Below are 57,671 nucleotides of genomic sequence, written 5' to 3'. Positions count from 1 at the left end.
GTCCGTTGACCAAATTGATCATTTTCGTCATCGTGACGTTGTTCGCCACACTGATCCTCGGCCTCTCCATCGCCAACTACACCGGCGGCGGCACCGAGTTCAAGGCCAGGTTCACCGACGTCACCTCGCTCAACAAGGGCGACGAGGTGCGTATCGCCGGTGTGCGGGTCGGCAAGGTGACCGAGGTGAAGATCGTCGACCGGCGACAGGCCGAGGTCGTGTTCGAGGTGCAGGACCGCAGTTGGCTGCCCGCGTCGACGACGGCGACCATCCGCTACCGGAACCTGGTCGGCCAGCGGTATATCGCTCTCGAACAGGGGGTGGGCGAACAGGGCAGGAAGCTGAACAAGGGCGCGACCATCGGCCTGGACAAGACGCGCCCCGCGCTCAACCTGACCACGCTGTTCAACGGTTTCCGCCCGTTGTTCCGCACGCTCACGGCCGACGATGTGAACAAGCTGTCCTTCGAGATCATCCAGGTGTTCCAGGGTGAGCAGGGCACCATTCACGATCTGGTCGCCTCGACCGCGGATCTGACCAACAAGATCGCCGACAAGGACGCGGTGATCGGTGAGCTGGTCAAGAACCTGACACAGATACTGGAAACGGTCAATCAGCGCACAGACCAGTTCGACCAGCTCATCGTGAATACCGAGGCGCTGGTCAGCGGCTTGTCCGCCGAGCGTGACGTGATCGGGCGTTCGGTGTCTTCGCTGGGAAATCTGGCCTCGGCCACCTCCGACCTGCTCGTTCCGGTGCGGCCGACCCTGCAGGGTTCGATCGCGGGCCTCAGCCAGCTGACCGGAACGCTCGACGAGCGTTCCGACGAGGTGAACCAGGCGCTGACGACCCTGCCGATCAAGATGGAAAAGCTCGGCCGTGTCGGTAGTTACGGCTCCTGGTTCCAGTTCTATCTGTGCGGTATCGACGTCGTGGTCGGGCCGGGCGCGGTCGACGCGCCGCAGCTCAACCTGCCCGCCGGGATGCCGACGATCAACCAGCCGCTGTACACGAATGCCGCGCCGCGCTGCTCGGGGAAGGCCCGCTGATGGACGACCGCATTCTGCTCGGTAAACGCAGCCCGGCATTTCTCGGCGCGCTCGGACTGTCGATGGTGCTGCTGGTGACGGTGTCGGCGTTCTTCCTCGACCGGCTGCCGATCATCGGCGCCGGGATCACCTACACCGCCGAATTCTCCGAGGCGGCGGGTCTGAAGAAGGGCAACGAGGTTCGCATCGCCGGTGTGAAGGTCGGCCAGGTCGCGGGCGTGAGCCTCGACGGTGACCGGGTCCTGGTCGAATTCCGGACCAAGGACGCCTGGATCGGCGACGAGACCACCGCTTCCATCCAGATCAAGACGGTGCTGGGCCAGAAGTACCTGGCACTGGATCCGCGCGGGACCGATCCGGCCGATCCGAGCAAGCCGATTCCGTTGTCGCGCACCGTCGCACCGTACGACGTCATCGATGCGTTCACCGACGCGGCGAACAGCCTGGAGAACATCGACACCGGCCAGCTGGCGACGAGTATGCAGGTGCTCGCGGACGCCTTCGAGACCACACCGCCGCAGATCAGGGGTTCCATCGACGGTATCGCCCGGCTCTCGGAAACGCTGGCAAAACGCGACGAGGAATTGAAGCGCCTGTTCCGCGCGACGAATCGGACCACGCGGGTGCTGGCCGATCGCAATGCCGAATTCGAGCGTCTGCTCGCCTCGGGCGGACAGCTGCTCGCGGAGTTGAATATCCGCCAGCAGGCCATTCACCAGCTGCTCACCGGCGCGAAGACGGTGTCGGCCGAACTGAGCGCGCTGGTGCACGACAACGAGGAACAGATCGGTCCCGCGTTGACGAATCTGCGCGCGTCGATCGAATTGCTGAACGACAACCAGCAGAACATCTCCAAGACCTTGGAACTCGCGGCGCCGTTCTACGGCCTGTACGCGAATGTGCTCGGCTCGGGTCGTTGGTTCGACGCGGTGATCACCAATGTGATCCCGCCCGCCCTGCCCGAGATTCCGGGCGACCGCGCACCGGTGCGCACCCTGGGAGGTAACTGACGTGGCCGCGAGTAACGAGCCACTGACCGCGCTACGCGGGATGAGCCGCGGCGCCAAGGTGACGATGGTGATCGGACTCGTCGTGATCGTGGTGGCCGCCGGATTCCTGTGGCGGTTCTTCGATCGGATGAACACCACCAGGATCACCGCGTATTTCGATCGCTCGGTCGGTATCTACGAGGGTTCGGATGTGCGAATCCTCGGTGTGGCGGTCGGATCGGTCGATTCGGTGGAACCGATGGGTGACCAGGTGAAAGTCGTGATGAGCGTCGACCGGGAATACGATATTCCGGCCGAGGCGCAGGCGGCGCAGATCACCCCGTCGGTGGTCTCCGATCGGTTCATCCAGCTCACCCCGGTCTATCGGGGCGGCCCGAAAATGGAACGCGACGCGACCATTCCGCGCGACCGTACCGTGACGCCGGTCGAGGTCGATCAGCTGTACAAGAGCATCGCGGAACTCTCCGAGGCACTCGGCCCGAACGGCGCCAACAAAGAGGGCGCGGTCAACGAACTGGTGCGCAGTTCCTCGGCGAATCTGGCGGGTAACGGCGAAGCGCTGGCCAACAGCATTTCCCAGCTCAGCAAGGCGGCGCGCTATCTGTCCGACGCGCGCGGCGATATCTTCGAGACGGTAAAGAACCTCCAGAGTTTCGTCAGCATGCTGGCCGTCAACGACGCGCAGGTGCGCGAATTCAACACCCAGCTGGCCGATCTGGCGGGTTTCCTCGCCGGTGAACGCCAGAATCTGGGCGAGGCGTTGGAATTGCTCTCGGTCGCGCTCGGTGATGTCGCGCGGTTCATCGACGACAACCGGGAACTGGTCGCCGACAATGCCGCCGCGTTGACCACGTTGACGAGAACTCTGGCCGACCAGCGCGACGATCTGGCCGCGGTGCTTCCGGTCCTGCCGGTGGCGTTGAGCAATCTGATCAATATCCACAACGGCGAATCCGGCACCCTCGACATGCGGGCGAACTTCCCGGAATTGCAGGATCCGTTCGGCGTGGTGTGCAAGATGCTCGATCTGTCCAAGCTGATGCCGGGTGATCCGCAATTCGAGGCGTTGGGCAGGCAGTTGCGCCCGATCATCGAACACTGCAAGGAGATCACCGACCAGATCACCGCCGGCGTGCAGACCCCGACGCTGATCCTGCCTTTCGGCATTCTCAGCGGCGAGAACCAGCAGCGCGATCCGGTGCCGGGCACCGTGCCCGGCACTCCGTCCAACCGGTTGCCGCCGTCCGAAGAAGGTGGACGATGAACAAGATCCGTAGTGCCGCACGCGGTTTCGGGGGTGCGGTGGCGCTCGCGGTCACCGCGGCGCTGGTCACGTCCTGCTCCTCCGACGGTATCTACAGCATTCCGCTGCCCGGTGGCGCCGATGTCGGCGACCATCCGATGACCATCGAGATCCAGTTCGACGATGTCCTCGATCTGGTGCCGCAGTCCTCGGTGAAGGTCGAAGGCGTGCCGGTGGGGCGCGTCGAGGAGATCAGCATCGGCAAGGACAAGTGGACGGCCAGCGTGCGCACCCTGGTCAATTCGTCGGTCGATCTGCCCGCCAACGCGCGGGCCGAGGTGCGGCAGTCGAATCTGCTCGGTGAGAAGTTCATCGAATTGTCCGAGCCCGCGGCCGATCCCGATCCGAACCGGTTGACGAACGGTTCGGTCATCCCGGTCGATCACACCAGGCACGCCACCGAGATCGAACAGGTGCTCGGCGCGCTGTCGCTGCTGCTCAACGGCGGCGGTGTCGCGCAGTTGCAGCCGATCGTCACCGAATTGAACAAGGCGCTCGGCGGCCGTGAGGGCCGGGTGCGTTCCCTGCTCGAGCAGACCGAGACGTTGATCACCGGGCTGGATCAGCAGGTGGACGACATCACCCGCGCCATCGACGGACTCGGCACGCTCAGTGCCAGGGTGAGTACCCAGACCTTCCAGATCGGCAAGATTCTCGATGAGCTGCCCGCCGGTATCAAGATTCTCAATGAGCAACGGCCGCAATTGATCTCGTTGCTGACCCAGTTGGATCGGGTGGGCGAGGCCGGTTTCGACGTCCTGAACGCGTCGAAGGACGATCTCATCGCCGACCTGATCTCGTTGCGTCCCACCCTGCAGGAACTCGGCCGTGCCGCACCGGATCTGGTGACCGCGCTGCCGCTGATCCCGACCTATCCGTTCCCGGATTCGACGCTGGAGGGCACCTTCGGCGGTTCGGTCAACACCTGGCTCTCGGTGGACGCGCAGATCGGCGTCGCCCTGAGCAATCTCGGTGTGGGCAAGGGCGATCCGGTCTACATCCCGCCGGTGGGCCGCCCGGTTCCGGTGAATCCGAGCAATCCGTACTACAACGGCAACGGTCCGAGCCCCGGCTGGCCGACCGTCTCGCTGGTGCCGCTGCCGCAGAGCCTTGCCCAGGTTCCCGGGATTCCCGGGGCGCCGAATCCGCTGGGTCCGTTGCTCGAACAGTTCGGCGTCGATCAGCAGGAGGCTCCGCGATGACACGCCTGGTGCGTTATCAGCTGATCGCGTTCGCGCTGATCGCCGTGCTCGGCGTCGTCTACGTCGGCGCCCGCTACGTCCGGCTGGACGAGATGTTCGGCTTCGGCCTCTACCGGGTGAAGGTGGAGGCGACCCAGACCGGCGGCATCTACAAGGGCGCCGAGGTCACCTACCGGGGCGTGCCGGTGGGGCGCGTCGGCGACCTGCAACTCAGCTCCGACGGTGTGGTGCTCACCCTCGATCTGGAGACGAGCGGGCCGAGGATTCCGGCGTCGGCGAAGGCCGTGGTGGCGAACAGGTCCGCGATCGGCGAGCAGTACGTGGATCTCCAGCCCGACAGCGACAGCGGCCCGTACCTGGAGAACGATTCGGTGATCGTCGGGGCGAGCACGCCCATCTCGGTCGAGGAACTGATCGGGAGCGTGGACCATTTCACCAGCTCGGTCGATCTCGCCGCGTTGCACACGACCGTCACCGAACTCGGGAAGGCGCTCAACGGCAAGGGCGACGATCTCAAGGTCCTGCTCGAATCGCTGAACACCTTCACCGAGACATTCGACGAGGCGCTGCCGCAGACCATCCAATTGATCCGTGACGGCAAGATCGCGCTCGGCACCCAGGCCGAGCAGTCGGCGGCCATCCGGCAGTTCAGCGACGGCCTCGACCAGGTTACAGCCCAATTGCGCTCCAGCGATCCGGCCGTGCGTCGATTGATCGGCACCGGTACCGACGCGGGCCGCCAGATCGGCGCGCTGCTGCGCGAGAGCGGTGCGGCGCTCACCGAGGATCTGACCAATCTGCGGGTGCTTCTGCAGGCCATCTCGCCGAAGTTCTACGCGCTGCAACCGCTGCTGATCATGCTGCCCGGACTCTCGGTCGGCGCGTCGGCCACCGCGCCCGGTGACGGCACCAGCCATTTCGGTTTGGTGCTGGAGGTGAACAATCCGCCCGCGTGTACGGTCGGCTACGAGGGGACGTACCAGATTCTCGAGCAGATGAAGGCGCAGAACCCCGACTTCGACGACTCCCGTGACGAGTTCCCGTTCAACACGAACGCGAAGTGCACCGTGCCGCAGGGTAATCCGACCGCGGTACGCGGCGGAGCGCGGGCCGACACGGCCGATCCGGCCGTCGCGCAGCCGTGGGACGACGTTCCCAAGACCGATCCGGACAAGCTGAATCTGAACCCGATCGCCGTACAGATGGCCACCCTGCTCGGGGTCACGCCGAAGCGGTGACCAGGACCGACAACGTTAGGGTGCCTGTCGTGAACATCGACATCTCCAAGGAAATGCCGGGGGCGAGCGAACCGGGGACCGAGGAATCCGATGCCACGGCGGTCGAGTCGTCGGCGTCGGTCGCGGCCCCCGAACCGTCGTCGGACACCGCCGAGGCGGGCAGGGTGGCCGCGGTCGTGGAGAGCGGCTCCGCGGTGTCCCCCGACGCGAACCGCGCGGCCGGGACCGCGCGCCGCGCGCCGGTCGCGCTGACGACCGTCGCGGTCGGCGCGTTGGTCGTCGCCCTGCTCGCCGCGGCGTGGTTCGGGGCGGGCTGGGCCAGGTCCGCCTGGTTCACCGACGGCCCGCGTGCCGCCGCCCGCGACAGCGCCCTCGATTCGGCGCGTCAGGCCGCCATCAACATGACCTCGATGGAGCTCGACGACGTCCCGGGTTCGCTCGCGATGGCCCGTTCGTCGATGACCGGCGCGATCCTGGAATCGGCCCAGAAGAATCAGCAGCAGTCCGAGCAGCTCGCCGCGCAGGCGGGTGTGGAGATGACATCGAAGGTGCTCGGCGCCTCGCTGACCGCGCTCAACAGCGAGCGGGACAAGGCCACCGCGCTGGTCGTACTCCAGGTGACCGAGTCCAAGCCGGACAAGTCCGTCTCGGACTACCGCTACACCTGGAGCCTGGAGATGGCCAGGAACGGCGATGTCTGGAAGGCCGAGCAGGTCGCGTCGCTGGCCCAGCCGGTGCTGCTCGACGGCCCGGGACCGAGCGGAATGGGACAGCCCGCTCAGCAGCCCGCCGCCGACGGGGCCCAGGCGCCCGCTGACGCGCCTACCGCGCCCAAGCCCGGATCGTAGGAGGACACCCGATGAATTCTCGTAAACCGGTCAACCGGGTCACCTCCAAGCGGCGTCCGGCCACCGGGTCCGCCGCCCGTCCGAGCGCGCGCGCCGTCGCGGGGACCCGTTCGGCGCGCGCGGCGGCACCGCAGCAGGCGCGGTCCGGCGACCCGAGCGCCTCGCGCGCGGGCCGGAAGTGGGCGCGCGGTGGCACCGAACCGCGGTCGCGTCGTTTCGCGGTCCGGGGATCGTCCTGGACGGTCGTCGTCGGGTCCGCGGTCGCGGCGGTCGCGCTCGCCGGATTCGCGGTCACCGCCGCGCTGCGGCCGGGCGTGAACGATTCGAATCTGGCCTTCGTCGACAGCGCGGGAACCGAGGAGGTGCGCGCGGCCGCCGACCACGCGCTGCGCACCATCTACGGCTACGACATCCAACACATCGACGGCTACGAGGCTGCGGTGCGCTCGGTGGTCACCGGCGCGATGCTGGCCGATCTCGACAAATTCTCCTCGACCACGATCGACGCGATCAAACAGGCGCAGACCAGCGCCGATGCCAAGGCCGACCCCGTCGGGGTGACCCTGCTCACCGATGATCGGGCGGAGTTGCTGGTGAATCTGGTGGTGAGCGCGACCAAGGGGGGCGTGGCCCAGCAGAGCGTCGCGGGACCGGTCGTGTTGCGCATGCAGAAGGTGGACGGTCACTGGCTGGCCAGCGAGATCGTCGATCAGTGACTCGGCGGGTGATCTTGAACGTGGTGGCCGATCGCATCGACATCCAGGTCGGGCCGCCACTTGACGAGCTTCGCCCGAGCCGTCACGCTATTCACAACAGCGGCAGCTGTCACAGTGGCTTCACCCGCCCCGCCGCCCTCGACGCAGCCAGCGTTTCGGGCCGGGGCACCGCTCCGGGACGGGGCGGTGCCTACCCCGTCCGGGGCTCGGCGCGGCAGCCACGTGAACGTTCGCACGGGTGGTACTTTGACACCTCCGTGCCGATAGGTGTAGGTTTGGACGTTGCGCTGGCTGCCTCCTGTCCATTCCTCGATCCGCACTCCTAAGTGTCACCCTTCCGGTGTTGCTTTCGTTGTTGCCTGTTCGGGTTCGTTCGGGTCGTGACCAGCGAGAATCTCAACGTAGCAGGCAAGCGACGGTCGCGGACCACCACGCGACGCGCGTGAGGTGCTGGAAGGACGCATCTTGGCAGTCTCCACCCAGACCAAGGCAGTTGCCGGAATCCCCGGAGCCCCATTGCGGGTGTCTTTCGCGAAGATCCGTGAACCCTTGGAGGTGCCCGGACTTCTCGATCTACAAACGGACTCTTTTGCATGGTTGATCGGCTCGCCGTCATGGCGAGAAAAGGCCGCCGCGCGCGGCGACGTCGGGCTCTCGGGCGGACTCGAGGAGGTGCTCGAGGAGCTCTCGCCGATCGAAGACTTCTCCGGCTCCATGTCCCTGTCTTTCTCCGACCCTCGTTTCGAAGAGGTCAAGGCCTCGATCGACGAGTGCAAAGACAAGGACATGACGTACGCGGCGCCACTATTCGTGACGGCCGAGTTCATCAACAACAACACCGGTGAGATCAAGAGCCAGACGGTCTTCATGGGTGATTTCCCGATGATGACCGACAAGGGCACGTTCATCATCAACGGCACCGAGCGCGTCGTCGTCTCGCAGTTGGTGCGTTCTCCCGGCGTCTACTTCGACTCCAGCGTCGACAAGGCCACGGAGAAGGACCTGCACAGCGTGCGCGTCATCCCGTCGCGCGGCGCGTGGCTGGAATTCGACATCGACAAGCGCGACACCGTCGGTGTCCGTATCGACCGCAAGCGTCGTCAGCCGGTCACCGTGCTGCTGAAGGCGCTGGGTTGGACGAACGAGGAGATCGTCGAGCGTTTCGGCTTCTCCGAGATCATGATGTCCACCCTGGAGAAGGACAACACGGCGGGCCAGGACGAGGCGCTGCTCGATATCTACCGCAAGCTGCGTCCGGGCGAACCGCCGACCAAGGAGTCGGCGCAGACCCTGCTGGAGAACCTGTTCTTCAAGGAGAAGCGCTACGACCTGGCGCGCGTCGGTCGCTACAAGATCAACAAGAAGCTGGGCATCCACCTGGGTGAGCAGATCACCGCGTCGGTGCTGACGAAGGAAGACATCGTCACCACCATCGAGTACCTGGTGCGTCTGCACGCCGGTGACCGGAACATGACCGCCCCCGGCGGCGAAGAGGTTCCCGTCGAGGTCGACGACATCGACCACTTCGGCAACCGTCGCCTGCGCACCGTCGGCGAGCTGATCCAGAACCAGATCCGGGTCGGCCTGTCCCGTATGGAGCGTGTGGTCCGCGAGCGGATGACCACCCAGGACGTCGAGGCGATCACGCCGCAGACCCTGATCAACATCCGCCCGGTCGTCGCCGCGATCAAGGAGTTCTTCGGAACCTCCCAGCTGTCGCAGTTCATGGACCAGAACAACCCGCTGTCGGGTCTGACCCACAAGCGCCGCCTGTCGGCGCTGGGCCCGGGTGGTCTGTCCCGTGAGCGCGCCGGCCTGGAAGTCCGTGACGTCCACCCGTCGCACTACGGCCGCATGTGCCCGATCGAGACCCCGGAAGGCCCGAACATCGGCCTGATCGGTTCGCTGTCGGTGTACGCGCGGGTCAACCCGTTCGGCTTCATCGAGACGCCCTACCGCAAGGTCGTCGACGGCAAGGTCACCGACGAGGTCAAGTACCTCACCGCCGACGAGGAGGACCGCCACGTTCGTGCGCAGGCCAACTCGCCGGTGGACGCCGAGGGCAACTTCCTCGAGGAGCGTGTGCTCTGCCGTCGTGGCAACGAGGAGAACGAACTCGTCGCCGCGGCCCTGGTCGACTACATGGACGTCTCGCCGCGCCAGATGGTGTCGGTCGCGACCGCGATGATCCCGTTCCTCGAGCACGACGACGCCAACCGCGCCCTGATGGGTGCGAACATGCAGCGTCAGGCGGTTCCGCTGATCCGTTCCGAGGCCCCCATCGTGGGCACCGGCATGGAACTGCGCGCCGCTGTCGACGCGGGCGATGTCGTGGTGAACGAGAAGTCCGGTGTGGTCGAGGAGGTCTCCGCCGACTACGTCACCGTGATGGCCGACGACGGCAGCCGCAAGTCCTACCGGATGCGCAAGTTCAACCGCTCGAACCAGGGCACCTGCTCCAACCAGCGTCCGATCGTGGACGAGGGTCAGCGGGTGGAGACCGGCCAGGTGCTGGCCGACGGTCCGTGCACCGAGAACGGTGAGATGGCCCTCGGCAAGAACCTGCTCGTGGCGATCATGCCGTGGGAAGGCCACAACTACGAGGACGCGATCATCCTGTCGCAGCGCCTCGTGGAAGAGGACGTCCTGACCTCGATCCACATCGAGGAGCACGAGATCGACGCCCGCGACACCAAGCTGGGCGCCGAGGAGATCACCCGGGACATCCCGAACGTCTCCGACGAGGTGCTGGCCGATCTCGACGAGCGCGGCATCGTGCGCATCGGCGCCGAGGTCCGTGACGGCGACATCCTGGTCGGCAAGGTCACCCCCAAGGGCGAGACCGAGCTGACCCCGGAAGAGCGGCTGCTGCGCGCGATCTTCGGTGAGAAGGCGCGCGAAGTGCGCGACACCTCGCTGAAGGTGCCGCACGGCGAGTCCGGCAAGGTCATCGGCATCCGCGTGTTCTCGCGCGAGGACGACGACGACCTGCCTCCCGGTGTCAATGAGCTGGTGCGCGTGTACGTGGCGCAGAAGCGCAAGATCCAGGACGGCGACAAGCTCGCCGGTCGGCACGGCAACAAGGGCGTCATCGGCAAGATCCTCGCCACCGAGGACATGCCGTTCCTGCCCGACGGCACCCCGGTCGACATCATCCTGAACACCCACGGCGTGCCGCGTCGTATGAATATCGGCCAGATCCTGGAGACCCACCTCGGGTGGATCGGCAAGACAGGCTGGCAGGTCGACGTCGCCACCGACGGCACCAGGCCCGATTGGGCCGCGGCGCTGCCGGAGGAGATGATCGGCGCACCGGCCGACTCCAATATCGCGACCCCCGTCTTCGACGGTGCCCGCGAGGAGGAGCTCACCGGTCTGCTCGCTTCGACCCTGCCGAACCGCGACGGTGAGCGCATGGTCGACGACGACGGCAAGGCGACCCTGTTCGACGGCCGCTCCGGCGAACCGTTCCCGTACCCGGTCGCGGTCGGTTACATGTACATCCTGAAACTGCACCACCTGGTCGACGACAAGATCCACGCTCGTTCGACCGGTCCGTACTCGATGATCACCCAGCAGCCGCTCGGCGGTAAGGCCCAGTTCGGTGGCCAGCGCTTCGGTGAGATGGAGTGCTGGGCCATGCAGGCCTACGGCGCGGCGTACACGCTGCAGGAACTGCTGACGATCAAATCCGACGACGTCGTCGGCCGCGTGAAGGTTTACGAGGCCATCGTCAAGGGCGAGAACATTCCGGAGCCGGGCATTCCGGAGTCGTTCAAGGTGTTGTTGAAAGAGCTCCAGTCGCTGTGCCTCAACGTCGAGGTGCTGTCTTCGGACGGCGCGGCGATCGAGATGCGCGACGGTGACGACGAGGATCTGGAGCGCGCCGCGGCCAACCTGGGCATCAATCTGTCCAGGAACGAAGCGGCGACCGTCGACGATCTGGCGAACTAGGCGGCCGGGCCGGATGTCGTCGGTTCGACGACATCCGGCCACCGCGCAGCACCGACTAGTGAACTTTTTGCACGAATTCGACCCGAATAGGGGAAAGGAAGTTACGTGCTAGACGTCAACTTCTTCGATGAACTCCGGATCGGTCTGGCCAGCGCCGAGGACATCCGCCAGTGGTCCTTCGGCGAAGTCAAGAAGCCGGAGACCATCAACTACCGCACGCTCAAGCCGGAGAAGGATGGCTTGTTCTGCGAGAAGATCTTCGGTCCCACCCGGGACTGGGAGTGCTACTGCGGCAAGTACAAGCGCGTTCGCTTCAAGGGCATCATCTGTGAGCGCTGCGGCGTCGAGGTGACCCGCGCCAAGGTGCGCCGTGAGCGGATGGGCCATATCGAACTGGCCGCGCCCGTCACTCACATCTGGTACTTCAAGGGCGTGCCCTCGCGCCTCGGGTACCTGCTCGACCTGGCCCCGAAGGATCTGGAAAAGATCATCTACTTCGCGGCCTACGTCATCGTCGGCGTCGACGAGGAACTGCGTCACAGCGAGCTCTCCACGCTCGAAGCCGAGATGGAGGTCGAGAAGAAGGCCGTCGCCGATCAGCGTGACGCAGACCTGGAGGCCCGCGCCCAGAAGCTCGAGGCGGATATCGCCGAGCTCGAGGCCGAGGGCGCCAAGTCCGACGTGCGCCGCAAGGTCAAGGACGGCGGCGAGCGCGAGATGCGCCAGCTCCGCGATCGGGCCCAGCGTGAGCTGGACCGGCTCGACGAGATCTGGAGCACCTTCACCAAGCTCTCGGTCAAGCAGCTCATCGTGGACGAGGTCCTCTACCGCGAGCTGGTCGACCGCTACGGCGAGTACTTCACCGGCGCGATGGGCGCGGAGTCCATCCAGAAGCTCATGGAGAGCTTCGACATCCACGCCGAGGCCGAGAACCTGCGCGAGACCATTCGCTCGGGCAAGGGCCAGAAGAAGCTGCGCGCGCTCAAGCGTCTGAAGGTCGTCGCGGCCTTCCAGATGAACGGCAACTCGCCCATGGGCATGGTGCTCGACGCCGTTCCGGTGATCCCGCCGGAGTTGCGTCCGATGGTTCAGCTCGACGGTGGCCGTTTCGCCACCTCCGACCTGAACGATCTGTACCGCCGCGTGATCAACCGCAACAACCGCCTCAAGCGACTGATCGACCTCGGCGCGCCCGAGATCATCGTCAACAACGAGAAGCGGATGCTGCAGGAGTCCGTCGACGCGCTGTTCGACAACGGTCGTCGTGGCCGTCCGGTCACCGGACCGGGTAACCGCCCGCTGAAGTCCCTGAGCGATCTGCTCAAGGGCAAGCAGGGTCGTTTCCGTCAGAACCTGCTCGGCAAGCGCGTCGACTACTCGGGCCGTTCGGTCATCGTGGTCGGTCCGCAGCTCAAGCTGCACCAGTGCGGTCTGCCCAAGCTGATGGCGCTCGAGCTGTTCAAGCCGTTCGTGATGAAGCGTCTGGTCGACCTGAACCACGCGCAGAACATCAAATCCGCCAAGCGCATGGTGGAGCGTCAGCGTCCCCAGGTGTGGGATGTCCTCGAAGAGGTCATCGCCGAGCACCCGGTGCTGCTGAACCGCGCGCCCACCCTGCACCGTCTGGGTATCCAGGCCTTCGAGCCGCAGCTGGTCGAGGGTAAGGCCATCCAGCTGCACCCGCTGGTCTGTGAGGCGTTCAACGCCGACTTCGACGGCGACCAGATGGCCGTGCACCTTCCGCTGTCCGCGGAGGCGCAGGCCGAGGCCCGCATCCTGATGCTGTCCTCGAACAACATCCTGTCGCCCGCGTCGGGCCGACCGCTCGCCATGCCGCGTCTGGACATGGTGACCGGCCTGTTCTATCTGACCCGCCTCGTCGAAGACGCGCCGGGCCAGTACCGGGAGTCCACCAAGGACGCTCCGGAATACGGCGTGTACTCCTCCCCGGCGGAGGCGCAGATGGCGGTCGACCGCGGTGAGCTGACCGTGCGGTCGCTCATCAAGGTGCGGCTGACCGATCAGCGTCCGCCCAAGGACGTCGAGGCCGAGCTGTTCCCCGACGGCTGGAGCCGTGGCGACGCGTGGACCACCAAGACCACGCTCGGTCGCGTGCTGTTCAACGAGTTGCTGCCCGCGGACTACGCGTACATCAACGAGCAGATGCCGAAGAAGCGTCAGGCGACGATCATCAACGATCTCGCCGAGCGCTACCCGATGATCGTGGTCGCGCAGACCGTCGACAAGCTGAAGGACGCGGGCTTCTACTGGGCCACCCGTTCCGGTGTGACGGTCTCCATGTCGGACGTTCTGGTTCCGCCGGAGAAGGCCGAGATCATGGAGCGCTACGAGGCGCAGTCCGATCAGATCGAGAAGAAGTACCAGCGTGGTGCGCTCGATCACCAGGAGCGCAACAACGCCCTGGTCAAGATCTGGCAGGAAGCGACCGAAGAGGTCGGTAGGGCGCTGCGCGCGCACTACCCGGCCGACAACCCGATCATCACGATCGTCGATTCGGGCGCGACCGGTAACTTCACCCAGACCCGTACCCTCGCGGGTATGAAGGGCCTGGTGACGAACCCGAAGGGTGAGTTCATCCCGCGGCCGATCAAGTCCTCCTTCCGTGAGGGCCTGACGGTTCTGGAGTACTTCATCAACACCCACGGTGCCCGTAAGGGTCTGGCCGACACCGCGCTTCGTACCGCCGACTCGGGTTACCTGACCCGTCGTCTGGTGGACGTCTCGCAGGACGTCATCGTGCGTGAGCACGACTGTGGCACCGAGCGCGGCATCGTCGTTCCGATCGCCGAGAAGCTGGTCGACGGCACGATCATCCGTGACGCGCACGTGGAAACCTCCACCTACGCACGGACGCTCGCGTCGGACGCGCTGGACGCCAAGGGCAACGTCGTCGTGGGCAAGGGCGCCGATCTCGGCGATCCCGCGCTCGAGGCGCTGCTCGAGGCCGGTATCACCGAGGTGAAGGTCCGCTCCGTGCTTACCTGCACCACCGGCACCGGCGTGTGCGCGACCTGCTACGGCCGCTCCATGGCGACCGGCAAGCTGGTCGACATCGGCGAGGCCGTCGGCATCGTCGCCGCGCAGTCCATCGGTGAGCCCGGTACCCAGCTGACCATGCGTACCTTCCACCAGGGTGGTGTCGCGGGTGATGACATCACCGGCGGTCTGCCGCGTGTCCAGGAGCTCTTCGAGGCTCGCGTGCCGAAGGGCAAGGCGCCTATCGCCGAGGTCTCCGGCCGTATCCGCCTCGAGGACGACGACCGCTTCTACAAGATCGCCATCATCCCGGATGACGGTGGCGAGGAAGTCGTCTACGACAAGCTCTCGAAGCGTCAACGTCTGCGTGTGTTCAAGCACGACGACGGCACCGAGCGTCTGCTCTCCGACGGCGACCACGTCGAGGTCGGCCAGCAGTTGCTGGAAGGCGCGGCGGATCCGCACGAGGTGCTGCGCGTGATGGGCCCCCGTCAGGTGCAGGTCCACCTGGTCCACGAGGTCCAGGAGGTCTACCGCTCGCAGGGTGTGTCGATCCACGACAAGCACATCGAGGTCATCGTTCGTCAGATGCTGCGTCGCGTGACGATCATCGACTCCGGTGCGACGGAATTCCTGCCCGGTTCGCTCACCGAGCGTGCCGAGTTCGAGAGCTCCAACCGTCGCGTGGTCGCCGAGGGCCGTGAGCCCGCGGCGGGTCGTCCGGTGCTGATGGGTATCACCAAGGCGTCGCTGGCCACCGATTCGTGGCTGTCGGCGGCCTCCTTCCAGGAGACCACCCGGGTGCTGACGGACGCGGCCATCAACTGCCGCTCCGACAAGCTCATCGGCCTGAAGGAGAACGTGATCATCGGCAAGCTGATCCCGGCCGGTACCGGTATCAACCGTTACCGCAACATCCAGGTTCAGCCGACCGAAGAAGCTCGTGCCGCCGCGTACGCGGTGCCGTCCTACGACGACACCTACTACAGCCCGGACAGCTTCGGCGCCACCACCGGTGCCGCCGTCCCGCTGGACGATTACGGTTTCAGCGACTACCGGTAATCGGTAGGTAGAACAACGATCGCCCCGCTCCGTTTTCGGAGCGGGGCGATCGTCGTCTCACGGTATTGTCGCGGGATGAGCGTGGCGTATGACCACTACCCCGAGCTGCACCGCCTGGTAGAGCAACTACAGCCCGAGGCCGCACCCGCGGCACGAGCGGCCCTGCTGCGCGGTGATCTGCACGGCGGCCCCTTGCTGTTCGGGCTCGCCGAGACCGCCGCGATCGTGCCGTGATTCGGCCGCCGCGCACCTGATCACGAGACCACCCGGTGGCTCGGTCGTCACCGTTCGTAGAGGGTAGCCAGGTCCCATGATCGCGGGCGGGGGACTGCGGGTGGGGTGGCATATTGACTAGAACGGGTTTCAGTTCTGGTGGGTAGGAGACGTGATGGACAGTGCGGCCATGGGGGAAATGGTGATGGCCGGGTTCGGGAAGCTCGGGTTCATCCAGTACACGGGGATCTCCGGGGTGGATTTCGCTCCGGGGCGCACCGTCATGTGTATCGCGCCTCGGCGGGAGCATCTCAATCACAACGGTGATCTGCATGCGGCGGTGCTCTTCGGGCTGGCCGAGACGGCTGCGATGGGTGCGGCCGTCTCGGGCATCGTCGATCTCATGGGGGCGACGTTCATCGTGGCCAGGGATGGGCGGATCAGCTATATCGCCAGGGCGAGAGGGGATTCGGGTCCGTTCCTGGCGGCCTCGGAATTATCGGCGGAAACGCTCGAACAGGTGCGCGCGGATATCGCCGCGCGCAAGCCGATCGAGTTGGAGGTGCCGGTGTCGATTACCGATCGCGCCGAAAAGCTGGTGGCCACGGCGTATTTCACCGCGGTGATCCGCCTGCGGCGGGCCTCCTGACCGCTGCCGTCGCGGTGAGGTGCTCACCGCGTCATCGTTGCCGGAGATTTCAGCGCTCGCTGTCGAGCATCGCCATCTGCGCCGCGGCGTACCGGGCGCCCGCCACTCGATCCGCGGGCACCGCCGCTTCGATCGCGGCGAGATCACCCTTGGTGAGCTCGATATCCAGCGCCCCGACCGTTTCCGCCCACCGATCACGTCGCCGCGCGCCGAGGATCGGCACGATATCCGTGCCACGGCTCAGCACCCAGGCGATGGCCGACTGTGCCACCGAGATATCGTGCTGGGCCGCGACTTTCGCGAGCGCGTCGACCAACTCCAGGTTCCTGACCAGGTTCTCGCCTCGGAATCGCGGGGAGTGCGCGCGGTAGTCGTTGTCGCCCAGGGGCGTTCCCGCGCGGACCGATTCGCTGAGCAGTCCGCGTGAGAGTACGCCGTAGGCGGTGATCCCGATGCCGAGTTCGCGGGTGACGGGCAGGATCTCGCCTTCGATGCCGCGCGAGATCAGCGAGTATTCGATCTGTAGGTCGGCGATCGAGGCGACGGCCGCTGCCCGGCGAATGGTGTCCGCGCCTACTTCGGAGAGTCCGATGTGACGGACGTAGCCCGCCTCGACCAGGTCGGCGATGGCGCCGACGGTGTCCTCGATCGGAACCGACGGGTCAAGTCGCGCGGGCCGGTAGATATCGACGTGGTCCACGCCGAGGCGTTGCAGGGAGTAGATGAGGAAGTTGCGCAGGGCGGCGGGGCGGCTGTCGACGCCGCCCCAGGTTCCGCCCGGCCCGCGCAGCGCGCCGAATTTGACGCTGAGCACTACGTCCTCACGCGGACGTTCGGCGATGGCCTTGCCGACCAGCAGTTCGTTGTGGCCCGCGCCGTAGAAATCGCCGGTGTCGATGAGATTCGCGCCGGAATCGAGCGCGTCGTGGATAGTGGCGATCGACTCGGTGTCGTCGGAGGTCCCGTATATGTCGCCGGACATGCCCATGGTGCCGAGGCCGATGCGGCCGACGGTCGGGCCGGTGTTGCCGAGTCGAACGGTGGTGATCTTCGATGTGGTCATGTTCTCAGCGTGAGCGCGAGGGCCCCGCGGTGGCAGAGACCGTGCATCGGGGGAGCGGCGATCCCTGGCTGCGACGGGGTGGGGCGGGGACAGTGGAGGTATGGACCGACCCGGATTGGCCGATTTCCTGCGCCGTCGCCGCGAGCAGCTGACGCCCGCCGATGTCGGGTTGCCGCCGGGCGTGCGCCGTCGGACCCCGGGCCTGCGACGCGACGAGGTGGCGCTGTTGGCGGGTATGTCGACCGATTACTACACGCGACTCGAGCAGTCGCGTGGTCCGCGGCCCTCCACCCAGGTGCTGGCGTCGCTGGCCCGCGCGCTGCGGTTCAGCAGCGACGAACGCGACCATCTCTATCACCTCTGCGGTCACGGTGCGCCCGGACGCGGGCTCGGTGACAAACACGTCGGTCCGGGAATTCTGCACATGCTCGCCAAATTGGACGACACTCCCGCCACGGTGATCACCGACCTCGGCGAGGTACTGGTGCAGAACCGGATGCACAGCCTGCTGGTCGGTGATCACGGCGAGCGCCGCGGCCTCGATCGCTTCTACGCCTGGCGCTGGTTCACCGATCCTGCGGGGCGCGCCCTGTTCCCCGAGGAGGACTGGGATCGGCTCGGCCGCAGTCACGTCGCGGATCTGCGCGCCACCGCCGCCCGCCGGGCCGCCGACACCGACGTCAACGAATTCATCGGCGCGTTGCGGGCGGGAAGTGCCGAATTCGAGCTGCTGTGGAACGAACACGAAGTGGCGGTGCGGCTTTCGGACACCAAACGTATCCGGCATCCCGCCGTCGGTCTCGTCGAGACGGTGTGCGAAACCCTGCTCACGCCGAACGCCGCGCAGCGACTGCTCGTCTACCTACCGTGTCCAGGAACCGACGCGGCGGACAAGTTGGCGCTGCTGCGCGTCATCGGCACGCAGACCCTGACGCCCGCCCCGGACGGGTAGCAACCGGTCACGGCCGCATGTCGTCGCTCAGGCGTCGCAGGTAACCGGCGAATCGCCGACGGTCGCGCAGGCTCCAGTCCGCGGTCAGCTCGGTGAAGATCCGGCGCTGCCAGTCGCGGGCCTCGCCGAGCAGTTCTTCGCCTCGAACGGTCAGATGCAGCACGGTGCGGCGACGGTCGAGACTCGATTCGCTTCTGCGCAGATATCCGGCCGCGGTGGCGTCGCGGACCATCCGGCTCGCCCCCGAGTGGTCGAGGCCGAGTTGGTGCGCGACGGCGCTCACGGTCGCCTCCGTCCCTTCTCCCGAAGCCGCGGCGACGGCCTCCACGACCTGCACGTACATGGCGTGCCGGAGTTCGTCCGGCAGGTCGGCCGACGGGCGGTTGATCCAGCGCCGCGACCAGAAACGGATGACGCGAAACAGTGCGGGCCCTCCGTCGGCGGGATCGTCCGGTTGTGCGGTCATGGAAGAAGACTATCGCGATTCGGGTGTGATCCGCATGTATATTTGTATGCGGATCACATATAAATCGGAGGTGCGGATGACGATTGTCCTGAATCACACGATTGTTCCGGCTGTCGATCGGGTGGCGGCGGCCACCTTCTTCGCGGAGTTGCTCGGCGTTCTCGTCGGTGAACCGGCGGGTCCGTTCGTTCCGGTCCGCGTCAATGCCGACCTCACCTTCGATTTCGACGATCGCGGCGCTGTCGAACCCGGTCATTTCGGTTTTCTCGTCGACGACGACACCTTCGACGCGGTGTTGCGTCGGCTGGAATGCCTGCCCGATGTGCCGTACGGCTCCGGGCTCGCCGGTGGTTGGGATCGGGCTGTCAACCGCAGCGGTGGTGGTCGTGGCGTCTACGTGCGGTCGCCGGAGGGGCACAGCTACGAGTTCTTCACGGCGGTTCCGTAGCCCCTGGATCGGGTCTGTCGCGCGCGGCATCCGTTGACATCGTGGTGTCGGCGCGCAATACTGAACCTGATGGTTCAGTATGACTTCCTGGACGCCTCGTTCGGCGCACTCGCGGATCCCACCCGGCGTGGGATCCTCGAACACCTCGGCCGTGGCCCGGCGACCGTCAGCGCACTGGCCGAACGTTTCGAGATGACCCTGACCGGGGTCAAGAAACATATTCGGCTGCTGGAGGAAGCGGGCATGGTGGTGACGGAAAAGCGTGGCCGGACTCGATATTGCAGGCTCGGCGCGAATTTCCTCGACCGCGAAACGGCGTGGTTGCAGGAATATCGGCGCATGGTGGAAGCCCGAATGGACCGTCTCGGTGAATTCCTCGAGCGAACGGAGCCACACGAATGAGCACACAGACGACAACCGATGCCACGATCACCACTCCCGTGGAGCGCGAAATCCATGTCGAGCGGGTTTTCGACGCACCTCGCGAACGGGTGTGGGCCGCCTACGCCCGCATCGAACAACTCGTCCAATGGTGGGGGCGCGGCAACCGGGTCGATGTGGAGCGGTGGGAATTCCGCAAGGGCGGCCACTACCGCTTCGTCGAGCACTCCGAGGGCGAGACCTACGGCTTCGAGGGGCGCTTCCGCGAGATCACGCCGCAGGAACGCATCGTGCAGACCTTCGAATGGGACGGTATGCCCGGCCACGTCGCCATCGATGACGTCAGCTTCATCGACCTCGGCGACGGCCGTACCAAGGTGGTGACCGTCAGCCAGTACCACACCCCGCAGGAGCGCGACGGAATGTTGCAGTCGGGCATGGAATCCGGGCTCAACGAGAGCTACCGCGCGCTGGACGCCCTGCTCGCGAAGGGCTGATGATATGACGGGAACCGGCCCCGCGCGCACTCGTGCGCCGGGGCCGGAACCGTCAGTCGTGAGCGGTGCCGACCCGGCGTCTGCGTGGTTTCAGATGTAATCCCGGCAGCGGCGGGGCGGGGATGCGCTGTTGCGGCGTATGGCCCGCGATATTCGGGAAACGGTCGAGATCGTGGTTCTCCCAATCGTTTCGGGCGGCCACGATCTCCTCGTGGCTGCGGCCGACGAAATTCCACCACATTACGAGTTCCTCCCGGAACGGCTCGCCGCCGATCAGCAGGAAATGCGCGCCCGAGGTGGATTCCAATCGCAATTCGCCGCGTTCGTTTCCCAGATACAGCAGCGGCCCCGGCGCGAGATCGATTCCCGCGGCCCGCACATCACCCTCGACCAGCATGAGCGCGTATTCGAACGCGGAGTCCAACGGCAGGCTCACCTCGGCCCCGGGGTCGAGCACGACATCGGCGCCGACGATCGGGGTGTAGGCCCGCGCGGGCGAGGTCTGTCCGGCCAGCGTGCCGATCAGCACGGTGGCGCGGAGGCCGGGCGCTTCGTGGACCGGCAGGTCGCGGTGCTGTTCGAAATGCGCGTCGATCCCGGTGCTGTCACCGGGCAGGGCGATCCACAGTTGCAGACCGTGTCCGGCGGGCGCGTCGGCGGAGTAGTACTCCGAATGCGCCACGCCGCGACCCGAGGTCATCAGATTCAGCTGGCCGGGATGGATCTCGACATCGGAGCCCACCGAATCGCGATGCCGGATCTGCCCGACGAACGGCCAGGTCACCGTTTGCAGGCCGATATGCGGATGCGGGTCGATATCAGGCGGCGCGTCGGTCTTGGTGACCGTCGGCGAGCCGAAATGGTCGAAGAAACACCACGCGCCGACCGTCGGCAGATCCCGTTGCGGCAGCACCCGTTCGACGAAGACGCCGCGTACCCCGCCCAACGGCACCTCGCGCGCCGGATACAACTCGGTGACCGGACCCGGACCCGGTGCGGGTTCGCACACGGCCTCCTCCGGGCGCGGTTCCAGGTCGCTCATCCCCACGCCTCGGCGACGGTCGTCACCGCTTGATGCCCTTGCCGAGCACGTGCGCGTCGAATTCCGGGTGCTTGTCCAGGTACGCGCGAATGAATGGGCAGTGCGCCTCGATGACCCGGCCGCGGGCGACGACGTCCTCCAGCGCCCGCTGGGCGAGAACCTTGCCGAGGCCCTTACCGCCGAAGGCGTCATCGATCTCGGTATGGATGAAATCGGTGACGTCGTCGCGCTCGACGTATTCGGCGAACCCGGCCAACGCGCCGTCGTGGAACACCTCGTAGCGGTTCTTCTCCGGATTGTCGGCGACCTTGTTCTCGGCGACCTTGTTCTCGGCGGTGGGCTCGGTCATCGTCTTGTTCTCCTTCCGAGCGGGCAGCGGGTGCCCGCTCATGATCGATACACGGTTGAAAGCGCCGATGACCGTGGCCGCCCAGACGACGACGGACACCTGATCGTCGGTCAGGTGTTCGCGAGCGCGGGCGTATTCACGGTCCACCGTCGCTTCGTCGGGCAGGTTCGCGGTGAGTTCCGCGAGTGCCAGCACGGCACGGTCGAACGAACTGAACGGACCACCGCGCCGCCAGGCGGGCAGTACAGCCAGTTCCTGTTCGGTGGCCCCGGCGGCGAGCGCGGCCCGGTGATGCACTCCCAGGCAGTAGACGCAGCCGTTGAGCTGGGAGACCCGCACATTGACCAGTTCGATCACGCGCCGGTCCAGCCCCGCCGCCGCACCCGCCGCGTGCACCTCGATCGCGACGGCGATCAGTGCTTTCTGGGCCGAGGGCGTCTGCTTGTCGATCCAGACCCGTTCACCATTCACTCTCGCGATGGTAGTTGCCGCACACCCGTCGTGATCGACCAAGCGGACCGTGGTCCGTCACAGCGGTGACCGGTTGTCGCTCGCTGTCGCGCCGGCCACCTCTCGAATACTCGCGGGGCCGATCCGCGACGGGTAAATTTTCGGTGTGTCCACCGCGCAACCGCCACGCCTGTCGCCCGCCATCGACGGCAGGGACTCCGCCGGTCACCCGATCCTCGACCGATCCCCGCTACACCCCGACATCGCCACCGACGTGCTCGCCTACCTCGAACACGCCCCGGTCGTCCTCAGCGCCCGCAGCTACGCCGTCGACGAGTTCGCACCCGCCGACCGCGATGTCCCGATGAACTTCCACACCGACGGCACGTTCGTCTGGCCCGGCGCGGTGCCCTACAACCTGCGCAAGTACGGGATCTCGCCCGAACAGGCACTGGTCGATCACATCGTCGCGCTCGGATGCCGAATTCCCGAAGTCGATGACGCGACACGGCAGCTCGCGGTGGCGGTCGTCGTCGGCTGACGGCCGAACCGGGAGCGGGTGCTTTCGATTCGACCGTCCTCCGTCGGCTGGTCCCGCAGGTCTGGGTGGTGTCGATCGACACGTGAGCCTGGTCGCGCCCCCAGGTTTCGGGCACGACCACTGCTGCGCGTGTGAGGCGCGACGACGGTGAATCGTCGGCGAGAAGCGTTCCAGGGAAACGCTATTCGCGACCGGCCGAGGTGAACGTCATATCCGCGTACCTGGGGCCGGCGACCCGGTCGGCGATCGGTTCGAGGGAGGCCAGTTCGTCGGCGGTCAACGCGAGGGTGGCCGCGGCGGTGTTCTCGGCCAACCTGATTCGGCTGCGGGTGCCGGGAATCGGGACGACGGGCACGCCGTGCGCGTCCGCGCGGGAATGCACCCAGGCCAGCGCCACCTGCGCCAGTGTGACGCCGCGGGCGTCGGCGATGGCGCGCAGCGGGGCGAGCAGTTCGGCGTTGGCGGTGGCGTTCGCGCCCGAGAACCGTGGCATGGCCCGACGGAAATCGTTCTTGTCGGCCAATTCGTCCGCGGCGGCGAACGATCCGGTGAGGAAACCGCGGCCGAGCGGTGAGTAGGGCACGAAGGTGACGCCGAGTTCGGCGGCCGCGGGTACCGCGGTGCGCTCGACGTCGCGGGAGAACAGCGACCATTCCGACTGGAGCGCGGCGATGGGATGCACGGCGTGCGCCGCCCGCAGTTCCGGACCGGTCACCTCGGACAGGCCGAGGGCACGGACCTTGCCCCGCGCGACGAGTTCGGCCATGGCGCCGACCGATTCCTCGATCGGGACTCGTGGATCGCGCCGGTGCATGTAGTAGAGATCGATGGTGTCGATGCCCAAGCGGCGCAGGCTGGCGTCGACGGCGGCCCGAATGTAGTCCGGTGAGTTCTCGATGCCGCGGAAGGTCGGATCGTCGGCTTTGCGGACGATGGCGAATTTGGTGGCCAGGACCACGCGGTCCCGGTTGGCTCGCACGAAATCACCGAGGAATTCCTCGTTGTGACCGGAGCCGTAGACGTCGGCGGTGTCGAACAGGGTGACGCCCGATTCCAGTGCCGATTCCAGCGTGGCCCGTGATTCGGTGAGGTCGGAGGGGCCGTAGAACTCACTCATCCCCATACAGCCCAGGCCCTGGATACCGACGTCGATACCGCTCGCGCCCAATGGTGCCGTGGGGAGACTTCCCGTCGCTGTCATACCTTGATCCCTTCGCTGATGTGCGGGGCGGGCGTGCCGGAACCGCCTTCGTAGATCTCGATCTTGTAATCCAGCACGTCCACGGTCCGACGAAGTTCTTCGATCTTGGCGAGGACCTCGGCGCGGGTGCGGCGGAAAATCTCCAGTCGCTCCGGGAGGGTGGAATCCCCGGTGCGCACCAGTTCCGCGTAGCGGACCATGTCGGCGACCGACATCCCGGTGGTGCGCAAGCGCCCGATCAGCGCCAGCCATTCCAGGTCCCGGTCGCTGAAGCGCCGTCGGCCGGTGTGGTCGCGGCCGATGTAATCCATCAGCCCGATCCGCTCGTACCACCGCAGGGTGTCGCGGCTCAGTCCCGATCGCTCGGAGACCTCACCGATCGAATAGCGCGGTCGCGCCCGATCCTCGACCTCGGTTCGGTCCACCGCTGCGGTTTCGCCCACTGCCTCGCCCTTCCCGTCGAACACGACCAACGGTAGCCACTTGGAGTGCACTCCAAGCAAGGGCGACAGACGGCAGATGTTCCCGCCGCATACCGGGCCGCGCGCCGACCGCGCGGCCGGGCACGCGGGCTCAGCTGTATTTCGGCAATTCCTGGACCGACCACTTGTTGCCGTCGGGATCGCTGAAATAGGTGAACAGACCCCAGCCCTCGTCCTTGACCGGTGTCGCCGCCACCCCGGCGGCGAGCAGCTGCTGGTAGGCCTGTTCGGCACTGGCCACGACGACCTGCATGCCCTCCACGCTGCCCGGCGCGGCCTGCGTGATGCCGCGGCCGATGCAGATCGAGCACCCCGAACCCGGCGGTGTCAGCTGGACGAAACGGATGTCCTCGGTGGGGCTGTGATCGTGATCGGCGTTGAAACCGATGCTGGTGTAGAAATCTTTCGCCCGGTCGACGTCGGTGACCGGGATGGCGACGAGCTCGATTTTCCAGTCCATCGCCACAGCATCCCACCGGGTACCGACATCGAAGCTTCGGCCACGGCACGAACCGCGTACGCCCGGCCCATCCGGCGATTTCGGGCCTACCCTGGTGGCATGGCAGGTAAGGACATCGACCGGATCAGGGCCCGTTCGGCCTGGGCGACGGTCAAGGAAAGCCCGGTGATCGCCGCGATCGCGGCGGCGCCGTTCGTCATCGCGCTCGGACTGGTGTGGTGGCTCGTGGGCGGGTTCGCCGCGTTCGTGCTGCTGGTCGTCCTCGGCGCGGTCGTGGTGGTCGGCGGCAAACTCACGCGCTGACGACCGCGCGAGGTCAGGGGTGGCGACGTGCTCAGCGGGGAATGTGGAACCGCACCAGATCGCCCGCGCCGGGGTCGAGCTGCGCCCACGGCCGGTCGAATTCGAGGACCGCCAGCGCCGAGGTGGGAAATTTCCGACTCAGTTCGATCGCTGGGATGGAGTCGCGGTTACCCGCCAGCTCCCACGCCGTCCACGGCATGCCGGGGGCGTGTCCGATCACCAGCAGCGTCGACACGTCGTCATCGCTGAGCTGGATCAACTCGATGAGCGATCGAGGGGAGGCCTCGTAGATGCCGGGTTCGAACACGACGGGGGCGGTGACGCCGGTCGCGGCGAGGGTTTCGCGGGTACGGGTGGCGGTGGAGCAGCGCACCGCGTCGATCGGCGGCTGGGTCTCGCGCAGCCAGTGCCCCGCCAGTCCGGCTTCTCGTTGTCCGCGCGGCGCCAGCGGACGTTCGTGATCACCGACGCCGTCCGGGTAGGCGGACTTGCCGTGCCTCATGAGGATCAAGGTCCGAACCATGCCGAATACAGTAAGACGTACCACCGGTGAGGAGTGGATCGACGCGGGTCGGGCCTGCTGTGATAGCGAGGTAGGCACTCCGCCGTGAGGTGTACGCCACTCTCGAGGCACACTGAAAGCGGCGTCACATACGCTTATCCGCTACACCGTGACACCGCCGTCCACCTCAACCCCAGGGTGGCACACTGCCCACGCACATTTTCGAGGATCTGCAAATATGGCCTACGTAATCACGCAGCGTTGTTGCAACGACGCCAGCTGCGTCTCCGAGTGCCCGGTCGATTGCATTCGCCCGACACCGGACCAGCCTGATTTCGCGACGACCGAGATGCTCTACATCGACCCCGACACCTGCATCGATTGCGGTGCCTGTGTGGACGCGTGCCCGGTGGAAGCCATCTTCTCCGAGGATGACCTGTCGGCGTCGCTGGCTCGGTTCCGCGATATCAACGCCTCCTATTTCGAGCGGCATCCGCTCGAGTCCAACTTCGACCCGATCAAGACGCCGGCGCGCCCGCCCAAGGATCTGGGCACGCTACGCGTGGCGATCGTCGGCGCGGGCCCAGCGGCCTGCTACGCCGCCGACGAGTTGCTTCGCCGTTGCGATGTCGAGGTCGAGATGATCGACCGGCTACCGACGCCGTGGGGCCTGGTGCGAGCGGGCGTGGCGCCCGACCATCCGGGCACCAAGACGGTGTCGAAACTGTTCGAGTCGGCGTTCCGCCGCGAGACGTTGCAGTACTACCTCAACGTCGAGGTCGGCACCCACATCTCGCACGAGGAACTGCTCGAGCACCACCACGCGGTGATCTACGCGGTCGGCGCTTCCTCGGACCGCAAGATGGGCGTGCCGGGGGAGGATCTGCCCGGCAGCCATTCGGCGACCGAATTCGTCGCCTGGTACAACGGCCACCCCGATTACGCCGATCGGACCTTCGACCTGTCGAGTGAGCGAGCGGTGATCGTCGGAAACGGCAACGTCGCCCTCGACGTGGCGCGGGTACTGACCGTCGACCCGGACGACCTGGCCAAGACCGATATCGCCGATCACGCCCTGGACGCGCTGCGCGGCAGCAATATCCGCGAGGTCGTCGTACTCGGTCGTCGTGGTCCTTTGCAGGCGGCCTACACCTCGCCGGAGTTCCTGGCGCTGGTGCACCTGAAGGGCGTCGACGTGATCGTCGACGAGGCCGATCTGGCATTGGATCACGCCAGCCAGGAACTGCTGGACGACCCGATGGTCGAGCCCTCGCTCAAGCTCAAGTACACCCTCGCCGAGGAGTACGCGGGCGGACGGCGCGATCCGGCGAACAAGCGGATCGTGTTCCGGTACCTGGCCTCGCCGACCGCCGTGCACGGCACCGACAAGGTCGAATCGCTGGAATTCGTGCACAACGAACTGTTCAAGGACGAGGGCCAGTTGGTGGCGCGGGCGACCGACCGCACCGAAACCCTGGAAACGGGCTTGGTGCTGCGTTCCATCGGCTACAAGGGCGAAGCCGTGGCTGACCTGCCCTTCGACGAGCGCCGCGGCGTCGTGCCCAACGAGCACGGCCGGGTCATCGCCGCCGACGGTGCGCCGGTGAACGGGGTGTACGTCAGCGGGTGGATCAAGCGTGGCCCCCGCGGTGTCATCGGCTCGAACCGGATCGACTCCGAGGAGACGGTCGAGCAGTTGATCGGGGACTTCACCTCGGGCAAACTCGTCGCCCCGCAGAAGGACCGCGCGGCGCTCAAGGCGCTGATCGGCGAGCGGCAGCAGGATCTCGTCGACCGTGACGGCTGGAAGGCCATCGACGCGGCCGAGAAGACGGCGGGCAAGGCGGCGGGACGCCCCCGCGTCAAGCTCACCACCCGCGAGGATCTGCTCAAGGCCGCCCGCGGCTGAACCGATCCGGACGCCGGTCGGATCCCGTGATCCGGCCGGCGTTCGCGCGTGGTGGCCGCCGCCTACGGCAGTGGCATGATGCGCACGACCGTCGTCGTCGTCCCGCCGACGACGAACCACAGGCGAAGAACCGGTCGTCCCGACCGGTCACCGGGTTCGTAGCGGGCGCGCACCGAGACGTGCTGACGCGCCAGCACCGGCGCGACGTACTCGATCACCGCGCGGTGCGGAGCGGCGACCAATTTCGGGTATTCCACCAGGAACTGTTCCACCGCCTGCCAGTAGCAGGCGTTGTTGACGTGGTTGTACTGGTCGATATCGGTGGCGCGCACCGGGAACGGCATATCGATATCGGATTCCGGCGGGGTGGCGTCGGTGAGGTAGGGCCGCCACCGCAGCCGGTGCTCCTGGGTGGTCTGCGCCAGGTAGGCCAGGCCCTCGTCGCTGATCCTGGCGGGCATGTTGCTCGACTCGCTGATATTGATCCAGAACCCCTCGGTCTCGATCAATCCGCCGTTCTCGCTGGTGATCCGCACTCGCATATTGGTCCACCGCGTCGACATACTCGAGCACCACCGCAGCAGCCGTACCTCGTCGGGCCACTGGATGGGCCGGATGACGTCGATGACCGTGCGACGTACGATCCACACCGGATCGGTGCGGTGCAGCGAGGTCCGATGCAGCTGGTCCCAGGCGATATCCTGCAGATAGCGGGCGACGCTGTCGAACCGGAGTCGGTCGTACGGATCCACATCACCAGCCCGGATGGGCCACGCCGAAGCAAAGCCCATGCCCTCCTGGGGAAGCGGGGCGAGTGGCTGATCGAGTGACACTTGTGCTCCTCGCGCTGCACGGTGTGCCGCGTTTTCTTGCGGTGCTGTTGTGAGACGACTTTACGGGGCACACGTCACACCCTCGCGTCGAGCCGTCTCTACCGACAGGTATTCCGTCGCGGGGTGTTCGCCGGAAGCGTGTGTCGCGCCCTTCGAGGACGGAGCTCGGGACGGGCCCGCGCGCGGTGTTTCCACGGGACCGACACGGCCGTGGTCGGAACGGTAGCCTGAGTGAATGGCCACGGGGTCCAGGGTGGGTTCTCGATTCGGGCGCTACGAACTGCGCCGTCTACTCGGTGTCGGCGGGATGGGCGAGGTCTACGAGGCCTTCGACAGCACCAAGAAGCGCACCGTCGCACTCAAACTGCTCGATGTCGGACTCGCCAGGGATCCGGAATTCGTCGAACGGTTCCGCAGGGAGTCGCGTTCGGCCGCCAGATTGCAAGAGCCGCACGTCATTCCGGTGCACGACTGGGGTGAGATCGACGGCGTCCTCTACATCGATATGCGACTGGTGTCCGGTCACGATCTCAAGGACCACATCCGTTCGCGCGGCAGGCTGGCTCCCGCCGAAGCGGTCTCGGTCATCGAGCAGATCGCCTCCGCGCTGGACGCCGCGCACGAAGCCGGACTCGTGCACCGCGACATCAAACCCGCCAATATCCTGATCACGCGCAATACCTTCGCCTATCTGGTGGATTTCGGCATCGCGTATTCCCGTTCCGACGCCCAGTTGACGGGCACCGGCAGCGCGATCGGCTCTTTCGCGTACATGGCCCCGGAGCGTTTCGTCGAAGAGAAGAAAACACCCGATCCCGCGATCGATATCTACTCGCTGGCCTGCGTGCTGTACGAATGCCTGACCGGCGCCGTGCCCTTTCCCGCCAACAGCTTCCCCGTCGCCATCCACTCGCATCAGATGTTGCCGCCGCCGCGCCCGAGCGCGAGCGAGCCCGGACTCGCCGCCTTCGACGCGGTCGTGGCGCGCGGGATGGCCAAAGACCCTCGCGCGCGCTACCGCACGGCGGGTGAGCTGGCCGCCGCCGCCCGCACGGCCTTCGAGCGTGTCGATCACGGGGTCGCCGCGGCGAATGTCGCGCGGGAAGCGCCGACGTATACGCGGCCGACGCCTCCGGTCGACGTCTCGCGGCCGCATCCGACGCGGCGGAGTCCAGCGCGCACGCACCCGTCGGCTCCGCTGCCCATTCCACCGGCGTACCCGCCCGCGCGCCACGGCGGCAGCCGGGCCATGCCGATTCTGGTCGGCGCGCTCGGCACATCGGTGGTGGTCCTGGTCGCGGTCATCGTGATGTGGTGGCTGTGGTCGCCCGACCCCGATCCGACACCCGTGGCGACCCCGGTCTCCACGCCCACCGCCGTCGCGTCGTCGCACACCGTGACCTCGTCGGCCGCTGCGGTGCGTACGACCACCGCGTCGCCCACCCCGACCACGACGAAGGAGAGCGCACCGCCGCTGACGGGTTCGGTCGGCGGCACCGACGGGCAGGGGTTTCTCGGCGGCCCGCGGTGCAACGCGACGAATCCGGCCTACGCGATCGGCCGCACCACGGGATCGCGGATCGTGGTCTGCCGGACCGGCGCGGGCAGGTACTACTACAAGGGCGCGCGTGACAGCGACAACCTGGGGATCGAACTGGACGATCCGGTGCCGACCGGCGACGGCGGTTTCACCGTGACGAATCCGCAGGACGGCACCCGGTACGTGATCTCGCCGTCGAGCCTGACGGTGGTGCAGAACGGCAAAACTGTCGCCAGTGAGACGATGATAGAGTTTGCCTCTCGTTGATGGACTCGTGACCGTGCGCGCGGCTCGTTGAGTGCGGTGCGCCGCCGCGGATAGGTTGGATCGCGACGCCGCGGTGGCGTCGTGGACAGAGAGGTCGTCGTATGCGTGCAGCCCGAGTCGCCGAACTGAAGGGTCCGGAAGCGATCGAGATCGTCGAGATCCCCGAGCCCGCCGGATACGAAGGGGCAGTCGTCATCGATGTGCACGCGGCGGGGGTGGCCTTTCCCGACGTGCTGATGACCCGGGGGCAGTACCAGATGGATCCGGGCCTTCCGTTCGTCGTCGGCGGTGAGGTCGCGGGTGTCGTGCGCGAGGCTCCCGAGGGTTCGCACGTGGCGCCGGGCGACCGGGTGGTGGCGCTGACCATGCTCGGCAACGCGGTCGCCGAGGTCGCGGTGACACCGGCGGAGATGGTGTTCAAGCTCCCGGACAACATCTCCCTCGAGGCCGGGGCGGGCATTCTCTTCAACGATCTGACGGTGCATTTCTGCCTACGCACCCGCGGCAGGCTGGCGCCGGGCGAAACCGTGCTCGTGCACGGCGCCGCGGGCGGGATCGGCACCTCGACGACGCGGATGGCCGTCGCGCTGGGCGCGGGCCGGGTGATCGCCGTGGTGAGTACCGAGGAGAAGGCCGAGGTCGCGCGGGCCAACGGCGCCACCGACGTGGTGCTGACCGACGGCTGGCTGGCCGCGGTGAAGGAACTGACCGACGGACGCGGCGTCGATATCGTGCTCGATCCGGTGGGCGGTGATCGTTTCACCGACAGCGTCAGGTCGCTGGCGCCCGCGGGCAGGCTGCTCGTGGTCGGATTCACCGCGGGCGAGATCCCCACCGTCAAGGTGAATCGTCTGCTGCTGAAGAACGTCGAGGTGACCGGCGCGGCGTGGGGCGAATGGGTGCTGACGCATCCGGGCTACCTGCGCGAACAGTGGGCCGAGGTGGAGCCGTTGCTCGCGTCGGGCAAGATCGCGGCGCCGCTGCCGGTGGTCCATCCGCTCGAAGACGCCGCGGCCGCCGTCGCCTCGCTCGACAACCGCACGGCCAAGGGCAAGGTCGTCGTCGCGGTGCGCTGATCGCGGTGGGTGATCGGTCTGGCGCGGCCGATCACCCTCGTCGCGGAATCGGCCCGCGAGTACGGTGATCCCATCATGAAGCTGTCGAATCGGGTGCTGAATCGCACCCTGCTCGCCCGCCAGCATCTGCTGGAACGCTCGGCGCTGACCGTCGCCGAGATGTGTGACCACCTCATCGGCCTCCAGGCCCAGGACGTACCACCGCCGTTCACCGGATTGTGGAGTCGCATTGCCGATTTCGACCCCGAGACGGTGTCGGCGGGACTCGATGATCGTTCGCTGGTCCGGATCACGCTGATGCGCGGCACCATTCACCTGGTGACCCCACCCGACGCCTTGCGCATCGCGCCGCATATCCAGCCCGAACTCGAAAAGGTGCCGTTCCGTAAGGGTTTCAACTTCGGCGCGATGGTCGGACTCGACCCCGACGAGGTACGCGCGCACGGAGAGGCGGTCCTGGGCGACGTACCGATGTCGGCTGCGGATATGCGAGCCGAGGCCGCGCGGCTCTACCCGGACCGCGACGCCGGAGCCGTGCTCCAGGCGTGGCTGTACCAACTGCCGGTCTTGCAGACCCCGCCGCGCGGGAAGTGGAAGAACAACAGCAGGCCGATCTGGTCGCGGGTGCAACCGTGGTTGGGCGCGCCGCTGGACGCGGACTATCCGTTGGCGGAGTTGCTCGTTCGCTATCTGCGCGCGTTCGGTCCCGCGTCGACCGCGGATATGCAGACCTGGTCCAAACTCACCGGGATCAAACCCGCGCTCGACACCCTCGGTGATCGACTGCGCGCCTACACCGACGATCGCGGCCGCACCCTCTACGATCTCGCCGACGCCGAACTCGCCGATCCGGATCTGCCCGCGCCGGTGCGCCTGCTCGGGTGGTACGACAACGCCGTGCTCTCACACCAGGACCGGACCAGGATCGTTCCGCAGGGTCAGGGCACGCCGTTGCGCGCGTTCGCGACCGCCGTCGCGCCGGTGTTGCTCGACGGTTACGTCGCCGGGCTGTACAAGGTCTTCCCGAAGGGGCCGGCCGCGCGATTGCGGATCACGCCGAACCGGGAGTGGTCGGCGGCCGAACGCCGCGATGTCGAGGCCGAGGCGCACGCGCTGCTCGCGTTCACCGAGGGTGACAGGGAACCGAGCGTGGAGATACTCGAACCCGGGGAGGATCTGCGGGTCTGACGAGCACGGCGGGCATTGTCCCGCGATTCGGTCGGGTTCCCGTCCTCGCGGGTCGGGAATGTCCGCGTGGGCCGGTCACTCGGACGACCGATACGCGGGCGCCTTGCTGCTGTACGTCGGCGCGAGGGTGCGCAACAGCGGCAGGGACCGCCGGGGCACCACCGTCGACAGCACGATGACACTGTGCGATCGCACCACCGAACTGGTGCGATCGATACTGAGCAGCACTGTCTGCAATCCGGCGTGCGAATCCGCGCCGATCCGGCACAGGACATCGCCGGAGCCGGTGGTCGCGTACGCCTCCAGCACCCCGGGGATGGCGTCCAATTCGGCCGCGACCAGGTCGAGCGCGCCCTGCGCTATCTCCAGCGTGACGAATGCCTGGACATCGAAACCCGCTGCGGTGACGTCGATCTGCGGATCGTAGGAGGCGATGACGCCCGACTCCTCCATCCGGCCGATCCTGGACTGGACGGTGGCGCGGGCGACCCTGGTCCGGCGCGACAATTCCAGGATTCCCGCTTTCTGGTACTCGTGCATCGCGGCGAGTATCGCCAGGTCGAGTTCATCCAGTTTCGCCGGTGTTCGAGACATGACGGCCTCCTGTGGGACGCGGTTACCGGCTGTCCGGCCCGTGCTAGTCGAATTGTCCAGCATAATCGGTGTTCCGCTAGTCGAATTCGCCACACTGTTCACCGAAACCGGGGGCGGTTGCCCAGCGACGGTCGACCGGATTTCCTTGGTCGCATGACCATCGAACAGCTGCCTTCCGCCGGTTCACCGCGTGGACTCGTCGGTCTGGTCGACCACGACGTCCGCGTCGACCCGTTTCCCGTCATCGGCTGGGACGCCCTGGTCTGGGTGGTCGGCAATGCCACCCAGACCGCGCATTTCCTGCAATCGGCCTTCGGCATGACGCTGGAGGCCTACTCCGGTCCCGAGACGGGAAACCGCGACCACAAGGCGTTCGTCCTGCGCAGCGGCGCGGCCCGCTTCGTGGTGCGCGGCGCGGTCGATCCGGGCAGCGCACTGGTCGCCCACCACGATCGCCACGGCGACGGCGTCGTGGATATCGCGCTGGAGGTGGCGGAGCTGGACCGCTGTGTGGAATGGGCGCGCGCGCACGGCGCGACGATCCTGGTCGAACCGCACGACGAGAGCGACGAATTCGGCACCGTGCGCCTCGCCGCGCTGGCGACCTACGGCGAGACCAGGCATACGCTGGTCGATCGGTCGCGCTACGACGGACCGTATCTGCCCGGGTATGTGGCGCGCGGTTCCGGCTACGAACCGCGCGCGGGCCGTCCGGCCCGGCTGTTCCAGGCCATCGACCACGTGGTGGGCAATGTCGAACTCGGCATGATGGATCGCTGGGTGGACTTCTACCACCGCGTCATGGGCTTCACGAATATGGCCGAATTCGTCGGCGACGATATCGCCACCGAGTATTCGGCGCTGATGAGCAAGGTCGTGGCGAACGGCAATCATCGGGTGAAGTTCCCGCTGAACGAGCCCGCCGTCGGTAAGAAGCGCTCGCAGATCGACGAGTATCTCGACTTCTATCGCGGTCCGGGCGTCCAGCACATCGCCTTGGCCACCGGCGACATCCTGAACAGTGTCGATGCCCTGCGCCGCGAAGGTGTCGAATTCCTCGACACCCCCGACGCCTACTATTCCGATCCGGAATTACGGGCCCGCATCGGTCACGTGCGGGTTCCCGTGGAGGAATTGCGGCGACGCGGCATCCTGGTCGACCGCGACGAGGACGGTTACCTGCTCCAGATATTCACCAAACCCGTCGGGGACCGTCCGACCGTCTTCTTCGAACTGATAGAGCGGCACGGGTCGCTGGGTTTCGGCAAGGGTAATTTCAAAGCGCTGTTCCAGGCGATAGAACGCGAACAGGACGCCAGGGGCAATCTCTAGCCCGGATGTCGGCGCGGCACTGCCCGATTCCGGTTTCCGCGCCACGCGCTCGTAGGGTTCACGCCATCATGCCCACATCCGATGATCCACGCGCCCATGACATTCGAGCGGTCGTCTTCGACTGGCGCGGCACCCTGGTCTGCGAACTCACACCGTCGCAATGGGTCCGCGAGGCCCTGCGCCGCGTCGGACGCGACCACGACGACCTCGCCGTCGCCTCGGTGCTGCGGTCCATCCACACGCCCGAATTGCTGACACGACTGCGATCCCCGCTCGGCAATACCAGCGCCGAACGGCACCGCGACACCTACTACGGGGTTTTCGTCGCGGCCGGTCTGGATGACGAACTCGCCGACGAACTCTGGGCCGTCGAATCGGACCCCGCCTACAACCTGTTCGCCGTCGACGCCGCGCGAACTCTGTCGGCCCTCGCCGAACACGGGTGCGCGATCGGCGTGCTGAGCAATATCCATTTCGACATCAGGCCCGTCTTCGACCGCGCCGGACTGCTCGATCACGTCGACAGTTTCGTCCTGTCCTGCGAACGCGGTGTCCAGAAACCGGATCCGGCCATATTCCGGCTGGCACTCGACGAACTCGGCACCGGGGCAGAGCACACGCTGATGGTGGGGGACCGGCCGTCCCGAGACGGCGTCGCCGTCGACGTCGGCATGCCGACCCTGCTCGTCCCGCCGCTGAACGATCCCGCGCGCAGCAGCCTGCACCTGGTCACCATGACCGTCGGCGCGTACCGGCAGCACCCGCCCGCGCGCCACGGCGACGGCAGGCGCGGACACGGGCGGGCGCACGGTGACCATCGGGGGCACGGTGAGCATCGCGAGCATGTCGCACTGGTGCAGTGACGATCGGGCGACAGCGGCGCCGGAGGCGGTCGCGCCGAACACAGTAGAGTTCACGGCATGCGGATCTCGTCGGCGCTCCTCACCGGTATGGCTCTGACGCTGGTGCTGTCGGCCTGCGGCTCGGACGGTGACTCGGGCGATTCCGCCCCGCTACGCCCGCCGCCGAAGGTCGCCTCGCTCGGCCCGTTCGTGGGGGAGTGCGGTCACGTCACCGACGACGAAGTGCGCGATATCGCGGGGCTCGGGCAGGTCTCGCGCGTCTTCAAGAATTCGACGGGCTGCAACTGGCAGTCGGCCGGGTTGTCCTCGCCCAGCGTGACCTTCGCCTCCTACCGTGGCAGCCCGATCGATCGGGAGAAGGCGTGGGTGACCAGTGTCGGCCGCGCGCCCGACACCATCGAGGTCGGCGGGCATCCCGGCTGGCGCGCGCTCGACCCGAGCGGAACGGTCTGCGATCTGGCGATCCAGCTCGACGACGACTTCTTCGAGTGGTCGATGTCCTACGGGATCTTCCAGGCGACGGGCAATCCGTGCGACAAGACCTACAAGCTGGCCGAACTGACCGTGCAGCGGTTGAAATGAGAGGCGTGGCGATGATCGGCAGACGAGCGGGAATCGCGGTCACCGCGCTGGCGCTGGCCGCCACCGCGGCGGGATGCGGTCAGACGATCTCGGGAACCGCCTACCCCGCGGGTGGAAGTCAGTCGGTGAACACCAATTTCGACAAGTTGCTGCGCGAATGCGAAGTGGTCGAACAGGAGAAGATCGGCGAGGCGGTCGGCGACGCCACCTACGTCAGCGGTTCGTTCAACGGCGCGGTGTGCATGTGGGATGTCGAGGACGCGCCGGGCGGCAATGCCATGGTCACCCTGAACTGGTACGAGATCGGGTCGCTGAACAACGAGAAGGCCACCAACGACAAACTGGGCTACACGACCGGGAATATCACCGTGCAGGGCCGACGTTCACTGGAGACGCGCAGGCCCAACGATCCCGACTCCTGCGGGGTCACCGCGAGCGCCGCCGATACCGGTGTGGTGGGGTGGTGGATCAACTACCGGGCGGGTTCGGCCCATCCCGATCCGTGCGCGGCGGCCAAGAAACTGGTCGAGCTGACCTTGAATCTGGCCCGCTAGGCGTGTCGGTCGTGGACCCACTTTGACCCTGTAGCGCAACCACGAGTATCGTGGATCGCTGTGCCCGGAACCTTGCGGGCAAATTCGTGCTCTGACGTAAGCCAGCGAAAGCGGCCGACCTCTCCGGCGTGCCTGGATTCCGGGATACGCATGGCGCACGACACGCCCGACCTCGGGACGCGAGAAACGTGGTCGGACGTGCGAGTGAAGGCTCGATGAAAGCGGGATGAACGTCGGTCCGACGGGCGCGAGCCAGGACCCGGGAATGCCGCCAACTGAACAGACATGAAGTTCCAGACACCGCGTTACTAATAAGGAAAGCCGGTCTATGCCAACCATCAACCAGCTGGTCCGCAAGGGTCGCCAGGACAAGGTCTCCAAGACCAAGACCGCGGCCCTGAAGGGGAGCCCGCAGCGTCGAGGCGTGTGCACCCGCGTGTACACCACGACCCCGAAGAAGCCGAACTCCGCGCTGCGCAAGGTCGCGCGTGTTCGCCTGACCAGCGCGGTCGAGGTCACGGCGTACATCCCGGGTGAAGGCCACAACCTGCAGGAGCACTCGATGGTGCTCGTGCGCGGCGGTCGTGTGAAGGACCTCCCCGGCGTTCGTTACAAGATCATCCGCGGCTCGCTCGACACCCAGGGCGTGAAGAACCGCAAGCAGGCCCGCAGCCGTTACGGCGCCAAGAAGGAGAAGAGCTGATATGCCACGCAAGGGCCCCGCACCCAAGCGTCCGCTGATCAACGACCCGGTCTACGGGTCGCCGCTGGTCACTCAGCTGGTCAACAAGATCCTGCTGGACGGCAAGAAGTCCACCGCCGAGCGCATCGTCTACGGCGCGCTGGAGCAGGCTCGCGAGAAGACCGGCACCGATCCGGTCGTCACCCTCAAGCGCGCGCTCGACAACGTCAAGCCCGCACTCGAGGTCAAGCCGCGCCGCGTCGGTGGCGCCACCTACCAGGTGCCGGTCGAGGTTCGTCCGGGCCGCTCCAACACCCTCGCGCTGCGCTGGCTGGTCAACTACTCGCGGGCTCGTCGTGAGAAGACCATGGTCGAGCGTCTCGCCAACGAACTGCTCGACGCCAGCAACGGCCTCGGCGCTTCGGTCAAGCGTCGCGAGGACACCCACAAGATGGCCGAGTCGAACCGGGCCTTCGCGCACTACCGCTGGTGATGCCATCCCGGCCCGTCGCTGGTGTCGGCGCCGGAAGGCACACGGCAGGAACGGTCGGGGTCCGGTGGCGGCAGCCAGTCGCCACCACGTAGGACCCGACGGAACTGCCTGGTCGATACAGTCGGGCGGGGCACCCAGGTGTCGCTTCCGGCGTTGACATAGCGATGACCCGAACAGGGTCTCGTACCAGAAGACACAAATCCCAACTAGCTGATCTACGACAAGCAGAGCGGGGAAGATTTCCGTGGCACAGGACGTGCTCACCGACCTGAACAAGGTCCGCAACATCGGCATCATGGCCCACATCGATGCCGGTAAGACCACCACTACCGAACGCATCCTCTTCTACACCGGCATCACCTACAAGATCGGTGAGGTCCATGACGGCGCGGCCACCATGGACTGGATGGAGCAGGAGCAGGAGCGTGGCATCACCATCACCTCCGCTGCCACCACCTGCTACTGGAACGACAACCAGATCAACATCATCGACACCCCCGGGCACGTCGACTTCACCGTCGAGGTGGAGCGGTCGCTGCGCGTGCTCGATGGCGCCGTCGCGGTCTTCGACGGTAAAGAAGGCGTCGAGCCCCAGTCCGAGCAGGTGTGGCGTCAGGCCGACAAGTACAACGTGCCGCGTATCTGCTTCGTCAACAAGATGGACAAGCTCGGTGCCGATTTCTACTTCACCGTGCAGACCATCAAGGACCGCCTCGGCGCGCGTCCGCTGGTTCTCCAGCTGCCGATCGGCGCCGAGGACACCTTCGAGGGCATCGTCGACCTGGTCGAGATGAACGCGAAGGTCTGGAAGGGCGAGACCAAGCTCGGCGAGAAGTACGAGGTCGAGGAAATCCCGGCCGATCTCAAGGAGCGGGCCGAGCAGTACCGTCAGGAACTGCTCGAGACCGTGGCCGAGTCCGACGAGGCGCTGCTCGACAAGTTCGCCAACGAGGAAGAGCTCACGATCGAGGAGATCAAGGGCGCCATCCGCAAGATGACGGTCAACTCCGAACTCTACCCGATCCTGTGTGGCTCGGCGTTCAAGAACAAGGGCGTTCAGCCCATGCTCGACGCCGTGATCGACTACCTGCCCACGCCGCTGGACGACGGTGGCACCGACGGTCACGTCCCGGGTAAGGAAGAGGAGATCATCCACCGCGAGGCGAGCGTCACCGCGCCGTTCTCGGCGTTGGCGTTCAAGATCGCCGTGCACCCCTTCTTCGGCAAGCTGACCTACGTCCGGGTGTACTCGGGCAAGGTCGACTCCGGCGCCCAGGTCATCAACTCGACCAAGGGCAAGAAGGAGCGTCTGGGCAAGCTCTTCCAGATGCACTCCAACAAGGAGAACCCGGTAGGCGAGGCCCAGGCGGGCCACATCTACGCGGTCATCGGTCTGAAGGACACCACGACCGGCGACACCCTGTGCGATCCGCAGAACCAGATCGTGCTGGAGTCCATGACCTTCCCGGACCCGGTCATCGAGGTTTCGATCGAGCCGAAGACCAAGTCCGACCAGGAGAAGCTGGGCACCGCGATCCAGCGTCTCGCCGAAGAGGATCCGACCTTCTCGGTGAAGCTGGACGACCAGACCGGTCAGACCATCATCGGCGGCATGGGCGAACTCCACCTGGACATCCTGGTGGACCGCATGCGTCGCGAGTTCAAGGTCGAGGCCAACGTCGGCAAGCCGCAGGTGGCCTACCGCGAGACCATCACCAAGAAGGTCGAGAAGCTCGAATTCACCCACAAGAAGCAGACGGGTGGCTCGGGTCAGTTCGCGAAGGTGATCATCGCCCTCGAGCCGTTCGTCGGCGAGGACGGTGCGCACTACGAATTCGAGAACAAGGTCTCCGGTGGTCGCGTCCCGCGCGAGTACATCCCTTCGGTGGACGCCGGTGCGCAGGACGCCATGCAGTACGGTGTGCTCGCCGGATACCCGCTGGTCAACCTCAAGGTGATCCTGCTCGACGGTGCTTACCACGACGTCGACTCCTCGGAGATGGCGTTCAAGATCGCCGGCTCGCAGGCCCTCAAGGAAGCGGCCCGCAAGGCCGGTCCGGTGATCCTCGAACCGCTCATGGCGGTCGAGGTCATCACGCCCGAGGATTACATGGGCGAAGTGATCGGCGACCTGAACTCCCGCCGTGGCCAGATCCAGGCCATGGAGGAACGCAGTGGTGCCCGTGTCGTCAAGGCGCTGGTTCCGCTCTCGGAGATGTTCGGCTACATCGGTGACCTGCGGTCGAAGACCCAGGGCCGGGCGAACTACTCCATGGTGTTCAACTCGTACGCGGAGGTTCCGGCCAACGTGTCGAAGGAGATCATCGCCAAGGCGACCGGCGAGTAGTACCTGTTCGGGGCCGAGTTGCGCGCTAGTGGCAAACTTGGCCCCGGCAACCGGGCGCATGTTCCACCCGATCCCCGCGCCCGCGGGGATGATCCACGCACTGCTGCAACTGCACGCACCAACAAGTCCAGGAGGACACCAAAGTGGCGAAGGCGAAGTTCGAGCGGACGAAGCCGCACGTCAACATCGGCACCATCGGTCACGTCGACCACGGCAAGACCACGCTGACTGCAGCGATCACCAAGGTGCTGGCTGACAAGTACCCGGATCTGAACGAGGCCTCGGCCTTCGATCAGATCGACAAGGCGCCGGAGGAGAAGGCTCGTGGTATCACGATCAACATCTCCCACGTCGAGTACCAGACCGAGAAGCGCCACTACGCGCACGTCGACGCCCCGGGTCACGCCGACTACATCAAGAACATGATCACCGGTGCGGCGCAGATGGACGGCGCCATCCTCGTGGTCGCGGCGACCGACGGCCCGATGCCGCAGACTCGCGAGCACGTGCTGCTCGCCCGTCAGGTCGGCGTGCCCTACATCCTGGTCGCACTGAACAAGTCCGACATGGTCGACGACGAGGAAATCCTCGAGCTCGTCGAGATGGAGGTCCGCGAGCTGCTGGCTTCGCAGGAGTTCGACGAGGATGCCCCCGTCGTGCGCGTGTCCGGCCTGAAGGCGCTCGAGGGCGACCCGAAGTGGACCGAGTCGGTGCTGGAACTGATGGCTGCCGTCGACGAGTCCATCCCGGACCCGGTTCGTGACACCGAGAAGCCGTTCCTGATGCCGGTCGAGGACGTGTTCACCATCACCGGTCGTGGCACCGTCGTCACCGGTCGTGTCGAGCGCGGCATCATCAACGTGAACGAAGAAGTCGAGATCGTCGGCATCAAGCTCGAGAAGACCAAGACCACGGTCACCGGTATCGAGATGTTCCGCAAGCTGCTCGACCAGGGCCAGGCGGGCGACAACGTCGGTCTGCTGGTTCGTGGCATCAAGCGCGAAGATGTCGAGCGCGGCCAGGTCGTCGTCAAGCCGGGTACCACCACCCCGCACACCGAGTTCGAGGGCCAGGCGTACATCCTGTCCAAGGACGAGGGCGGCCGCCACACCCCGTTCTTCAACAACTACCGTCCGCAGTTCTACTTCCGTACCACGGACGTGACCGGCGTCGTTACCCTCCCCGAGGGCACCGAGATGGTCATGCCGGGCGACAACACCGAGATGCTGGTCAAGCTGATCCAGCCGGTCGCCATGGACGAGGGCCTGCGCTTCGCCATCCGCGAAGGTGGCCGCACCGTCGGTGCCGGTCGCGTCACCAAGATCATCAAGTGATTCTCTGAATCGCTGATCTTCCGAACGGCGTCGCTCCCACGGGAGCGGCGCCGTTCCGCGTTTCCGCAGCTCGGCACTGGTGTGTCGAAAGTTCTCGACCAGTTCCTCGCCGAGTTGGTCGCGGTGGCCCAGGGGGCGGCAGCGCTGGAGAATCTCGCGCCCCTCGCCATCCTGTTGACGCAATGGCGGCACACGGCCGAGATCCACGCGGACCCGGCGTTGCTGGAGATTCTCACCCGTGAGCCGGAAGGCGATCTCGGTCCGGTTCCGCTCCCGGACCCCGAGGAGCCTTCCCGGTGAGTCCGAAACGTGGTGACCGGGCCGCTCCGCCCGCGATCGGCGAGGAATTCGAAATTCGTTTCGCGAAAACCGAAGCCTGCGCGGGCTGGGACCAATTGGCGCAATATGCGTCGGCCAATCTGCGGCGAGCGTTCGAGGCGATTCGGTCGGACCCCAGATCGTCGGCCAACCCGGAAAGGCAACATCGGCTGAAGGGGGCGCTGGGGGTCGGCGACGTGGAAGGGTGCGGCCTTGGAGCGATGGCAGTACGAGGTCACCGGCGGCGGCGGAATCTGGTACTTCATCGACGACGAACGTCGAACCGCCTGGATAGCGTATGCCGGAACGGGGCATCCGAAGATCACGGAGTAGCCGCTGCCCGGGGGAGCGTTTGCCTATGCAGATCCATCCACAGGGAGCTGTGGTGACCTGTGGACAAAACGCGGAAGGCGCTGACGCCGACGGCCTTCCCCGCGATATTCGGTCGACAGTGGACACCGCCGAGGGGTACAAACGCGCCATGGTTACAGCAGGTCCGCGCGCGCGGTAGTCGAAGGCAGTGTCGTGGTGGCGCTGTTCGCGCCGCGCTGACACGCTCGTGCCGTCACCGGAACGCGTCAACTCGGCGAGCGTCTGTTCTCTGGACGAAACCAGTTGATGGAGTGGGGGATTCCCATGACGCGTGCTATTTCCACCGATCCGACCCGGGTTCGCAATATCGGGATCACGGCGCATATCGATGCCGGGAAGACGACGACGACCGAACGCGTCCTGTTCTACGCGGGTGTCACCTACAAGATCGGTGAGGTGCACGACGGTAACGCGGTGATGGATCGGATGGCGCAGGAGCGCGAGCACGGCATCACCATCGCCGCGGCGGCGACGACCTGTTTCTGGAACGACTGCCGGATCACTCTCATCGATACGCCGGGCCACGTCGATTTCACCGTCGAGGTGGAACGGTCGTTGCGGGTACTCGACGGCGCGGTCGCGGTTTTCGACGCCAAGGAGGGGGTCGAGCCGCAGACCGAGCAGGTGTGGCGTCAGGCCGACAGGTACGGCGTGCCGCGGATCTGTTTCGTGAACAAGATGGACAAGGTCGGCGCGGACTTCCTGTTCACTGTTCGGACCATCGAGGAACGGCTCGGGGCGACCCCGCTGGTGATCCAGCTGCCGATCGGCGCCGAGCACGATTTCGAGGGCATCGTCGACCTGGTCGAGATGACCGCGAAGGTGTGGCGCGGCGATACCGGGCTGGGCCGACGGTTCGAGGTCGTCGAGATACCGGTCGAACTGCGGGAGCAGGCGGCGCGTTACCGCGCGCTGCTGTTGGAAGCGGTCGCGGAGGCGGATGACGTGACGCTCGAGCATTTCGTGGCGGGCACGCAACCGTCCGTCGCGGAGCTGAAGGCCGCGATCCGAGGGCTGACGGTGCGTTCGGCGGCGTATCCGGTGCTGTGCGGGTCGGCGTTCAAGAACAAGGGCGTGCAGCCGATGCTCGACGCGGTCGTCGACTATCTGCCCTCGCCGTTGGACGCGGGCGGCGCGGACGGATACCGCCACGGTGACGAACTCGCGGTCGTGCACCGGGACGCGAGAGTCGACGAACCGTTCACGGCACTGGTTTTCAAGGTCGCGGCGCATCCGCATTTCGGCAGGCTCACCTACCTGCGGGTGTACGCGGGCAGTGTCGAAAGCGGTGCCACCGTGGTCAATTCGACGAAGGGACGAAAGGAGCGGATGGGCAGACTCTTCGAGATGCATTCGGATCGGGAGATCCCGATCGAGCGGGCGCGGGCGGGGCAGATCTGCGCCGTCGTCGGTCTGCGGCACACCACGACCGGTGACACCCTGTGTGATCCGGACGATCCGATCGTGCTGGAGCCGATGACCTTCCCGGAGCCGGTGCTCGAGGTGTCCGTCGCGCCGAGGACCGCCTCCGATCAGGAGCGGCTCGCGACCGCGATCCAATGGTTCGCCGAGGAGGATCCGACGCTGTCGGTCACGGTCGACGCCGAGACCGGTCAGACCGTCCTCGGTGGCATGGGCGAACTGCATCTGGAGATCGTTCTCGACCGGATCCGGCGGGAATTCCGGGTCGAGGCCGATACCGGTGCGCCGCGGGTGGCCTACCGCGAGACGGTCACGACGGCCGTGGACCGGCACGAGCACCTCCATCGCAAGCAGGTGGGCGGGCACGGCCAGTTCGCGAAGGTGGTGATCGCGGTGGCGCCGTTCGTCGGCGCGGACGGCGCGGTCTACGAATTCGAGAGCCGGGTGACCGGCGGCCGGGTGCCCAAGGAGTACATCCCCGCGATCGACGCGGGCGCGCAGGACGCGCTGCGCTGCGGTGTGCTCATCGGCGCCCCGGTGGTGAATGTGCGGGTGGTGTTGCTCGACGGCGCGGCACACGCACAGGATTCCTCGGAGCTCGCGTTCCGCATCGCGGGCGCGCAGGCGGTGCGTGACGCGCTCGCGTCGGCCCGTCCGGCGTTGCTGGAGCCGGTGATGGCGGTGGAGGTGGTCACTCCGCCGGAGTACCTCGGCGAGGTCATCGGTGATCTGCACGCGCGGCGCGGCCGGATCACGGCGATGGCGGAGCGCGGCGGGGCCCGTGTCGTGACGGCACTGGTCGCGCTGCGGGAGATGTTCGGCTACATCGGCGACCTGCGGTCGCGGACCCAGGGCCGGGCGAACTACGCCATGGTCTTCGATTCGTACGCGCGGGTGCCCGACGAGGTGGCCGCGCGGTTGATCGCGAAGAATCCGGGCTGACCGGTCGAACGGCGTCGTCCCACGGGGCGGCGCCGTTCGAGTGCGACAGGCGGGCAACGACGATCTCGTCCGACGCGATCGCGCGGTCTCGGTGACCATGGAGTGCATGAGCAAGCTCGATGTCGAATTCGCGGTCGCCACCGGCGCGCTCGCCGACGATCTGCCCTATTTCGCGTTCGGTGCGGGCAGGCCGCTGGTCTTCCTGCGCTGGTTCAGTCCCGACCACGCGAATCCGACCGGATGGACACGCAATTCCGAGATCAGGACGCTGGCCGGGCTGGCGCGGCGGTTCCGGGTCTACGCGGTGAGTCGCGCGCCCGGGATGGCGGTGGGAACGACGATGGCCGATATCGCGGATCAGCACGCGCGGGCGCTGCGATCGGAATTCGGCGACGGCCCGGTGGATGTGCTCGGCATCTCCTCGGGCGGTTCGGTGGGTCTGCAACTGGCCGCCGATCATCCGGATTCGGTGCGTCGCCTGGTGATAGCGGCGGCCGGGTACCGGTTGGAGGAGCAGGCGCGCGCCGATCAGCTCGGATACGCCGAGGCCGCCGCGGCCGGGCATCGCGCGCTGCACCATATGGCCCCGCATTCGTCGCGGGTGCGGGACCGGCTGCTCACAGCGGCCATGTGGCTGGCCGATCCCTTCCTGCGGCCGGTCGATCCGGCCGACACCCTGGCGTTCGTGCGCGCCGAGGACGCCTTCGACCTGTCGGGGCGACTCGGCGAGATCGCGGCGCCGACCCTGGTGATCGGCGGTGAGCGCGACGAGTACTACCCGACCGCGAATTTCCGCCGGACCGCCGACGGAATTCCGCGATCGCATCTGATCATCTACCCGGGTGTCGGGCATATCGGCGCGATCACGCACCGCCGGTTCGCCCGCGACATCGCCGAATTCCTCGACGCGAATTGAGCTTTCAGCAGTTCGACGGCGCCGGTTCGCCACGGAAGCGGGCGTCGAGCCAGCCGAGGACGAAGGGCACGCCGAGCACGGCCGCCGACATGTGTTCGGGAGATATCGTCGTATCCGCTTGCAGCCGTACGCCCGCGTCGCAGTACCGCCGGTTCGTGGCGACGATCGAATCCACCGGAATCAATGGGTCGGACGCCGAATGCCATTCGTAGACGGGGATTCTCGGCACCCCGTCGAAGAATTCGAGACTGTTCTCCTCCAGCACCGCCCGAGCGTCTCGGTTCGTCATCAGTGACATATTGCTCGCGAAATCCATCACGCTCTTTCCCGCGCCGACGGCGAGAATTTCGTTGGTACATCCGTTCGCGAGGACATCCCGGGCCCACAGCCCCCGGGGATTGAGCGATTCACCGATCGGTAAACGGTCCGGATATTCGCGTTCGAGCCCGATGGCGGCGGCCATGATCAAACCGAAGGCCGGGTGTGGAGCGGTGTTCACCGCTTCGATCATGCGCACCAGGTTGGTCGGAACCCCGCCCGCCGCCGCACCGACGATATCGAGTTCGGGCGCGTAGGTAGGCGCGAGCGCCGCCGCCCACGCGGTCGCCATGCCGCCGCCGGAATAGCCCGCCATGGCGATGGGGCTGCGGTGCAGGTTCAGCCCGGGCACCGCGCGCGCTGCGCGGATTCCGTCCAGTGTGATCTGCCCGCCGAGCCGGGCGGCGCCGTAGGCGAAGGTGGGGCCGAGGTGGTCGGGCAGGGCGACGCTCCACCCCCGCGCGAGTACCGCGTTCAGCGCGACGGCCTCGCGGACCTGCAAATTCGGATCCGGACTGTAGAGGACTCGCGACACCGCGCATCGTGGGCCGAGCGCGTTGATGATGTGCTGGTAGGACAGCAGCGGTCCGTCGGGGACGCGCCACTGCGGGGTGAGCAGTGTGGAGGTCGCCGCGATGGGCAGCCCCTGTGAATTCGTCGAGCGGAATTTCACCAGGGTCACCGCGGTGCCGGGAAACATCGCCAGCGGCGGCATCGGGCGGGTTTCGAGTACTTCACCCGGCGATTTCTCGGCGATATCGGCGGGGGCCGCGTAGATGGGGTCGGGATCGGGTGTCGGATAGAGCGGAACGGCCCCGGCACTGCCGGGGCCGAAGAGGGATATCACGGTAGCGCCCGAGAGCAGCGCGGCGCCGATGGCGCGAAATACATGATTTCGATCTTTGGTCGGAATCTGCACGCGGGATGAATATCACGCGCGGGCGGACGAAATCGTGGACACGCGCGTGGTTCAACCGAGTTGTGTCATCCCCGCCGCGACCACCCTGGCGACTTCGACGATATCGTCGGCCGACGGCGACGCCATTCCGTCGAGCGCGTGCAATCGATCCGTGCCCGCCATGGCGAACATCGCCGAGACCCACGCGGCGGCCGCGGCACTGACGGTGCCGGGCCGCACCGCGACCGGCGTGCTGGCCCGCAGCACCCGAGCGGTGACGTCGAGCAGTTGGTCACGCAGGTGGCGCAGCTGACGCCGCACGTCCGGGTGTGTGTCGGCCTCGCGCCACATGATGACCCGCAGCACCGAGGAATCGTGATCGCGCAGATTCAGCGCGTTGTCGAGATTGACCAGACTCCGCGCCGGATCGCCCGGTGCGACTACGGTGTCGATATCGCCGATGGGGTGGGCGGGCACCCGTTCGGTCATCAGGGTGGACAGGATCGAATCCTTGGTGGGGAAGTAGTAGAAGACCAGCCCCTTGGGCACACCGGCGGCGGAGGCGATGGCCGCGGTCGCCGTCGCGTCGAAACCCTGGGCGGCGAAGAGTTGCTCGGCGGCGTCGAGGATGAGGCGGCGGGCGTCGCCGTCGACTTTGGCGCTCCGGCGACGCCCGCCTGCCCGCTGGGGATTCGGCATCTGCATCGGTGGCGCGCCCTACCTTCCGCTGTCCGGCCGCATCAGTGGTGCGCCACGGTGCGGTGCATACGCGCCGACATCGCGGGCAGCGCCGCCACGGCCACCACGACGGTCACCACTCCCACGACCCACGCGGTCCAGGATGCGCCCCGATAGGCGGTGAAGTCCATCACCCACGGCGCGAGGAACAGCAGCGCGCCGAACAGGCCCATGGCGTAGTCCAGTGCGCCCATGGCGGGCCGGAGGATCTGCGCGGCGCCGGTGAGTGCGATCAGGACGCCGAGCACCACCAGCGACCACACGGCGCGGTCGTTGGTGTCGACCCACAGCGGTGACAGTGCCGCGACGGCGCCGAGCACGATAGCGAGGCCGTCCTGGGCGCGGTTCTCGGTGAACATGGTGTGCCTCCTCGGGGCTCGAAAAGTTGTCGTGACCTCGGTATAGTCCTGATTGACCGAGCGGTCAATATCGGAGTGGACAAGATTGGGCCGCGACATCGCGGGCACCGTGGCGGGGAGGTAGCGCCCCACCTCGGACGGAGCGAGAGTTATGGTGCTGAGTAACAGTTGGGTGAAGGGATGGCCGCAATGACAGCGCCGATCGTGATCATCGGGGCCGGCCTCGCCGGCCTGCGCACCGCCGAGGAACTTCGTCGTGCGGGTTACGAGGGCGAACTCGTCCTCGTCGGGGAGGAATCGCGGCTGCCCTACGACCGGCCGCCGCTGTCGAAGCAGTTCGTGCGCGGCGAAACCGACGACACCACCCTGCGGCCCGCCGAATTCTTCGACGAGAAGGCCATCGAGGTGCGCCTGGGCGCGGGAGCCACCGGTGTCGACACCGCGGCTCGCACGGTGACGCTGGCCGACGGCAGCACCGTCGAATACGACAAGCTCATCATCGCGACGGGTCTACGCCCGCGCCGGATCCCCGGCCTACCGGAGCTGAAGGGCGTGCACGTGCTGCGCGACCATTCCGACGCCGCCGCGCTGCGCGACGAACTGAAGAGCGCCAGGACCGCCCTCGTGGTCGGCGCGGGATTCATCGGCTGCGAACTGGCGTCGAGCTTCCGTGACAGCGGCGTCGAGGTCGTGCTGATCGAACCGCAGCCGACCCCGCTGGCGTCGGTGCTCGGCGAGAAGATCGGCGCGCTGGTCGCCCGGTTGCACACCGCCAAGGGCGTCGACCTGCGTTGCGGTACCGGCCTGGACACCCTGCTCGGCGACGACGAGGGTCGGGTGCGTGGCGCTCGGCTGGCCGACGGCACCGAGGTCGCCGCGGATCTGGTCGTCATCGGCGTCGGTTCGCGACCGGCCACCGAATGGCTCACCGATTCCGGTATCGAACTGGCCGAACCCACCGCGGGCGGCGGTGTGCTCGCCGACGAGGTGGGCCGGACCTCCGCCGAGGATGTCTGGGCGCTGGGCGACGTCGCGGCGTGGCGGCACGAGACCGGACAGCGCAAGCGGGTCGAGCACTGGACCAATGCCGGTGAGCAGGCCAAGCTGCTCGCCTGCGCGATGCTCGGGGTCGATGTGCCCTCGATCGCGCGGGTGCCGTACTTCTGGAGCGATCAGTACGACCTCAAGATCCAGGCGCTCGGTACGCCCGGCGCGGGCGACGATGTCGACATCGTCACCGACGACGGCCGTAAGTTCCTCGCGTACTACTCCCAGGGCGGCAACCTCACCGGCGTGGTCGGTGCGGGTGTGACGGCCCAGGTCATGAAGGCTCGTGCCAAGATCGCCGCGGGCGCGCCGGTCGCCGATCTGTTGACTCCGACGACCTGACGAGCCGATGCCGCCGTCGGACCCGGCCGGTGCGTCACCACGGTGGCGACTCCGGCCGTGTCCGGGCGCGTGGCGGCCTGTAATACGGTGGTCGGTGTGATCGTCGCGCTCATCGATTCCGGATTGGGATTACTGCCAACGGCGGCATGGTTGCGCAAACTGCGCCCGGATGTCGATCTGCTCCTGCAACTGGATCCCGATGGCGCGCCGTGGGGACCGAAGCCGGAGCCGTGGGTGATCGACCGCGTGGTCGACGCCGCGCGCACCTCCCTGCGTCGCGGCGCGGAAGTGATCGTGCTGCCCTGCAATACCGCCAGTGTCACCGCGCTCGAACAGGTGCGCGCCGAGGTCGGTCCCGGCGTGCCGGTCATCGGTACCGTGCCCGCGATCAAACCGGCGGCGGCGGTCTGCGCGTCGGTGGCGGTCTGGGCGACCGCCGCCACCACCGCGAGCCGGTACCAAGCCGATCTGATCGCGAAATTCGGGGGCGAGGCGAAGGTGATCGGCGTCGCCTGTCACGGACTCGCCGACGCGATCGACGGCGGAGATCTGTTGGCGGCCAGGAAATCCATCGCCGCCGCTGCCGCCGAGACACCCGACGACGTCGAGGGCGTCGTGCTCGGCTGTACCCACTACCCGCTCGTCATCGACGACATCCTCGCGGCGCTGCCCGCGGGCGTGCGCCTGTTCGACAGCGCGCAAGCCGTTGCCGCCCAGACCATCCGGCGGATGGACGCGCTCGGTCGGCCGAGGACGGGCAGCGGTGCGGTCCACGTGCTCAATAGCGGCCGCCCCGGCGAATTACCCGGGGGTGCGGCGGCTTTCGAATCCGGACGGGTGCTGGGCGCCGAACTCTGATCGGACGAGGAGGAATTCGCGATGACCGATCCCGGCCCGACCGATCTCGAGCCGACCGCCACCGACGTCACGCTCGCGCTGGCGGACGTGGCCGACCCCGACGACGCGGCCGGTCTCGGACGCTTCTTCAAGACCGGTCCGGGCGAATACGGCGAGGGCGATGTGTTCATCGGTGTCCGGGTGCCCGCCATCCGCGCCGTCGCGAAACGGTTCGCGGCGTTGCCGCTCGCCGAGATCGACGCGCTGCTCGACAGCGCGGTGCACGAGCACCGGTTGGCGGCCCTGGTCATCCTCAACGCGCGTTTCGCGAAGGCGGCCAAGCCACGCACTCTCGATATCGACGCGCAGGCCGAGATGGTCCGGCGCTATCTCGACGCCGTGTACCGGGGGCGGGTGAACAACTGGGACCTCGTCGACGTCTCCGCCGAGAACATCCTCGGCCCGTGGCTGCTGGACCGGCCACGGGATCTGCTGTTCGAACTGGCGGACTCGGAATCCCTCTGGGAGCGGCGGGTCGCGCTGCTCACCACCTTCGCCTTCATCAAGGCGGGCGACGCGTCGACGACGTTCGCGCTCGCCGAGCGACTGCTGACCGATCGGCGCGATCTGATCCAGAAGGCACTGGGCTGGATGCTGCGCGAAGTGGGCAAGCGGATCGACCGAACCCTGCTGACCGGCTTCCTCGACGCCCACGCCGCCGCGATGGGCCGGACCGCGCTCGGCTATGCCACCGAACATCTGGATCCGGCCGACCGGGCGGCCTACCGCGCGCTGTAGCGGCTCAGAACTGGATCTTCAGGTGGTCGGTGACCGGTCGCGCCTGGCAGCCGAGGATGTAGCCGTTCTCGATGTCCTCGGGATCGAGGATCTCGGAATTGGCCATCTCGACCTTGCCCTCCAGCACCGTGCACGCGCAGGAGCCGCATTCGCCCTCCTGGCACGAGTACGGCACGTCCAGTCCCTTGGACAGCATGATGTCGACCAGCGTCTGGGTGCGCGGCCAGCTCAATTCGTGCACCTGCCCGTCGAGTTCCACCTCGACGGTGGCGGCGTCGGCGGCTTCCGCGTCGCTGACCCGCACCGGAGCCTGATCGGCGAACGGGTCGCCCGCCAGTGAGTTGAACACCTCGGCGTGGGTGCGTGATCTCGGCACGTCGAGCCTGCCCAGCGCGTCGTGTACCCGGTCCATGAAGGGTTTCGGCCCGCACATGAAGGCGTGGTAGGCGCTGTAGGGAGCGACGAGGGTCGCCAGGCCGTCCGCGGTCGGCAGTCCTTGCAGATTCTCCAGCCAGTGGATGACGACGAGCCGCTGCGGATGTTTGGCGGCGAGTTCGCCGAGTTCGCTCGCGAAGATCACCCCGTCGGGATCGCGGTTGGCGTAGACGAGCACGATCCGCCCGCCGCCGCGCGCGAGCGCCGATTTGAGGATCGACATCACCGGGGTGATGCCGCTGCCCGCGCCGAAGAGCAGCAGATCCTGGTCGAGATCCTTGGGGGTGAACACGCCCGACGGCGGCAGCACCTCGATGCTGTCACCGGCTTTGACGTTGTCGCACACCCAGTTCGAGCCGTAGCCGCCCGCCGTGCGTTTGACGGTGACCTTGGGCTTGTCGTCGGTGTGCGGTGAACTGGCCAGCGAATAGCAGCGCGCCACCGAGCCGGTGAGATCGCTGGGGATCCGCAGGGTCAGGAACTGTCCGGGTTTGTACTCGAACTTGTCCCGCGATTCCTCCGGCACGTCGAAGACGATCGAGCAGGCGTCGGCGGTCTCGGTGATGACGGCGGCGACCCGCAGCACGACCGAACGCGATCCGTGCGGTACCTCGACGGTGGTCATGACCGGACCTCGTGGCGGCTCGCTTCGGCGGCCCGCTGGCTGCGCTCGTTCACTCTCGTCCTTTCGAACGTGGCGGCAAAACTAGAACGTGTTTCAGTTTCATCGTACGTCGGCGTCCGGCCGATGGACAAGCTGGGCCTCTAGCCCGGCGACGAGTACCTCCATCCCGAAGTTGTAGGAGTACTTGCCGCGCAGGTCCGGCAGGTACTCCGCGGCCCGCGCCACCACCTCGGGCAGGGCCACATCCGACAGCGCGGCGCTGTCGCGCGGATTGACCCGGCTGCGCCCGAACAGATACGTGTGGATCGTGGCATACGCGGCGAGCACGTCGCGGTCGGTGAAACCCGCGTCGAACAGGATCTCCATGATCGCGGTGATCAGGTCGAGCTGTTTGCCGAGCATCTGCTCGATCAGCACGTCACCGAGGCCGGGGTGTTTGCGCAACTTCTCGTCGATCTGGTCGATGAGATCGCGCAGCCGCCGTTGCCACGGCGCGGAATCCGGCGGTGAGGTGCGCACTCCGGTCAGCGCGGCGGTGGCGACCAGATCGAGCAGTTCCCGCTTGTCGGCGACGTAGTAGTACGGGGCCATCGGGGAGACACCGAGTTCGCGGGAGAGTCGCCGCATGGATAGCTTCTCCACGCCGTCCTCGCGCACCACGCGCAACGCGGCCTCGACGATCTCGGACTCCGACAGTGTGCTGCCGCCCCCGCTCGTCTGCATTCGTCCGACTCCCATGCCACCTCTACCACCGCGGGGCGCCGCGATTCCTCGACGCCCGGCACGAATCCGTCCAGCTGCTTACCCCCGGAATTCTAGAGTGCGCGGACCGGGTCCCGGTCCCGCCGCCGCCGACCGGCCGCACCGCGCCCGCCCCGGCCCCCGCCCCGGTCCCGCGCGCGCCGTCGAGAAGGCTGTCACGCGTTCCCGTTCGCGGCGGCGCGGGCCGGATCTTCGCGCCACGCCGTGGATCCGAGCGTTCGCGGGATCCGGCGGGGGTGAGATGATCGTCGGCGCGTCCGAGAACGACGGGGCGCTCGCGGGTTTTCTGCGCCCGCGGCGGCGCAGGCCGTCCGGCCCGACGCGGGGGTGGTCCCGCGGTCGGACGGTGCTGTGCCAGTCGTGCGGATCGTCGCGGATCGGCTGTGCCCTCGTTTCCGGAATCGGCGGGGCGCGTCTCGATGCGGTTCCGCGGTGAGTTCGGTGGGTTTCGGTGGTTTCGGTACCGAGGAGGGGCAGTGCGGAATTCGGTTCTTGGCACGACTCGCCGTGTCGGCGCGCGTGTCGCGGGTTCGGTGGTCGCCGACCTCGATTGCCGGGGATGCGCTGGCACGGCGCGGCGGCACCGTTGTTCGGGCGCTGTCCGTCGATTGCCGTCGCGTTGCGGTGGGCGGGAAACCGAGTTCTGGCAATCATTCCGCAAACGCATTTGTGCGAGCGCGGGAGAGTTCGACGGACAGAATCACGCGGAATTCCGTCCTTTTTTCCGTACCGATGATGCCTGCGCGCGAAAGTCCGCCTAGCATGCCAGGAATGCGCCATGATCGCCTGCCCGACGGATTCGGGGTGCGGATCGATCCTCGGGTACGCGCATACTCCGGGGGACGCATCCTCATCGGCGGCTCGCCTGCCCGGTTGCTGCGTCTTGCCCCTGAGGCCGCCGAGATGATCGGTGACGGCTACCTCGAGGTCACCGGCCCGAAGTCCGCGGTTGTTGCCAGACGGCTGCTCGACTCCGGGGTCGGCAATCCGCGGCCCCGTCTGCTGCCGTCCCCGGACGACGTCACGGTGATCGTGCCGCTGCACAACAACGCCGATGGTCTGACCAGGTTGTTGGCCGTGCTGCGCGGGCACAATGTGATCGTCGTCGACGACGGGTCCGATCAGCCGGTGCAGGTGCCGAACAACCGGGGCACTCGCTGCAAGGTCACGGTGCTGCGTCACGACGACAAGCAGGGACCGGCCGCGGCGCGCAACGCGGGCCTGCGGGCCGCGACAACCGAATTCGTCGCCTTCCTCGATTCCGACGTGGTGCCGCGCAGCGGCTGGCTCGAGGTGATGCTCGGGCATTTCAGCGATCCCGAGGTCGCGCTGGTCGCGCCGCGTATCGTCGCCCTCGATCCGGAGTCGAACGCGCTGGCCAGGTACGAGCACACCCGCTCCTCGCTGGATCTGGGCAGGCGCGAGTCGGCGGTGCACTCGCGCGGCGTGATCTCCTACGTGCCGAGCGCGGCGCTGCTCGTGCGACGGCGCGCGCTGCTGGCCGAGGGCGGTTTCGACGAATCCATGCAGGTGGCCGAGGATGTCGACCTGTGCTGGCGGCTGGAGCAGGCGGGCTGGCGGCTGCGCTACGAACCCGCGGCCCACGTCGCCCACGACCACCGCATCTCCTTCCGCGCCTGGTTCGGTCGAAAGCTGTTCTACGGCACCGGCGCCGCGCCGCTGGGCGAGCGGCACGATCCGAGTATGGTCTCGCCGCTGTCGGTGCCCTCCTGGACGGTCCTGGCGGCGTTCCTGTTCGCCACGCTGTCGAAATGGGGGCTGATCGGCGGACTGATCACCCTCGCGACCGCCCTGGTGCGGCTGCGGCGGGTTTTCACCGAATTGGACAATCCGACCAGAATCGCCGCGATCTATCTCTCGCGCGGGTTCTTCGCCGGGCTGTGGCGGCTGGCTTCGGCGATGTGCAGGCACTACTGGCCGGTGACCCTGGTGGCGATGCTGGCCTCGCGCCGGATCCGACGCATCGCGGTCACCATGGCGGTCGCCGACGGATTGGCCGACTGGTTCACCCACCGTGACGCGGGCGGACTCGATCCGTTCCGGTACCTGGCCTACAAGCGCGTCGACGATATCGCCTACGGCACCGGTCTGTGGCTCGGCGCGTTCCGCGCGCGCAGCCTGGAGGCCCTCAAACCGACCGCACCGCGACGCTGAGACCGCGCCGCCGCCACGGGTGGGGCGCGGGCCCACCGCGAGGGCGAAAGGCGGCGGGCCGGATGATGGTGTCGTGGTCGATACGCTGATCGTCGGTGCGGGCACCGCGGGCTGCCTGCTCGCGGCGCGGCTGAGCGCGGATCCCGATCACGTCGTGCGCCTGGTCGAGGCGGGGCAGGTGTGGGGTAGTGCGGATTCGATCCCGCGGGAGGTGCTGCGCGCCGACCTGATGCCCATCGGCCCGGAATCGCCGTGGGTCTGGCGTTATCGGGCGTTGCTGGCGGCGGGCGGCGTCGTGCCCGACACCGTCACCGAACTCGTGCGCGGTCGTTTGCTCGGAGGTTCCGGCGCGATCAACGGCGGCTATTTCGTCCGGGCCCCGGCGGGCGACTTCGCGTCCTGGTCCGAGGAACTACGCGGTGATCCGTCGCACGGGGATTGGTCGTTCGATTCCGTGCTCCCCGCCTATCGCGATATCGAGCGCGATCACGATTTCGGTTCGGCTCCCGGTCACGGCGCGACGGGCCCGATTCCGGTTCGTCGCGTCACCGATCCGGCGCCCGTCGCCGTCGAATTCACCTCGGCCGCCGCCGAGGCGGGTTTCGCGGAGATAGCCGATCTGAACGCCGTGCCCGGCGCGCCGGCGGGATTCGGTCCGGTCCCGTGCAATGTCGAGGCGGGATCGCGGATCGGGACCGCGACGGCCTACCTGCTGCCCGCGCTGGCGCGGCCCAATTTGAGCGTCTCCGGTGGAATCCTGGTGACCCGCATCCGATTCCACGGTACGAGAGCCGTCGGTGTCGATTATCGGGCCGGTGAGCTCAGCGGCACGATCGAGGCCGATCGTGTCGTGGTGTGCGCGGGCGCGGTGGAATCGGCGGCATTGCTGCTGCGTTCCGGGATCGGTACGCCCGCGCAGCTGCGCGAGCTGGGCATTCCGGTGATCTCCGAAGCGCCGACAGGTGCCTGGTTCAGCGACCACCCCGAGATCGGTGTCGAGTACGGACTCGATATCGGTCCGGCCCGCCCCGGTGTCCCGCTGGAGTACGTGCTGACGCTCGACGACATCGAGATCCGCCCGTACTCGATCCCGTTCACCCCGGAGCCGGGAATCCATCGGCTCGGGGTCGCGCTGATGCGCCCGCATTCCTCCGGTGTGCTGCGGCTACGCGGCGCGGATCCGCAGCATCCGCCGATGCTGGAGCATCGGTACCTGTCCGAGGAATACGACAGGGCCGCCCTGTCCGCCGCGGTCGATCTCGCCGGTGACGTGCTGGCCCGTATACCGGGAGCGCGGATCTCCTCGATTCCGCGCGGCGGTGCGGATTCGGCGTGGTTGCGCGCGAATCTCGGTACCTCGCAACATCTGTCCGGTACGTGCAGAATGGGTGTCGACGCCGACGAGCGCGCCGTGGTCGATCCGAGGTTCCGGGTGCGCGGAGTGTCCGGGTTGTCCGTCGTCGATCTGTCCGTGGCGCCGGTGCCGCTGAGCCGGGGACCGCAGGCCACCGTCATGATGATCGCCGAACGCGCTGCGGGCTACCTCACATCCTGATGTGAAAGATGAATAGGTCACATTTGCCGACGATATCCGCGCGATGTGACCTGGCGGACAAAGAACTCCAACCGCCCCTGCCTGGGAATACTCGCCGGTACAGTCTGGGGCGGAAAGAAAGGCAAATGGTCAGCAATTCAGCAGGTGGGCGGCACCCACGGCGAAGCGGCAGCAGAGAATCGGTCGAACCGGGCACACAACTCGGCGCACTCGAAGCCTATGCCGCACAAGCACACGGATATCTCGGCGCGGGTGGTGAAGAACTGTCGCAGCTGGCCGGTCTGTTGCGTCCCCTGGTTCTCGAATCCTGGTTGCGCAGTGTCCGCGGCGGCGTCGACCCGATGGACGTGCTGAACGAACGCGGCCTGCGCGGCGCCGACCTCCAGCGCTATCGCGACGCGCATCCGGTCGCCGCGCTGATGCCCCTGATCGACAAATTGCTCGTGCAGGACACGGCCAGAACAGGTTTGATCGTCGTCGTCTCCGATCAGTTCGGCCGGGTGCTGTCCATTCACGGCGGTACCGAGCAGGTGAGTGCCGCCGCCGAGACCGGCTTGCGCGCGGGCGACGATCTGAGCGAACGCCGGGTCGGCACGAATGCCGTCGGTCTCGTCGTGCGCACCGGGCGGGCGGCGTGGATCCACGGACCCGAACATTTCCTGCATCGCATGCACCAGATCACCGGGGCCGCCGCGCCGGTGCACGATCCGGACGGCAGGCTGGTCTGCGTACTGATGATCGCGGGCGGCGTCCGCGTGGCGAAGCCGGAAATCCTCGCCCTGGTCAAGGCCGCGGCCACCGCCGCCGAGATGGATCTGCTGCTCTCGGCCATGCGCGCCGGTCGACCGGGTGCGGGGCGCAACGGTGAGCGTGGCTCCGAGGCGGGCGACGCGGGCAGGCTCGGGCTCGACGTCTTGGGTCTGGGCCAGCCGCAACTGACCATCGCGGGCGATCGGGTTCCGTTGTCGCAGCGCCACGCCGAGATCCTGTTGCTGCTGGCCGAACATCCCGAGGGGCTCGGCGCCGACCATCTGGCGCTGCTGCTCGACGACACCGATCTGGACAACGGCACGATCCGCGCCGCCATGTCGCGCTTACGCGCGGTCATCGGATCGACCGTCGTCGGTTCGCGCCCTTACCGTCTGCGGGTTCCGGTCGCAACCGATGTCGACGAATTGCGCGTCGCGCTGGATTCCGGTGATGTCGATTACGCATTACGGCTCTACGCCGGTCCGGTACTGCCCCGATCGACCGCTCCGGGCATTGTGGATCTTCGCGACGAGCTCAGGGTGCGGTTGCGCACCGCCGTGCTCAGTTCCGGTGACTCCGGGGTGCTGCGCCGCTGGACCGAGGCCCCCGAGGGGCGTGACGACGCGACGGCCTGGGCTGCCTACCGTGCCACCGTCGACCGCGACTCCCCGCTGTATGCCCAGATAGAGGCCAAGATTCGGGTTCTCGATCGGCGCATGGGCGCGGATGCAACGCAGATGCAACGTTACGGCTCATAGTCTGCACTTCGAAGAGTGTGACAACTCACATCGCCGCCGGTAGGGCGGCCTCTTGGTAAGGCCCTGTCTCGGGTTTCGAGCCGTCGTGCTCATCTGAACAAGCGTCCAGAAGTTTTTACCGGAATTAGTTCCTTTTTATTAACTTTGGGCCTAGTGTTCGCAATGCACGGCTCACTTCCGTGTGATGTAGGGAACACAGCCGAGGCGCAGGACCGGCGTCGCGGCAGCGGAGTTGGAGGAACGATCACGGGCTTGGCACAACCCGTCGGCGGCAGGAGTTCGCCACGGACGTGACCGCGGAGGTCACGAACTCGTTTTCACGTAATCAATCG

52 protein-coding genes and 2 pseudogenes (1 of these 54 only partly in view) are annotated in these 57,671 nt (G+C 66.9%); 38 read left to right on the top strand and 16 right to left on the bottom strand.

Translation table 11 applies throughout. The features are described 5' to 3' along the window. The 11 genes from DAT37_RS33125 to DAT37_RS33080 form a co-directional block, all read left to right on the top strand. A protein-coding gene (locus DAT37_RS33125) for an MCE family protein (protein ID WP_109528825.1) crosses the window boundary here: on the top strand, positions 1-1,049 show its 3' portion. The gene continues 16 nt to the left of window position 1, outside the view; only the last 1,049 of its 1,065 coding nucleotides appear in the window; its start codon lies beyond the left edge, outside the window; it ends in the stop codon at positions 1,047-1,049. Next, positions 1,049-2,059 (top strand): MCE family protein, encoded by a 1,011-nt coding sequence (locus DAT37_RS33120; protein WP_198654558.1) that lies wholly within the window; start codon positions 1,049-1,051, stop codon positions 2,057-2,059. Before DAT37_RS33125 ends, DAT37_RS33120 begins: the two co-directional genes overlap by 1 nt. Before the next feature lie 40 nt (positions 2,060-2,099). Next, complete coding sequence (locus tag DAT37_RS33115; RefSeq protein ID WP_109529117.1) at positions 2,100-3,323, top strand: MCE family protein; 1,224 nt, start codon at positions 2,100-2,102, stop codon at positions 3,321-3,323. Further along, positions 3,320-4,564, top strand: a complete 1,245-nt coding sequence (locus DAT37_RS33110; RefSeq protein WP_109528824.1) for an MCE family protein — start codon at positions 3,320-3,322, stop codon at positions 4,562-4,564. The genes DAT37_RS33115 and DAT37_RS33110 overlap by 4 nt, the downstream gene beginning before the upstream one ends. Then, entirely contained in the window at positions 4,561-5,802 is a 1,242-nt protein-coding gene (locus DAT37_RS33105) for an MCE family protein (protein ID WP_109528823.1), read from the top strand. The genes DAT37_RS33110 and DAT37_RS33105 overlap by 4 nt, the downstream gene beginning before the upstream one ends. Before the next feature lie 29 nt (positions 5,803-5,831). After that, on the top strand, positions 5,832-6,650 hold the full coding sequence (locus tag DAT37_RS33100) for a hypothetical protein (RefSeq protein WP_232840153.1): 819 nt from the start codon (positions 5,832-5,834) through the stop codon (positions 6,648-6,650). 11 nt (positions 6,651-6,661) lie between these two features. Then, positions 6,662-7,366, top strand: coding sequence for a hypothetical protein (locus tag DAT37_RS33095; RefSeq protein WP_109528822.1), 705 nt, complete (start codon positions 6,662-6,664; stop codon positions 7,364-7,366). A gap of 447 nt (positions 7,367-7,813) precedes the next feature. Further along, a complete protein-coding gene (gene rpoB, locus DAT37_RS33090) occupies positions 7,814-11,320 on the top strand; it encodes a DNA-directed RNA polymerase subunit beta (RefSeq protein WP_109528821.1) in 3,507 nt (1,168 codons plus the stop codon). Positions 11,321-11,425: 105 nt separating this feature from the next. After that, on the top strand, positions 11,426-15,379 hold the full coding sequence (locus tag DAT37_RS33085) for a DNA-directed RNA polymerase subunit beta' (RefSeq protein WP_109528820.1): 3,954 nt from the start codon (positions 11,426-11,428) through the stop codon (positions 15,377-15,379). Positions 15,380-15,454: 75 nt separating this feature from the next. Next, complete coding sequence (locus DAT37_RS44460; RefSeq protein WP_157978824.1) at positions 15,455-15,613, top strand: hypothetical protein; 159 nt, start codon at positions 15,455-15,457, stop codon at positions 15,611-15,613. Between the two features lie 154 nt (positions 15,614-15,767). Beyond that, entirely contained in the window at positions 15,768-16,241 is a 474-nt protein-coding gene (locus DAT37_RS33080) for a PaaI family thioesterase (protein ID WP_109528819.1), read from the top strand. Between the two features lie 49 nt (positions 16,242-16,290). Here DAT37_RS33080 and DAT37_RS33075 read toward each other — a convergent pair whose 3' ends face one another. Then, a complete protein-coding gene (locus DAT37_RS33075) occupies positions 16,291-17,304 on the bottom strand; it encodes an aldo/keto reductase (RefSeq protein ID WP_109528818.1) in 1,014 nt (337 codons plus the stop codon). A 100-nt stretch (positions 17,305-17,404) separates the two neighbouring features. Between DAT37_RS33075 and DAT37_RS33070 the strand changes: the two genes are divergently transcribed. Continuing rightward, on the top strand, positions 17,405-18,256 hold the full coding sequence (locus DAT37_RS33070; protein ID WP_109528817.1) for a helix-turn-helix transcriptional regulator: 852 nt from the start codon (positions 17,405-17,407) through the stop codon (positions 18,254-18,256). 7 nt (positions 18,257-18,263) lie between these two features. On the opposite strand, the gene DAT37_RS33065 is transcribed toward DAT37_RS33070, so the two are convergent. Then, positions 18,264-18,722, bottom strand: coding sequence for a MarR family winged helix-turn-helix transcriptional regulator (locus DAT37_RS33065; protein WP_109528816.1), 459 nt, complete (start codon positions 18,720-18,722; stop codon positions 18,264-18,266). A gap of 76 nt (positions 18,723-18,798) precedes the next feature. On the opposite strand from DAT37_RS33065, the gene DAT37_RS33060 reads away from it, so the two are divergent. The 3 genes from DAT37_RS33060 to DAT37_RS33050 all read left to right on the top strand — a co-directional run bounded on the left by DAT37_RS33060 (position 18,799) and on the right by DAT37_RS33050 (position 20,048). Then, positions 18,799-19,170: a VOC family protein gene (locus DAT37_RS33060; protein WP_109529115.1), complete on the top strand. Its 372-nt coding sequence runs from the start codon at positions 18,799-18,801 to the stop codon at positions 19,168-19,170. 69 nt (positions 19,171-19,239) lie between these two features. After that, positions 19,240-19,572, top strand: a complete 333-nt coding sequence (locus DAT37_RS33055; RefSeq protein WP_109528815.1) for an ArsR/SmtB family transcription factor — start codon at positions 19,240-19,242, stop codon at positions 19,570-19,572. Then, complete coding sequence (locus DAT37_RS33050; protein ID WP_109528814.1) at positions 19,569-20,048, top strand: SRPBCC family protein; 480 nt, start codon at positions 19,569-19,571, stop codon at positions 20,046-20,048. The genes DAT37_RS33055 and DAT37_RS33050 overlap by 4 nt, the downstream gene beginning before the upstream one ends. A 52-nt stretch (positions 20,049-20,100) precedes the next feature. On the opposite strand, the gene DAT37_RS33045 is transcribed toward DAT37_RS33050, so the two are convergent. The 3 genes and pseudogenes from DAT37_RS33045 to DAT37_RS46550 form a co-directional block, all read right to left on the bottom strand. Further along, positions 20,101-21,090 carry a pirin family protein gene (locus tag DAT37_RS33045; RefSeq protein WP_109528813.1) on the bottom strand — a complete coding sequence of 330 codons (990 nt, stop codon included), beginning with the start codon at positions 21,088-21,090 and terminating at the stop codon, positions 20,101-20,103. A gap of 22 nt (positions 21,091-21,112) precedes the next feature. Next, positions 21,113-21,412, bottom strand: a pseudogene (locus tag DAT37_RS46555) (GNAT family N-acetyltransferase); the annotation flags it as partial. A gap of 42 nt (positions 21,413-21,454) precedes the next feature. After that, a pseudogene (locus DAT37_RS46550) lies at positions 21,455-21,910 on the bottom strand (carboxymuconolactone decarboxylase family protein); the annotation flags it as partial. Between the two features lie 145 nt (positions 21,911-22,055). On the opposite strand from DAT37_RS46550, the gene DAT37_RS33035 reads away from it, so the two are divergent. Then, a complete protein-coding gene (locus DAT37_RS33035) occupies positions 22,056-22,430 on the top strand; it encodes a hypothetical protein (protein WP_109528812.1) in 375 nt (124 codons plus the stop codon). Between the two features lie 181 nt (positions 22,431-22,611). Here DAT37_RS33035 and DAT37_RS33030 read toward each other — a convergent pair whose 3' ends face one another. The 3 genes from DAT37_RS33030 to DAT37_RS33020 form a co-directional block, all read right to left on the bottom strand. Beyond that, complete coding sequence (locus DAT37_RS33030; RefSeq protein WP_109528811.1) at positions 22,612-23,631, bottom strand: aldo/keto reductase; 1,020 nt, start codon at positions 23,629-23,631, stop codon at positions 22,612-22,614. Beyond that, the gene (locus tag DAT37_RS33025; RefSeq protein WP_232840152.1) at positions 23,628-24,074 is read right to left on the bottom strand and encodes a MerR family transcriptional regulator; all 447 of its coding nucleotides are present in this window, start codon (positions 24,072-24,074) and stop codon (positions 23,628-23,630) included. The genes DAT37_RS33030 and DAT37_RS33025 overlap by 4 nt, the downstream gene beginning before the upstream one ends. A gap of 130 nt (positions 24,075-24,204) precedes the next feature. Next, on the bottom strand, positions 24,205-24,573 hold the full coding sequence (locus DAT37_RS33020; RefSeq protein WP_109528809.1) for a VOC family protein: 369 nt from the start codon (positions 24,571-24,573) through the stop codon (positions 24,205-24,207). Between the two features lie 99 nt (positions 24,574-24,672). On the opposite strand from DAT37_RS33020, the gene DAT37_RS33015 reads away from it, so the two are divergent. Further along, on the top strand, positions 24,673-24,876 hold the full coding sequence (locus tag DAT37_RS33015; protein ID WP_109528808.1) for a hypothetical protein: 204 nt from the start codon (positions 24,673-24,675) through the stop codon (positions 24,874-24,876). Positions 24,877-24,907: 31 nt separating this feature from the next. Here DAT37_RS33015 and DAT37_RS33010 read toward each other — a convergent pair whose 3' ends face one another. Next, positions 24,908-25,399, bottom strand: a complete 492-nt coding sequence (locus DAT37_RS33010; protein ID WP_109528807.1) for a SixA phosphatase family protein — start codon at positions 25,397-25,399, stop codon at positions 24,908-24,910. A gap of 217 nt (positions 25,400-25,616) precedes the next feature. Between DAT37_RS33010 and DAT37_RS33005 the strand changes: the two genes are divergently transcribed. After that, a complete protein-coding gene (locus tag DAT37_RS33005) occupies positions 25,617-27,287 on the top strand; it encodes an FAD-dependent oxidoreductase (protein ID WP_109528806.1) in 1,671 nt (556 codons plus the stop codon). A gap of 62 nt (positions 27,288-27,349) precedes the next feature. Here DAT37_RS33005 and DAT37_RS33000 read toward each other — a convergent pair whose 3' ends face one another. Then, on the bottom strand, positions 27,350-28,120 hold the full coding sequence (locus DAT37_RS33000) for an acyl-[acyl-carrier-protein] thioesterase (protein WP_198654556.1): 771 nt from the start codon (positions 28,118-28,120) through the stop codon (positions 27,350-27,352). Between the two features lie 235 nt (positions 28,121-28,355). Between DAT37_RS33000 and DAT37_RS32995 the strand changes: the two genes are divergently transcribed. The 3 genes from DAT37_RS32995 (at position 28,356) to DAT37_RS32985 (ending at position 32,191) form a co-directional block, all read left to right on the top strand. Then, positions 28,356-29,927 carry a serine/threonine-protein kinase gene (locus DAT37_RS32995; RefSeq protein ID WP_109528804.1) on the top strand — a complete coding sequence of 524 codons (1,572 nt, stop codon included), beginning with the start codon at positions 28,356-28,358 and terminating at the stop codon, positions 29,925-29,927. A 101-nt stretch (positions 29,928-30,028) separates the two neighbouring features. Further along, positions 30,029-31,003, top strand: coding sequence for an NADPH:quinone oxidoreductase family protein (locus DAT37_RS32990; protein WP_109528803.1), 975 nt, complete (start codon positions 30,029-30,031; stop codon positions 31,001-31,003). Between the two features lie 9 nt (positions 31,004-31,012). Further along, positions 31,013-32,191 (top strand): winged helix DNA-binding domain-containing protein, encoded by a 1,179-nt coding sequence (locus DAT37_RS32985; protein ID WP_332873381.1) that lies wholly within the window; start codon positions 31,013-31,015, stop codon positions 32,189-32,191. Positions 32,192-32,266: 75 nt separating this feature from the next. Here DAT37_RS32985 and DAT37_RS32980 read toward each other — a convergent pair whose 3' ends face one another. Next, positions 32,267-32,785: an Lrp/AsnC family transcriptional regulator gene (locus DAT37_RS32980; RefSeq protein WP_109528802.1), complete on the bottom strand. Its 519-nt coding sequence runs from the start codon at positions 32,783-32,785 to the stop codon at positions 32,267-32,269. Positions 32,786-32,938: 153 nt separating this feature from the next. Between DAT37_RS32980 and hppD the strand changes: the two genes are divergently transcribed. The 11 genes from hppD (at position 32,939) to DAT37_RS32920 (ending at position 44,942) form a co-directional block, all read left to right on the top strand. Further along, complete coding sequence (gene hppD, locus DAT37_RS32975) at positions 32,939-34,117, top strand: 4-hydroxyphenylpyruvate dioxygenase (RefSeq protein ID WP_109528801.1); 1,179 nt, start codon at positions 32,939-32,941, stop codon at positions 34,115-34,117. A gap of 68 nt (positions 34,118-34,185) precedes the next feature. Further along, complete coding sequence (locus tag DAT37_RS32970) at positions 34,186-34,980, top strand: HAD family hydrolase (protein WP_109528800.1); 795 nt, start codon at positions 34,186-34,188, stop codon at positions 34,978-34,980. A 57-nt stretch (positions 34,981-35,037) separates the two neighbouring features. Further along, positions 35,038-35,562 carry a DUF3558 domain-containing protein gene (locus DAT37_RS32965; RefSeq protein WP_109528799.1) on the top strand — a complete coding sequence of 175 codons (525 nt, stop codon included), beginning with the start codon at positions 35,038-35,040 and terminating at the stop codon, positions 35,560-35,562. Positions 35,563-35,573: 11 nt separating this feature from the next. Further along, positions 35,574-36,116 carry a DUF3558 domain-containing protein gene (locus tag DAT37_RS32960; RefSeq protein ID WP_109529112.1) on the top strand — a complete coding sequence of 181 codons (543 nt, stop codon included), beginning with the start codon at positions 35,574-35,576 and terminating at the stop codon, positions 36,114-36,116. 328 nt (positions 36,117-36,444) lie between these two features. Further along, entirely contained in the window at positions 36,445-36,819 is a 375-nt protein-coding gene (rpsL, locus tag DAT37_RS32955; RefSeq protein WP_109528798.1) for a 30S ribosomal protein S12, read from the top strand. 1 nt (position 36,820) lies between these two features. Beyond that, entirely contained in the window at positions 36,821-37,291 is a 471-nt protein-coding gene (gene rpsG, locus DAT37_RS32950; protein WP_040739280.1) for a 30S ribosomal protein S7, read from the top strand. 244 nt (positions 37,292-37,535) lie between these two features. Continuing rightward, positions 37,536-39,638, top strand: coding sequence for an elongation factor G (gene fusA, locus DAT37_RS32945; protein ID WP_109528797.1), 2,103 nt, complete (start codon positions 37,536-37,538; stop codon positions 39,636-39,638). A 143-nt stretch (positions 39,639-39,781) separates the two neighbouring features. Then, the gene (gene tuf / locus DAT37_RS32940; RefSeq protein ID WP_109528796.1) at positions 39,782-40,972 is read left to right on the top strand and encodes an elongation factor Tu; all 1,191 of its coding nucleotides are present in this window, start codon (positions 39,782-39,784) and stop codon (positions 40,970-40,972) included. Between the two features lie 81 nt (positions 40,973-41,053). Then, positions 41,054-41,272: a hypothetical protein gene (locus DAT37_RS32935; protein ID WP_198654554.1), complete on the top strand. Its 219-nt coding sequence runs from the start codon at positions 41,054-41,056 to the stop codon at positions 41,270-41,272. 654 nt (positions 41,273-41,926) lie between these two features. Next, entirely contained in the window at positions 41,927-44,026 is a 2,100-nt protein-coding gene (fusA, locus tag DAT37_RS32925; RefSeq protein WP_109528795.1) for an elongation factor G, read from the top strand. Positions 44,027-44,132: 106 nt separating this feature from the next. Next, positions 44,133-44,942 (top strand): alpha/beta fold hydrolase, encoded by an 810-nt coding sequence (locus DAT37_RS32920; RefSeq protein ID WP_109529111.1) that lies wholly within the window; start codon positions 44,133-44,135, stop codon positions 44,940-44,942. A 4-nt stretch (positions 44,943-44,946) separates the two neighbouring features. Here the strand turns inward: DAT37_RS32920 and DAT37_RS32915 are convergent, their stop codons facing one another. From DAT37_RS32915 to DAT37_RS32905, 3 genes are all read right to left on the bottom strand, one after another. Continuing rightward, the gene (locus DAT37_RS32915) at positions 44,947-46,137 is read right to left on the bottom strand and encodes a lipase family protein (RefSeq protein ID WP_109529110.1); all 1,191 of its coding nucleotides are present in this window, start codon (positions 46,135-46,137) and stop codon (positions 44,947-44,949) included. Positions 46,138-46,230: 93 nt separating this feature from the next. Then, positions 46,231-46,863, bottom strand: coding sequence for a TetR/AcrR family transcriptional regulator (locus tag DAT37_RS32910; RefSeq protein WP_232840151.1), 633 nt, complete (start codon positions 46,861-46,863; stop codon positions 46,231-46,233). Between the two features lie 35 nt (positions 46,864-46,898). Then, positions 46,899-47,255, bottom strand: coding sequence for an SPW repeat domain-containing protein (locus tag DAT37_RS32905; protein WP_109528793.1), 357 nt, complete (start codon positions 47,253-47,255; stop codon positions 46,899-46,901). Positions 47,256-47,444: 189 nt separating this feature from the next. Between DAT37_RS32905 and DAT37_RS32900 the strand changes: the two genes are divergently transcribed. The 3 genes from DAT37_RS32900 (at position 47,445) to DAT37_RS32890 (ending at position 50,279) form a co-directional block, all read left to right on the top strand. After that, a complete protein-coding gene (locus tag DAT37_RS32900) occupies positions 47,445-48,644 on the top strand; it encodes an NAD(P)/FAD-dependent oxidoreductase (RefSeq protein WP_109528792.1) in 1,200 nt (399 codons plus the stop codon). Between the two features lie 96 nt (positions 48,645-48,740). Beyond that, positions 48,741-49,502, top strand: coding sequence for a glutamate racemase (locus tag DAT37_RS32895; protein WP_109529109.1), 762 nt, complete (start codon positions 48,741-48,743; stop codon positions 49,500-49,502). A gap of 21 nt (positions 49,503-49,523) precedes the next feature. Beyond that, positions 49,524-50,279: a DNA alkylation repair protein gene (locus DAT37_RS32890; RefSeq protein WP_109528791.1), complete on the top strand. Its 756-nt coding sequence runs from the start codon at positions 49,524-49,526 to the stop codon at positions 50,277-50,279. A 4-nt stretch (positions 50,280-50,283) separates the two neighbouring features. Here the strand turns inward: DAT37_RS32890 and DAT37_RS32885 are convergent, their stop codons facing one another. Both DAT37_RS32885 and mftR2 read right to left on the bottom strand, forming a co-directional pair. After that, positions 50,284-51,339 carry a ferredoxin--NADP reductase gene (locus tag DAT37_RS32885; RefSeq protein WP_109528790.1) on the bottom strand — a complete coding sequence of 352 codons (1,056 nt, stop codon included), beginning with the start codon at positions 51,337-51,339 and terminating at the stop codon, positions 50,284-50,286. A gap of 99 nt (positions 51,340-51,438) precedes the next feature. Then, positions 51,439-52,062 carry a mycofactocin system transcriptional regulator MftR2 gene (gene mftR2 / locus DAT37_RS32880; protein ID WP_109529108.1) on the bottom strand — a complete coding sequence of 208 codons (624 nt, stop codon included), beginning with the start codon at positions 52,060-52,062 and terminating at the stop codon, positions 51,439-51,441. Positions 52,063-52,872: 810 nt separating this feature from the next. On the opposite strand from mftR2, the gene mftF reads away from it, so the two are divergent. The 3 genes from mftF to DAT37_RS32860 all read left to right on the top strand — a co-directional run bounded on the left by mftF (position 52,873) and on the right by DAT37_RS32860 (position 57,339). Continuing rightward, positions 52,873-54,276, top strand: a complete 1,404-nt coding sequence (gene mftF, locus DAT37_RS32870; RefSeq protein WP_109529107.1) for a mycofactocin biosynthesis glycosyltransferase MftF — start codon at positions 52,873-52,875, stop codon at positions 54,274-54,276. 73 nt (positions 54,277-54,349) lie between these two features. Then, positions 54,350-55,831, top strand: a complete 1,482-nt coding sequence (gene mftG / locus DAT37_RS32865) for a mycofactocin dehydrogenase MftG (RefSeq protein WP_109528788.1) — start codon at positions 54,350-54,352, stop codon at positions 55,829-55,831. Between the two features lie 125 nt (positions 55,832-55,956). Next, entirely contained in the window at positions 55,957-57,339 is a 1,383-nt protein-coding gene (locus DAT37_RS32860) for a sigma-54-dependent transcriptional regulator family protein (RefSeq protein ID WP_109528787.1), read from the top strand. The last annotated feature ends 332 nt before the right edge of the window (positions 57,340-57,671 follow it).

Source organism: Nocardia aurea (assembly GCF_003123685.1).
Taxonomy (GTDB): Bacteria; Actinomycetota; Actinomycetes; order Mycobacteriales; family Mycobacteriaceae; genus Nocardia; species Nocardia aurea.
Note: the sequence above shows the minus strand (reverse complement) of the source record. Positions and strands in the feature narration are given on the sequence as shown.

Coding starts and splice junctions, on each gene's coding strand:
- DAT37_RS33120 (WP_198654558.1), top strand. CDS start 1,049: ATGGACGACCGCATTCTGCTCGGTAAACGCAGCCCGGCATTTCTCGGC.
- DAT37_RS33115 (WP_109529117.1), top strand. CDS start 2,100: ATGAGCCGCGGCGCCAAGGTGACGATGGTGATCGGACTCGTCGTGATC.
- DAT37_RS33110 (WP_109528824.1), top strand. CDS start 3,320: ATGAACAAGATCCGTAGTGCCGCACGCGGTTTCGGGGGTGCGGTGGCG.
- DAT37_RS33105 (WP_109528823.1), top strand. CDS start 4,561: ATGACACGCCTGGTGCGTTATCAGCTGATCGCGTTCGCGCTGATCGCC.
- DAT37_RS33095 (WP_109528822.1), top strand. CDS start 6,662: ATGAATTCTCGTAAACCGGTCAACCGGGTCACCTCCAAGCGGCGTCCG.
- DAT37_RS44460 (WP_157978824.1), top strand. CDS start 15,455: ATGAGCGTGGCGTATGACCACTACCCCGAGCTGCACCGCCTGGTAGAG.
- DAT37_RS33080 (WP_109528819.1), top strand. CDS start 15,768: ATGGACAGTGCGGCCATGGGGGAAATGGTGATGGCCGGGTTCGGGAAG.
- DAT37_RS33075 (WP_109528818.1), bottom strand. CDS start 17,304: ATGACCACATCGAAGATCACCACCGTTCGACTCGGCAACACCGGCCCG.
- DAT37_RS33070 (WP_109528817.1), top strand. CDS start 17,405: ATGGACCGACCCGGATTGGCCGATTTCCTGCGCCGTCGCCGCGAGCAG.
- DAT37_RS33065 (WP_109528816.1), bottom strand. CDS start 18,722: ATGACCGCACAACCGGACGATCCCGCCGACGGAGGGCCCGCACTGTTT.
- DAT37_RS33060 (WP_109529115.1), top strand. CDS start 18,799: ATGACGATTGTCCTGAATCACACGATTGTTCCGGCTGTCGATCGGGTG.
- DAT37_RS33055 (WP_109528815.1), top strand. CDS start 19,240: ATGGTTCAGTATGACTTCCTGGACGCCTCGTTCGGCGCACTCGCGGAT.
- DAT37_RS33050 (WP_109528814.1), top strand. CDS start 19,569: ATGAGCACACAGACGACAACCGATGCCACGATCACCACTCCCGTGGAG.
- DAT37_RS33045 (WP_109528813.1), bottom strand. CDS start 21,090: ATGAGCGACCTGGAACCGCGCCCGGAGGAGGCCGTGTGCGAACCCGCA.
- DAT37_RS33030 (WP_109528811.1), bottom strand. CDS start 23,631: ATGACAGCGACGGGAAGTCTCCCCACGGCACCATTGGGCGCGAGCGGT.
- DAT37_RS33020 (WP_109528809.1), bottom strand. CDS start 24,573: ATGGACTGGAAAATCGAGCTCGTCGCCATCCCGGTCACCGACGTCGAC.
- DAT37_RS33015 (WP_109528808.1), top strand. CDS start 24,673: ATGGCAGGTAAGGACATCGACCGGATCAGGGCCCGTTCGGCCTGGGCG.
- DAT37_RS33010 (WP_109528807.1), bottom strand. CDS start 25,399: ATGGTTCGGACCTTGATCCTCATGAGGCACGGCAAGTCCGCCTACCCG.
- DAT37_RS33005 (WP_109528806.1), top strand. CDS start 25,617: ATGGCCTACGTAATCACGCAGCGTTGTTGCAACGACGCCAGCTGCGTC.
- DAT37_RS32995 (WP_109528804.1), top strand. CDS start 28,356: ATGGCCACGGGGTCCAGGGTGGGTTCTCGATTCGGGCGCTACGAACTG.
- DAT37_RS32990 (WP_109528803.1), top strand. CDS start 30,029: ATGCGTGCAGCCCGAGTCGCCGAACTGAAGGGTCCGGAAGCGATCGAG.
- DAT37_RS32980 (WP_109528802.1), bottom strand. CDS start 32,785: ATGTCTCGAACACCGGCGAAACTGGATGAACTCGACCTGGCGATACTC.
- hppD (WP_109528801.1), top strand. CDS start 32,939: ATGACCATCGAACAGCTGCCTTCCGCCGGTTCACCGCGTGGACTCGTC.
- DAT37_RS32970 (WP_109528800.1), top strand. CDS start 34,186: ATGCCCACATCCGATGATCCACGCGCCCATGACATTCGAGCGGTCGTC.
- DAT37_RS32965 (WP_109528799.1), top strand. CDS start 35,038: ATGCGGATCTCGTCGGCGCTCCTCACCGGTATGGCTCTGACGCTGGTG.
- DAT37_RS32960 (WP_109529112.1), top strand. CDS start 35,574: ATGATCGGCAGACGAGCGGGAATCGCGGTCACCGCGCTGGCGCTGGCC.
- rpsL (WP_109528798.1), top strand. CDS start 36,445: ATGCCAACCATCAACCAGCTGGTCCGCAAGGGTCGCCAGGACAAGGTC.
- rpsG (WP_040739280.1), top strand. CDS start 36,821: ATGCCACGCAAGGGCCCCGCACCCAAGCGTCCGCTGATCAACGACCCG.
- fusA (WP_109528795.1), top strand. CDS start 41,927: ATGACGCGTGCTATTTCCACCGATCCGACCCGGGTTCGCAATATCGGG.
- DAT37_RS32920 (WP_109529111.1), top strand. CDS start 44,133: ATGAGCAAGCTCGATGTCGAATTCGCGGTCGCCACCGGCGCGCTCGCC.
- DAT37_RS32910 (WP_232840151.1), bottom strand. CDS start 46,863: ATGCAGATGCCGAATCCCCAGCGGGCAGGCGGGCGTCGCCGGAGCGCC.
- DAT37_RS32905 (WP_109528793.1), bottom strand. CDS start 47,255: ATGTTCACCGAGAACCGCGCCCAGGACGGCCTCGCTATCGTGCTCGGC.
- DAT37_RS32900 (WP_109528792.1), top strand. CDS start 47,445: ATGACAGCGCCGATCGTGATCATCGGGGCCGGCCTCGCCGGCCTGCGC.
- DAT37_RS32890 (WP_109528791.1), top strand. CDS start 49,524: ATGACCGATCCCGGCCCGACCGATCTCGAGCCGACCGCCACCGACGTC.
- DAT37_RS32885 (WP_109528790.1), bottom strand. CDS start 51,339: ATGACCACCGTCGAGGTACCGCACGGATCGCGTTCGGTCGTGCTGCGG.
- mftR2 (WP_109529108.1), bottom strand. CDS start 52,062: ATGCAGACGAGCGGGGGCGGCAGCACACTGTCGGAGTCCGAGATCGTC.
- mftF (WP_109529107.1), top strand. CDS start 52,873: ATGCGCCATGATCGCCTGCCCGACGGATTCGGGGTGCGGATCGATCCT.
- DAT37_RS32860 (WP_109528787.1), top strand. CDS start 55,957: ATGGTCAGCAATTCAGCAGGTGGGCGGCACCCACGGCGAAGCGGCAGC.